General features: G+C 65.3%; 48 protein-coding genes and 2 tRNA genes (2 of these 50 cut by a window edge). 19 read left to right on the top strand and 31 right to left on the bottom strand.

Annotated features, from left to right (window positions below; translation table 11 throughout):
- The 4 genes in view from CAP37_RS07825 to CAP37_RS07810 are tightly spaced (at most 22 nt apart) and all read left to right on the top strand, a layout consistent with a single transcriptional unit that may run on beyond the window.
- Positions 1-1,057 carry the 3' portion of a YdiU family protein gene (locus CAP37_RS07825; RefSeq protein WP_086123658.1) on the top strand. Its footprint begins 434 nt before the window's first position, so the window shows 1,057 of its 1,491 coding nt (coding positions 435-1,491); the start codon falls outside the window, past its left edge; the stop codon is at positions 1,055-1,057.
- Positions 1,058-1,079: 22 nt separating this feature from the next.
- Positions 1,080-1,499 carry a peptide-methionine (R)-S-oxide reductase MsrB gene (gene msrB / locus CAP37_RS07820; protein WP_086123657.1) on the top strand — a complete coding sequence of 140 codons (420 nt, stop codon included), beginning with the start codon at positions 1,080-1,082 and terminating at the stop codon, positions 1,497-1,499.
- On the top strand, positions 1,496-2,416 hold the full coding sequence (cysK, locus tag CAP37_RS07815; protein WP_086123656.1) for a cysteine synthase A: 921 nt from the start codon (positions 1,496-1,498) through the stop codon (positions 2,414-2,416). The genes msrB and cysK overlap by 4 nt, the downstream gene beginning before the upstream one ends.
- A gap of 4 nt (positions 2,417-2,420) precedes the next feature.
- Positions 2,421-3,443, top strand: a complete 1,023-nt coding sequence (locus CAP37_RS07810) for an LLM class flavin-dependent oxidoreductase (RefSeq protein ID WP_086123655.1) — start codon at positions 2,421-2,423, stop codon at positions 3,441-3,443.
- A gap of 4 nt (positions 3,444-3,447) precedes the next feature.
- On the opposite strand, the gene CAP37_RS07805 is transcribed toward CAP37_RS07810, so the two are convergent.
- Positions 3,448-4,650: a DUF533 domain-containing protein gene (locus CAP37_RS07805; RefSeq protein WP_256926994.1), complete on the bottom strand. Its 1,203-nt coding sequence runs from the start codon at positions 4,648-4,650 to the stop codon at positions 3,448-3,450.
- On the opposite strand from CAP37_RS07805, the gene CAP37_RS07800 reads away from it, so the two are divergent.
- The 3 genes from CAP37_RS07800 (at position 4,543) to CAP37_RS07790 (ending at position 6,235) form a co-directional block, all read left to right on the top strand.
- Positions 4,543-5,085, top strand: coding sequence for a septation protein A (locus CAP37_RS07800; protein WP_086123653.1), 543 nt, complete (start codon positions 4,543-4,545; stop codon positions 5,083-5,085). The genes CAP37_RS07805 and CAP37_RS07800 overlap by 108 nt on opposite strands.
- On the top strand, positions 5,082-5,357 hold the full coding sequence (locus CAP37_RS07795; RefSeq protein ID WP_086123652.1) for a BolA family transcriptional regulator: 276 nt from the start codon (positions 5,082-5,084) through the stop codon (positions 5,355-5,357). The genes CAP37_RS07800 and CAP37_RS07795 overlap by 4 nt, the downstream gene beginning before the upstream one ends.
- Before the next feature lie 98 nt (positions 5,358-5,455).
- Positions 5,456-6,235 (top strand): peptidylprolyl isomerase, encoded by a 780-nt coding sequence (locus CAP37_RS07790; RefSeq protein WP_086123651.1) that lies wholly within the window; start codon positions 5,456-5,458, stop codon positions 6,233-6,235.
- Positions 6,236-6,340: 105 nt separating this feature from the next.
- Here the strand turns inward: CAP37_RS07790 and CAP37_RS07785 are convergent, their stop codons facing one another.
- From CAP37_RS07785 to CAP37_RS21685, 4 genes are all read right to left on the bottom strand, one after another.
- Positions 6,341-7,090, bottom strand: a complete 750-nt coding sequence (locus CAP37_RS07785) for a heparan-alpha-glucosaminide N-acetyltransferase (protein ID WP_179190162.1) — start codon at positions 7,088-7,090, stop codon at positions 6,341-6,343.
- Positions 7,091-7,094: 4 nt separating this feature from the next.
- On the bottom strand, positions 7,095-7,844 hold the full coding sequence (locus CAP37_RS07780) for an alpha/beta hydrolase family protein (protein WP_256926910.1): 750 nt from the start codon (positions 7,842-7,844) through the stop codon (positions 7,095-7,097).
- Between the two features lie 60 nt (positions 7,845-7,904).
- Positions 7,905-8,462 (bottom strand): hemerythrin domain-containing protein, encoded by a 558-nt coding sequence (locus CAP37_RS07775; RefSeq protein WP_086123649.1) that lies wholly within the window; start codon positions 8,460-8,462, stop codon positions 7,905-7,907.
- A 99-nt stretch (positions 8,463-8,561) separates the two neighbouring features.
- Positions 8,562-10,094, bottom strand: coding sequence for a toll/interleukin-1 receptor domain-containing protein (locus CAP37_RS21685; protein WP_179190161.1), 1,533 nt, complete (start codon positions 10,092-10,094; stop codon positions 8,562-8,564).
- Between the two features lie 160 nt (positions 10,095-10,254).
- Here CAP37_RS21685 and CAP37_RS07765 point away from each other — a divergent pair, with 160 nt between their 5' ends.
- Complete coding sequence (locus tag CAP37_RS07765; protein WP_143435901.1) at positions 10,255-11,484, top strand: hypothetical protein; 1,230 nt, start codon at positions 10,255-10,257, stop codon at positions 11,482-11,484.
- A gap of 3 nt (positions 11,485-11,487) precedes the next feature.
- Here CAP37_RS07765 and CAP37_RS07760 read toward each other — a convergent pair whose 3' ends face one another.
- From CAP37_RS07760 to purL, 3 genes are read right to left on the bottom strand one after another with little or no spacing between them, the layout of a single operon-like run.
- Positions 11,488-12,465 (bottom strand): DUF808 domain-containing protein, encoded by a 978-nt coding sequence (locus tag CAP37_RS07760; RefSeq protein ID WP_086123647.1) that lies wholly within the window; start codon positions 12,463-12,465, stop codon positions 11,488-11,490.
- Positions 12,466-12,490: 25 nt separating this feature from the next.
- Positions 12,491-13,309 (bottom strand): phytanoyl-CoA dioxygenase family protein, encoded by an 819-nt coding sequence (locus CAP37_RS07755; RefSeq protein WP_086123646.1) that lies wholly within the window; start codon positions 13,307-13,309, stop codon positions 12,491-12,493.
- 1 nt (position 13,310) lies between these two features.
- A complete protein-coding gene (gene purL / locus CAP37_RS07750) occupies positions 13,311-17,333 on the bottom strand; it encodes a phosphoribosylformylglycinamidine synthase (RefSeq protein ID WP_086123645.1) in 4,023 nt (1,340 codons plus the stop codon).
- Positions 17,334-17,460: 127 nt separating this feature from the next.
- Here purL and map point away from each other — a divergent pair, with 127 nt between their 5' ends.
- Entirely contained in the window at positions 17,461-18,291 is an 831-nt protein-coding gene (gene map / locus CAP37_RS07745; protein WP_086123644.1) for a type I methionyl aminopeptidase, read from the top strand.
- 31 nt (positions 18,292-18,322) lie between these two features.
- Entirely contained in the window at positions 18,323-21,028 is a 2,706-nt protein-coding gene (locus tag CAP37_RS07740; RefSeq protein ID WP_086124876.1) for a [protein-PII] uridylyltransferase, read from the top strand.
- Positions 21,029-21,097: 69 nt separating this feature from the next.
- Here CAP37_RS07740 and CAP37_RS07735 read toward each other — a convergent pair whose 3' ends face one another.
- From CAP37_RS07735 to smc, 7 genes are all read right to left on the bottom strand, one after another.
- Positions 21,098-24,253, bottom strand: a complete 3,156-nt coding sequence (locus CAP37_RS07735; RefSeq protein WP_086123643.1) for an efflux RND transporter permease subunit — start codon at positions 24,251-24,253, stop codon at positions 21,098-21,100.
- 10 nt (positions 24,254-24,263) lie between these two features.
- Positions 24,264-25,391, bottom strand: a complete 1,128-nt coding sequence (locus CAP37_RS07730) for an efflux RND transporter periplasmic adaptor subunit (protein WP_086123642.1) — start codon at positions 25,389-25,391, stop codon at positions 24,264-24,266.
- Complete coding sequence (locus CAP37_RS07725; RefSeq protein ID WP_086123641.1) at positions 25,388-26,818, bottom strand: efflux transporter outer membrane subunit; 1,431 nt, start codon at positions 26,816-26,818, stop codon at positions 25,388-25,390. The genes CAP37_RS07730 and CAP37_RS07725 overlap by 4 nt, the downstream gene beginning before the upstream one ends.
- Before the next feature lie 110 nt (positions 26,819-26,928).
- Complete coding sequence (gene def, locus CAP37_RS07720; RefSeq protein WP_086123640.1) at positions 26,929-27,468, bottom strand: peptide deformylase; 540 nt, start codon at positions 27,466-27,468, stop codon at positions 26,929-26,931.
- Positions 27,465-29,546, bottom strand: a complete 2,082-nt coding sequence (gene ligA, locus CAP37_RS07715) for an NAD-dependent DNA ligase LigA (RefSeq protein ID WP_086123639.1) — start codon at positions 29,544-29,546, stop codon at positions 27,465-27,467. Before ligA ends, def begins: the two co-directional genes overlap by 4 nt.
- Positions 29,546-30,679 (bottom strand): cell division protein ZipA C-terminal FtsZ-binding domain-containing protein, encoded by a 1,134-nt coding sequence (locus CAP37_RS07710; RefSeq protein WP_086123638.1) that lies wholly within the window; start codon positions 30,677-30,679, stop codon positions 29,546-29,548. The genes ligA and CAP37_RS07710 overlap by 1 nt, the downstream gene beginning before the upstream one ends.
- 30 nt (positions 30,680-30,709) lie before the next feature.
- On the bottom strand, positions 30,710-34,228 hold the full coding sequence (smc, locus tag CAP37_RS07705) for a chromosome segregation protein SMC (RefSeq protein WP_086123637.1): 3,519 nt from the start codon (positions 34,226-34,228) through the stop codon (positions 30,710-30,712).
- Between the two features lie 117 nt (positions 34,229-34,345).
- On the opposite strand from smc, the gene dapC reads away from it, so the two are divergent.
- The 8 genes from dapC (at position 34,346) to CAP37_RS07660 (ending at position 43,052) form a co-directional block, all read left to right on the top strand.
- The gene (dapC, locus tag CAP37_RS07700) at positions 34,346-35,569 is read left to right on the top strand and encodes a succinyldiaminopimelate transaminase (RefSeq protein ID WP_086123636.1); all 1,224 of its coding nucleotides are present in this window, start codon (positions 34,346-34,348) and stop codon (positions 35,567-35,569) included.
- Positions 35,570-35,607: 38 nt separating this feature from the next.
- Positions 35,608-36,432 (top strand): 2,3,4,5-tetrahydropyridine-2,6-dicarboxylate N-succinyltransferase, encoded by an 825-nt coding sequence (dapD, locus tag CAP37_RS07695; RefSeq protein WP_086123635.1) that lies wholly within the window; start codon positions 35,608-35,610, stop codon positions 36,430-36,432.
- Positions 36,433-36,476: 44 nt separating this feature from the next.
- Positions 36,477-37,637: a PilT/PilU family type 4a pilus ATPase gene (locus CAP37_RS07690; RefSeq protein ID WP_086123634.1), complete on the top strand. Its 1,161-nt coding sequence runs from the start codon at positions 36,477-36,479 to the stop codon at positions 37,635-37,637.
- Positions 37,638-37,647: 10 nt separating this feature from the next.
- Positions 37,648-38,820, top strand: coding sequence for a succinyl-diaminopimelate desuccinylase (dapE, locus tag CAP37_RS07685; protein ID WP_086123633.1), 1,173 nt, complete (start codon positions 37,648-37,650; stop codon positions 38,818-38,820).
- 12 nt (positions 38,821-38,832) lie between these two features.
- Positions 38,833-39,726, top strand: coding sequence for a 50S ribosomal protein L3 N(5)-glutamine methyltransferase (gene prmB, locus CAP37_RS07680; RefSeq protein ID WP_086124875.1), 894 nt, complete (start codon positions 38,833-38,835; stop codon positions 39,724-39,726).
- Positions 39,723-41,669, top strand: coding sequence for an ABC-F family ATP-binding cassette domain-containing protein (locus CAP37_RS07675; protein ID WP_086123632.1), 1,947 nt, complete (start codon positions 39,723-39,725; stop codon positions 41,667-41,669). Before prmB ends, CAP37_RS07675 begins: the two co-directional genes overlap by 4 nt.
- A 43-nt stretch (positions 41,670-41,712) precedes the next feature.
- Positions 41,713-41,961, top strand: coding sequence for a GlsB/YeaQ/YmgE family stress response membrane protein (locus CAP37_RS07670; protein ID WP_086123631.1), 249 nt, complete (start codon positions 41,713-41,715; stop codon positions 41,959-41,961).
- A 332-nt stretch (positions 41,962-42,293) separates the two neighbouring features.
- Complete coding sequence (locus tag CAP37_RS07660) at positions 42,294-43,052, top strand: hypothetical protein (RefSeq protein ID WP_143435900.1); 759 nt, start codon at positions 42,294-42,296, stop codon at positions 43,050-43,052.
- 66 nt (positions 43,053-43,118) lie between these two features.
- Here CAP37_RS07660 and CAP37_RS07655 read toward each other — a convergent pair.
- From CAP37_RS07655 to tolB, 7 genes are all read right to left on the bottom strand, one after another.
- Positions 43,119-43,194, bottom strand: a tRNA-Lys gene (locus tag CAP37_RS07655).
- Positions 43,195-43,237: 43 nt separating this feature from the next.
- A tRNA-Lys gene (locus tag CAP37_RS07650) sits at positions 43,238-43,313 on the bottom strand.
- A 75-nt stretch (positions 43,314-43,388) separates the two neighbouring features.
- On the bottom strand, positions 43,389-44,225 hold the full coding sequence (locus tag CAP37_RS07645; protein WP_256926909.1) for a ThiF family adenylyltransferase: 837 nt from the start codon (positions 44,223-44,225) through the stop codon (positions 43,389-43,391).
- Positions 44,222-45,334: a YeeE/YedE family protein gene (locus CAP37_RS07640; protein WP_086124874.1), complete on the bottom strand. Its 1,113-nt coding sequence runs from the start codon at positions 45,332-45,334 to the stop codon at positions 44,222-44,224. The genes CAP37_RS07645 and CAP37_RS07640 overlap by 4 nt, the downstream gene beginning before the upstream one ends.
- A 64-nt stretch (positions 45,335-45,398) precedes the next feature.
- Entirely contained in the window at positions 45,399-46,178 is a 780-nt protein-coding gene (ybgF, locus tag CAP37_RS07635) for a tol-pal system protein YbgF (RefSeq protein ID WP_256926908.1), read from the bottom strand.
- Positions 46,179-46,186: 8 nt separating this feature from the next.
- Positions 46,187-46,711, bottom strand: a complete 525-nt coding sequence (pal, locus tag CAP37_RS07630) for a peptidoglycan-associated lipoprotein Pal (RefSeq protein ID WP_086124871.1) — start codon at positions 46,709-46,711, stop codon at positions 46,187-46,189.
- 146 nt (positions 46,712-46,857) lie between these two features.
- A complete protein-coding gene (gene tolB / locus CAP37_RS07625) occupies positions 46,858-48,174 on the bottom strand; it encodes a Tol-Pal system beta propeller repeat protein TolB (protein ID WP_086123628.1) in 1,317 nt (438 codons plus the stop codon).
- Between the two features lie 254 nt (positions 48,175-48,428).
- Between tolB and msbA the strand changes: the two genes are divergently transcribed.
- Complete coding sequence (gene msbA / locus CAP37_RS07620; RefSeq protein ID WP_256926993.1) at positions 48,429-50,177, top strand: lipid A export permease/ATP-binding protein MsbA; 1,749 nt, start codon at positions 48,429-48,431, stop codon at positions 50,175-50,177.
- A gap of 15 nt (positions 50,178-50,192) precedes the next feature.
- Here the strand turns inward: msbA and CAP37_RS07615 are convergent, their stop codons facing one another.
- The 9 genes in view from CAP37_RS07615 to CAP37_RS07575 are tightly spaced (at most 33 nt apart) and all read right to left on the bottom strand, a layout consistent with a single transcriptional unit that may run on beyond the window.
- Complete coding sequence (locus tag CAP37_RS07615) at positions 50,193-51,764, bottom strand: Rne/Rng family ribonuclease (protein ID WP_086123626.1); 1,572 nt, start codon at positions 51,762-51,764, stop codon at positions 50,193-50,195.
- Positions 51,765-51,797: 33 nt separating this feature from the next.
- Positions 51,798-52,415 (bottom strand): nucleoside triphosphate pyrophosphatase, encoded by a 618-nt coding sequence (locus tag CAP37_RS07610; protein ID WP_086123625.1) that lies wholly within the window; start codon positions 52,413-52,415, stop codon positions 51,798-51,800.
- On the bottom strand, positions 52,412-52,879 hold the full coding sequence (gene rlmH / locus CAP37_RS07605; RefSeq protein WP_086123624.1) for a 23S rRNA (pseudouridine(1915)-N(3))-methyltransferase RlmH: 468 nt from the start codon (positions 52,877-52,879) through the stop codon (positions 52,412-52,414). The genes CAP37_RS07610 and rlmH overlap by 4 nt, the downstream gene beginning before the upstream one ends.
- Complete coding sequence (gene rsfS, locus CAP37_RS07600) at positions 52,876-53,532, bottom strand: ribosome silencing factor (RefSeq protein WP_086123623.1); 657 nt, start codon at positions 53,530-53,532, stop codon at positions 52,876-52,878. Before rsfS ends, rlmH begins: the two co-directional genes overlap by 4 nt.
- Complete coding sequence (nadD, locus tag CAP37_RS07595; protein ID WP_086123622.1) at positions 53,529-54,161, bottom strand: nicotinate (nicotinamide) nucleotide adenylyltransferase; 633 nt, start codon at positions 54,159-54,161, stop codon at positions 53,529-53,531. Before nadD ends, rsfS begins: the two co-directional genes overlap by 4 nt.
- Positions 54,161-55,078 (bottom strand): oxygen-dependent coproporphyrinogen oxidase, encoded by a 918-nt coding sequence (hemF, locus tag CAP37_RS07590; protein WP_086123621.1) that lies wholly within the window; start codon positions 55,076-55,078, stop codon positions 54,161-54,163. Before hemF ends, nadD begins: the two co-directional genes overlap by 1 nt.
- Before the next feature lie 2 nt (positions 55,079-55,080).
- Positions 55,081-55,713, bottom strand: coding sequence for a 1-acyl-sn-glycerol-3-phosphate acyltransferase (locus CAP37_RS07585; RefSeq protein ID WP_086123620.1), 633 nt, complete (start codon positions 55,711-55,713; stop codon positions 55,081-55,083).
- Positions 55,714-55,718: 5 nt separating this feature from the next.
- On the bottom strand, positions 55,719-56,993 hold the full coding sequence (purD, locus tag CAP37_RS07580; protein ID WP_086123619.1) for a phosphoribosylamine--glycine ligase: 1,275 nt from the start codon (positions 56,991-56,993) through the stop codon (positions 55,719-55,721).
- On the bottom strand, positions 56,990-57,410 hold the 3' portion of the coding sequence (locus CAP37_RS07575) for a YebC/PmpR family DNA-binding transcriptional regulator (protein ID WP_086123618.1). The gene runs 305 nt beyond the window's last position; the window shows 421 of its 726 coding nt (coding positions 306-726); its start codon lies beyond the right edge, outside the window — the gene reads right to left on this strand; it ends in the stop codon at positions 56,990-56,992. Before CAP37_RS07575 ends, purD begins: the two co-directional genes overlap by 4 nt.

Raw genomic sequence — 57,410 nt, 5'->3', positions numbered from 1 at the left:
CCTTTGCAGCGAAGCCATGCACGCGCTGGGCATTCCCACCAGCAGGGCGCTGTGCGTCATCGGGTCGCCTGCGCCGGTGCGTCGCGAAGAAATTGAAACTGCAGCGGTGGTGACGCGCGTGGCGCCCAGCTTCATCCGCTTCGGTCACTTCGAGCATTTCTCGCACACGGGCCAGCACGATCTCCTGCGCACCCTGGCCGACTTCGTGATCGATCAGTTCTACCCAGCGTGCCGTGAGACGCAGGGCAATCCCTACGCCAACCTGCTTGAAGCCGTGAGCGCGCGCACCGCTGACATGGTGGCGCAGTGGCAGGCGGTAGGCTTTTGCCATGGGGTGATGAACACCGACAACATGAGCATCCTCGGGCTCACCATCGACTACGGCCCGTTCCAGTTCCTCGATGCGTTCAATCCTGGCCACATCTGCAACCACTCCGACACGGGCGGTCGCTACGCCTACAACCGCCAGCCCAACATCGCTTACTGGAACCTGTTTGCGCTGGGCCAGGCCCTGCTCCCGCTGATGGACGACCAGCAGCAGGCGCTGGACGCGCTGGAACCCTACAAGGCGCTGATGCCGGCTGCGTTGCAGCGCCGCATGAACGCCAAGCTGGGCCTGACCGATGTGGACGGAAGCGATGCCGCGCTGACCGAAGACCTCATGAAGCTCATGGCGCAGGACGCGGTGGACTTCACCATTTTCTGGCGCCGGCTCAGCCATTCCCTCAGCGGCACCCTGGAGCCGGTGCGCGACCTCTTCCTGCAACGCGAAGCCTTCGACGCCTGGACTTCGCGCTGGCATCAACGTCTGCATGGCCAACCCGGCTTCAATGCCGCCACCACGCAGAACCACATGCTGCGCACCAACCCGCACGTGGTGCTGCGCAACCACCTCGGCGAACTCGCCATCCAGCGCGCCAAGGCAGGCGACTTCACCGAGCTGGCGCGGTTGCAGAATGTGCTTGAGCACCCATATGAGGAACTTGCCGGGAACGACGACCTGGCTGGATTTCCGCCCGAATGGGCCAGCCAGATTGAAATCAGTTGCTCTTCCTGACCCCACTCACCTGGAGATCCGCATGAACTTTCCCGTCCACAAGTCCGATGCCGAATGGCGTGAACTGCTGGTGAAAAAAGGTGCCGAGCCGCGCGCCTTTGAAGTGACGCGGCAGGCCTCCACTGAGCGGCCATACAGCGGAAAATACGAACAGGTGTGGGCGGACGGCAGCTACCACTGCATCTGCTGCGGCAACACCCTGTTCGACGCCAGCACCAAGTTTGACGCGGGCTGCGGCTGGCCCAGTTTTTCCCAGGCCGTGCCCGGCGCCATCACCGAAATCACCGACCGCAGCCACGGCATGGCGCGGGTGGAAACTGTGTGCAGCCAGTGCGGCGCGCACCTGGGCCATGTGTTTCCAGACGGTCCTACGCCCACAGGCCTGCGCTACTGCATGAATTCCGCCTCGCTGGAACACCAGCCCACCAAGGACACGCCATGAAAGCCCAGAACATCCTGCAGACCATTGGCAACACGCCGCACATCCGCATGCAGCGTTTGTTCGGCGCTTCCAGCCAGCAGGTCTGGATCAAGTCCGAGCGCAGCAATCCGGGCGGCTCCATCAAGGACCGCATTGCGCTGGCCATGGTGGAAGACGCCGAGAAGAGCGGTGCGCTGAAGCCCGGAGGCACCATCGTTGAACCCACTTCGGGCAACACCGGCATTGGTCTGGCCATGGTGGCCGCCGTCAAGGGCTACAAGATCATTCTGGTGATGCCCGACAGCATGTCGATCGAGCGCCGCCGCCTCATGCTGGCCTACGGCGCCAGCTTCGATCTGACCCCGCGCGAGAAGGGCATGAAGGGTTCGATCGCGCGCGCCGAAGAAATTGTGGCCAGCACGCCGGGCGCGTGGATGCCGCAACAGTTCAACAACCCGGCCAACGTGGACGTGCACGTGCGCACCACGGCCGAAGAGATCGCCGCCGATTTTCCCGATGGCGTCGACGCCATCATCACCGGCGTGGGCACCGGCGGGCACATCACGGGCGTGGCTCGCGTGCTCAAGGCGCGCTGGCCCAGGCTGCAGGTGTTTGCGGTGGAGCCCGCGGCCTCGCCCGTCATCTCTGGGGGTGCGCCCTCGCCTCACCCCATTCAGGGCATCGGCGCCGGATTCATCCCCAACAACCTCGACACCACCCTGCTCGACGGCGTGATCCAGGTCGAGGCCGAACCCGCGCGCGAGATGGCGCGCCGTTGCGCGCGTGAAGAAGGCATGCTGGTGGGCATCTCGTCGGGAGCCACGCTGGCCGCCATCGCGCAGAAGTTGCCCGAACTGCCGGCCAACGCGGTGGTGCTCGGCTTCAACTACGACACCGGCGAGCGCTATCTGTCCATCGAAGGCTTCCTGCCGGCCTGATCCCATGAAAACCTTGCAAGACATCCGCCTCTCCATGCTCGATCTGGTTGCCGTGCGCGAAGGCGGCACCGTGGCCGAGGCACTCGCCGTGGCGCTGCGCACCGCACAGCATGCCGAATCGCTCGGCTTCACCCGCTACTGGCTGGCAGAGCACCACAACATGAGCGGCATCGCCTGCTCGGCCACCGCGGTGCTGGTGGGCCACATCGCCGGCGGCACGAAGCACATGCGCGTGGGCTCGGGTGGCGTGATGCTCCCCAACCACGCGCCGCTGGTGGTGGCCGAGGCCTTTGGCACGCTGGCCGAGCTGTACCCGGGCCGCATCGACCTCGGCCTGGGCCGCGCACCCGGTACCGACCCGCACACCATGCTCGCGCTGCGCCGCGATCGCGTGGAAACCGAAGCCGACTTCCCGCGCGACGTGGCTGAACTGCAGCAGTTGCTCGGCCCCGCGCAGCCGGGGCAGCGCCTGATTGCCAACCCCGGCGCCGGCACCAACGTGCCCATCTGGCTGCTCGGATCGAGCCTGTTCTCGGCGCGCCTGGCGGCCGAGCGCGGCCTGCCCTACGCCTTCGCCTCGCACTTTGCCCCGCGCTTGCTGATGCATGCGCTGGACGTGTACCGCCGCCAGTTCCAGCCCTCAGCCACGCTGGAAAAGCCTTACGCCATCGTCGGGGTGCCGGTGATTGCCGCACCGACCGATGCGGAAGCCGAATTCCTGGCCAGCAGCACCTACCAGCGCGTGCTGGGCATCCTGACCGGGCGGCGCGGCCTGCTGCCGCCCCCGGTGGAGCATTTCATGGAACGCCTGCATCCCCAGGAACGCGCCGGCATTGCGGACTTTCTGGCCATGGCCGTGATTGGCGGGCCGCAGGGCGTGCGCGAAGGGCTCACCACACTGGCCGAAACCACCGAGGCAGACGAGTTCATGATCGTGAGCGACCTGTACGACCCGGCGCTGCGGCTGCGCTCGCTGACGATCACAGCCGAAGCAATGGCCGCGCAGGCCACGCCGCAACTGGCCTGAGGCCTTACTGCCGGATCATCTGCATGATCTGACCCGCATCCAGCGTGGCCGCCTTCTGCTGGATCTGAGGCAGGTATTGCGTCTGCATCTGTTTCGCTGGGCCGAGCAAGTCCTGGAAAGTCTGCTTGAGCAGATCGGTGCTCATGACCCGGCCACCTGCGTAGTAACGCTTGGCCACCTGGCCCAGCGCGTAGGTGGTGGCAAAGGAGAAAGCCATGCCGGTGGCCGCGCGGCCGATGCCCCCGACCGTGCGCCCGGCAGCCTTGCCCAGCAAGCCCCCGAGCAGCTTGCGGCCAAACTGTTCCAGGTATTGCGAGGTCAGGCCCACGCCCAGCGCCGCGATGAACTCGCGGATGTGCCCTTGGTCCAGCTCAACGCCATGGGCCTTGCCCACGGCATACACCATCTTCACCTGCAGGGGAATGATGGCCATTGACGCCCAGGACTGCGGCAGCAGCTCCAGTGCGCCATTGAGGAGCGCGTAGTTCAGGATGGACTTGTCCAGCTCGGCGTCGCGTGCCGCAGTGGGTGCGGGCACCGCAGCGATCACGGGTGCTGCAGCCACCACGGCGGGCACGGCCACCTCGGCGGCATCGACCACGGCGTCGGCCTCGCGCTCGAAAGCGGTGGCCTCGGTGGCATTCAGTTTCAGGCGAGTCTTCAGATCGTTGAGGAACGCGGTCTCCGGCGGACTCTGGCGTCCATCCGCATCGCACACACACACCGCCATCTCGTAGGCCAGCTGTCGCTGCCCCGGGTCCTGCAGGCCAGCCACCGCATCGTTGAGCGAGACGCGCTTGAGCAGCACGTCCTGGTACAGCCGGGCGAGGCCGTTCCCACCGGGCTCGTGGCCCAGCGTGTCGGCCATCTGCCGGATCGACTCGCGCTCGGCGTCGGCCTTGTTGCCATCAGCGAATGCCGCCAGCAGGGCAATGGAAAGGATGGATTGTTGTTCCTGAGGGGACATGTCGGAAGCGTTCCTTGAAGATGTTGATCGGGGTGATCGGGTCGATTGAAAGAGTCTGGCCCGTGTCGCGGAGTTCCGGCCCAATCCCCGCTTAAGTCTGTGCCCGGGGCCCCAAGCCCGATAATCCCCCGCATGCGTTTCCTCATCGACTTCTTTCCCATCGCGTTGTTCGTGGCCGCCTACAAGTTGGCCGACATCTACACCGCCACCGGCGTCCTGATGGCCGCCACCGTCTTGCAGACCGCCCTGATCTACGCCATTGACCGACGCTTGCAGACCTTGCACAAAGTCACATTGGTGCTGGTGCTGGTGTTCGGCGCCCTCACCCTCTTCCTGCAGGACGAACGCTTCATCAAGTGGAAGCCCACCGTGCTGTACGCCAGCATGGCGATCGTGCTGGCCGCTGCCCTGTGGATCTGGAAGAAAAACTTCCTTCAGATCCTGCTCGGTAGTCAGCTGAAGCTGCCTGAGCCGGTGTGGGCGAAGCTCACCGTGGCCTGGGTGGCTTACTTCCTTTTCATGGCGGCCATCAACGGCTATGTGGCGGCCTATTTCTCCACCGAGTTCTGGGTCGACTTCAAGCTCTGGGGCTACATCTTTCCGGTGGTCTTCATCGTCGGCCAGGGCCTGTACATATCGCGCTACCTCAAGGACGACGCGGTGGAAAAATCATGACCGAGCCCACTGTACCCACGGCCGAGGCCATCGAAGCCCGCCTTCGCGAAGCGCTATCGCCCGTTCAACTCGAAGTGATCGACGAGAGCGCCGACCATGCGGGCCATGCGGGCGCCAACGGCCTGGGTTTCGGCACCCACTTCCGGGTTCGGATTGGCGGGCCCGTGTTCGCCGGGCGGAGCCGCGTGGCGCAGCACCGGCTTGTGTATGATGCGCTGCAAAAATTCACCGACGCAGGCCTGCACGCCCTGGCCATCGAGATCAAGGCCTGAGCCGCGAAATGACGCAGGCTGGCGCTACGTTCTGATACCTGTCCGCTGAACCCCCGTGCGCGGGACAGCTCCAACCTTTTTTTCACCCGAGGAACACCATGAAATTTTCCCTGTCGGCCCTGACCGCGGCCGTGCTGATCACGACCGCCACGCTGGCCTCCGCCCAGAACGTGGCCATCGTCAATGGCAAGCCCGTGCCGGTTGCGCGTCTGAACGTGCTGGCCGAGCAGATCGCTGCATCTGGACGGCCCGTGGACGAGTCGATCCGCGCTCAGCTGAAGGAAGAAGTGGTGCTGCGCGAGATCTTCATGCAGGAAGCGCAGAAGCGCGGCGTGGGTTCGAGTGAGGAATACAAGAACCAGATGGCGCTGGCGCGTGAAACCATTATGATCCGCGCCCTTTTCGCCGACTTCCAGAAGAAGAACCCCGTGACGGACGCCGACCTCAAGGCCGAATACGACCAGCTCGTGGCGGCCAACAGCGGCAAGGAATACCGCGCCCGCCACATCCTGGTGGAAAAGGAAGACGAGGCAAAGGCCATCATCAAGTCGCTCAAGGCCGGCGGCAAATTCGACGAGATCGCCAAGAAGCAATCCAAGGACGCGGGCTCCGGCGCCAACGGTGGTGACCTTGACTGGGCTGCCGCCGCCAGCTACGTGCCCGAGTTCTCCGAAGCCATGGTCAAGCTCGAAAAAGGCCAGATGACGCAGGAGCCCGTCAAAAGCCAGTTTGGCTGGCACATCATTCGTGTGGACGATGTTCGCCAGGCAGAAATGCCCAAGTTCGATGACATCAAGCCCCAGATCGCCCAGCAGATGCAGCAGCAGAAGCTGAAGGATTTCCAGCAAGGCCTGCGCGACAAGGCCAAGATCCAGTAAGCAACCCCCACGCTCCACCGCTGCGCGGGTCGCTGCCCCCCAAGGGGGCTGGGCCTGCCTTGGGGGCGGCCCGGCGGCTGGCCCGGCCTCTCCTTCCTGCCGCGTTCAGGGCGCGCGCAAGAAGGTTGTCGTCAACCAGATCAAGCCCATCAACACCGGCTGGTGCACCAGGTAGTAAGACAGGCTCCAGCGCCCCAGCGTGACCAGCGCGCGTCTTGCACCTGTGGCCGCTCCCTCGGCCACGCCCAGCCACCCCGGTTGCTGCTTCAGGGCCCATTGCCCTGCCGCCATGCCCCACCAGACCACACCCATCCACGGCAACAGCGGCACGTAGTCTTCGGTGATCGGCTTGCGGTTCATGAATCCCAGCCAGTTGAGCCAGGGGGAGTTGAACACCTCCAGCGCCGGCCAGGCCGCCATGGCCGGAGGTGCAGCAAACGGCAGCGCGATCATCAACGCACCGAGCGGCCAGCGCCAGGCGCCCCAGCCGGCCGTGACTCGGGCCACGATCAGCATGACCGCAATGCCGTGCAACACCCCGAAGTAGATGAAGCTCTTGGGGAACACCAGCAGCGAGCCGGCCGATACCAGAAGCGCCGCACCCGCCACCTGAAGCCAGCGCCGCCAGAAGCGCGCCCAGGGCTGCCCCTGGTGCAGCGCCACCGCCTGGGAAAGCCCGGCGGTCAACAGAAACAAACTCACGATGGCCGTGCGCTGCCAGGTCCAGAACGGATCGCGGTAGAAGTCTTCACGCAGCAAGCCAAAAAAGTTCAGGTCGAAGCAGAAGTGATATGCCGTCATCCACAGCATGGCCGCGGCGCGCAGCAGGTCGATGCGATCCAGGCGCTGCGTCATGGGTTCAGGCACTGGTGCGCTGGATGCCCAGCAACAGCTCGGCAAGTGCATGGGGTTCGCTCACCATCGGGTCGTGGCCGGTGGCCATTTCGAGCACCTGCCAACCGGCTTCCTTGCGCACCCGCTGGCGCGCTGGTGCAATGGTGGCCAGGGCGGGCGAGGTGCAGTCGATGAAGGTGCGCGGCGCGGCGGCCACGCGCTCGCCATCAAAGTCCAGTGGCTGCTGGTAGAGCCTGAAGGGCTGGGGTGTCTGGCGGCGGTTCACCCAGTCGCGGTCCGCACCCGAAAGGCCAAAGATGGCGGCGTCAGGCGGTGGAAAACTGAGCCCCCCGCTGGGTTTCGACGCGTCAATGCGGGCCTGCTTCGTTTCAGCCGAATGGTGGCTGCTCCAGCTGTCACCGGGGTATGGCACGGCGGCATCGAGGTAAACCAGATGGGCGAGCGTGCCCGGCCGCTCGCGTTGCAGCCGGTCGGCCACACCGGTGACGACCATGCCCGCGTAGCTGTGGCCCACGAGCACCACGCTTTGCAGTTCTTCCGCATCGATGAGGCCCATCACATCCTGGATGTGGGTGTGCAGATCGATCTCGGCCGACAGGAGGTGGGCGCGCTCGCCCAGGCCGGTGAGCGTGACGGCATGGGCCGGAGGGCCCGCGGCGCGAAGCAACGGCAGCACGCGCTGCCAGCACCACGCGCCATGCCAGGCACCGTGGACGAGGACGAAAGCGGGGGTGGTTGGCAGTGAATCGTTCAAGGCGTTTTCCGGTGGTTCGATCGAACCACCAGATTCTGCCCTGCCCGGAACGATGGTTGCTCAGATGTAGGCCGGTCGAACCTGAACGTGCCTCATGTGCAGCGACAACCCCAGCGCCGCCATGTGGTTGCTGTTGCGGCCAAGAATGAGCTCAGCCAGGGGCAGGAATTTGGACTCCTCGAAGCTGGCATGCGCTGCATAACTTTCGACCAGCCGGTAGAGGTCCTGGCCATTCAGGTCGGCGTCCTGGCCGTGGGACGCCCGTTTAAGCGCTTCTTCCAGCGACTTCCACAGCCCCTCGAGTACGCGGTGCTCCAGCGTGAGGCGATCGGTCACTGTCCGCACGAGGTCACGCTCGGCGTCGGACTGTGCACTGGCCAGCACTGCCGGGAAAAGGTCACGCTCTTCCTCCGCGTGATGTTCAAAGATGGCAGTTTGAAAGAAGGCCAGCGATTCTCTGGCGACCTGCCGGGCACGAACGGCAGAAACGAGCAGCCCCGGCAGTTCGTCCAGCATTCGCAGTTGACTCAGAATGCCCGCGTGGCACTCGGTGAAGTTGGTGATGGGCGCATTGGCTGCGTTGTTGGGGGTATTGGCCGCGGAAGGCGTTGTGATCATGTTGGGTTCCTCGCAGGATGCCGGGCCATTCCACGGCACTCGACCCCAGTCTAGGATGTGCTGCGCACATGGCATTGACCCATGTCAAGCAGACCTGCCTCAGCGGTGCGCCACCAGCTCGAACAGATCCTTTTCGTTTTCGGCGCCCGAGGCCACGATCACGCGGCGCTGCATCTTGACGTACCGTTTGACTTCAGGCGCGTACCAGATCAGGTAGTGAATTCGCACCGGCTCAACCTGCATCGATCCCGCACCGCCACTGGGTTGGCGATTGCTCGACACCTCGACCTTGTAGGCATTGAAACGGCCCGCCGGCACGGTGACCGGCTCCTGCCCGAGCACGCGGGCTTCGGAGTACCACTGACCCCATTGGCCATCCACGCTGGGCGTGGTGAATCCGCGTTGCGTGCCCAGTGCCGAGAGGTCGGTGAAGGCACCGAGGTACGGACTGAATTCGTTGCCCAGGAGGCTCCAGTTGACGAAACCGGGCGCGCCGGCGGGCGGGTTGCGAACCTCGGCAGGCACCCCGGCCGAGGGATCGGCACGCAGGGTGTCGGTGACCTGCCCCGCAGCGACGGACTGAACGCCGATCACCACTGTGCGCTTCGGACTGGTCGGCCATTTGCCGCTGGTGGTGTAGGTCCAGGTCTCGCCCGCTCGCGGCAGGCGGCTGTCTGGCGTGGGTGCACGGGCGGCATCGGGGGCGGCGGCGGCCCGCGGTGGCGTGCTGATCGGGGGCGCGATGGCCGGCGCCGGCGCCGGCGCCGGCGCCGGGGGCTTGGGCGTGGGCGCAGGCGGGGCAACCGCCACACGCGCAGGCGCCGTGGCAGTTGCCGCCGGGGGAGTGATGGTGGTGGGGCGGGCTGGCGCTCTTGTGGCATCCACCGGCGACGTGGGCGCCGCCGCCACTTCCACCGGCGGTGGCCTGGCGGCAACGGCTGCAGCCGCAGGTGTGGAAGTGGATGCGGGGCTCGGGGTGTCCTCCCGCGCAGGAGCACCGGCACTCAGGGTGGGCCTGGACGACGCCTCGGTGTGGGTCTCGCGAGCCGGCCCGGACAGGCCCCACCAACCCGCAACGATGACGGCAAAAACCACGCCAGCGCCAGCCAGCCATCGCCGCCACGATGAATCGTCAGGCGGTGGCAGGGGTGGGTCCACGGGGTCACCTGCGCCTGGAAGCAGGCTGTCCAGTGCCCGGATGAGCTCAGCCGTGGAAGCCTCCCACTGCTTGTGGCTTACCTCGATCGCCTGACGGCGCGCCAGCGGGCGCAGTTCTTCGGGCAGATCCTCGGCGCGTGGCATGAGCGCTCCGCCCACGAGCACAGGCACCACGCGAATGTTGCGCTTGAGCGCAATGGCGGTTTCGAGCCGGATGAAGTCGTTTGGGTCGTCAAGGCGGCGGCGTCCGGCCGCGTCGGTGGTGTTCAGCCACTCATCGCCAATCACGACGATGAGCACGCGGCAGGAACCCACAGCGTTCTCGATCGCCGTGACGAAGTCTGTGCCGGGCTCGATGCCTTCGACGTCCATGAACACACGGCCCGCGCCGAAATGTGCGGCCAGGCGGTCGTAGAGGCGACCGGCATAGCCCGCCGAATCGTCACGCCGATAACTGATGAAGATCCCGTCCATGCAGCGAGGCCCCCCGGGAATGACGCGCCCCGAAAGGCGCTGGGTCATTCTAGGCCTGTGCGCGGTGCGCGGCGTGTGTTTGCGGGACGGACATCCCCCGTCATGAGGATGTCACCGGCGGCCCGTAAGGTCGCAGGTATTCCTCGCTTCCCGTGTCCCGATGCCCCTCGTTCTTCAGCATCCTGCCCATGTGTTTCTGCGGCCGGCTGCCCATCCCGTTGCCTGGTCGCGCTGGCCTGACGCCGCGCCCGCTGCATCACCCGCAGCGCTCCTCTTCGCTCGATCGAACGCCTTGCGGGGTGACGTCGTGGGATGCCTCGGACGGTCTACCGCGAAGGCGTTCGGCGTTGCACCCGCTGCGGCGCCCTTTGTGCTGGGCCGGGTCGCTGCGGACCTTACGGATCAGCTTGCCCGCGACGGCTACCAGCCGGGAGAGCTGCCCCAACTGGTTGCCAAGGCCAGGCGGGTCGATGGTCTGTGCCGTTTTGCCAGGTCTGGCATGGTGAGCTTGTCCACCACGCTGCCCGTGGCTCTAGCCGCAGGCGCAGGTGCGCTGGCGGGCGCTTTTGTGGGTGCGGCAGCTGGCGGTGTGGGGGCGTTGGTCGGCGCACCAGTGGGCGCCGTGGTGGGCGCCGCCGCTGTGGCTCCCGCTGCGGCGGTGCTATCCACCGCGATGTACGCGGTGGAAGCGCGCCACCGCAAAGGGGCCGAGTTCACCGAACGCGTGAGCAGGGCACCCGGTAAATGCCGTGCAATGAACTCATTGGCCTACGCGTCAGGCACGCTGGCGGCGAACCTGCCGGTGACCGCCACACAGGCCATTACTTCAGTGGGCCTGGCATCCGGCCTGGCCACCACGGCAATCTGGGGCGGCGTTGGTTTGCTGGCGGCGCCGGCTGTCGCGCTGGGCGGCGTCGGTGTGCGGGTAGCGATTCAGGAAGCCCTGATCACGCGCGCACCTGCCCGAATGCTGGGTCTCTCGGGCGGCAAGGGCCCGGCGGGCAGCATCGAATGGAATCCAGTGACGATGCTGGAAAACATGCACCGCTTGCGCCATCGCTCCACAGCCGGCCTGGTGGTGGACGACATGCGCCAGTTCGTGAAGCTGCTGGGCAGGGAGCTGCCGGGCGAATTGCGAAAGGCCGTGCATCCGCACCATGGCCTGAAACAAACTGCGCTGAACGCAGCCTTGCTCGTGGGGGGGCAGGCGCTGGGCCAGGCGGCAGGCATGGGCACGAGCGCCGCTGGTGCCCCGGATGCCGGGGCCGCAGCAACGGCACGCCTCGTGCAACACGGCCCTGGCGCCGCGGCCTGGGGCACAGGTCGCCCGGTGGCGAAGCACGCCAAAGCCGGCCCACCGCCGCTGCGCATGAAAGGACTCGCGCTTTGACGCTCAGGCGCTGGGCGATGGCTTGTTGCCGCGCAGGCGCCCCAGCAAGCTGATCACGACCACCACCACCGCACCAGCCACCAAGCCTGCCAGCGCCCCCGCCAGGCTGGAGATCACCGGGCCGACCCAGCCCAGCGTGGCCGCGAATTCCTCGATGCCGTGGCCCACGGCAGGTATGCCGTGCACCAGGATGCCACCGCCCACCAGGAACATGGCAGCCGTGCCGAGCACGGACAGCGTCTTCATGAGCCACGGGGCCGCAACAAGGATGCCGCGCCCAAGGGCGCGCTTCCAGGCGGCGGTCTGCTGGTTGAGGTACAGGCCGAGGTCATCGAGCTTCACGATGCCCGCCACGAGGCCGTAAACACCCACGGTCATGAGCAGCGAGATGCCCACCAGCACGGCGACGCGCTGGCCCATGCTGACGGCCGCCACGGTGCCCAGGGTGATCACGATGATCTCTGCCGAGAGGATGAAATCGGTGCGCACAGCGCCCTTGATCTTTTCCTTCTCGAAAGCCACCAGGTCCACATTTTCATTGGCCACCGCCTCGACCAGTTCCCGCCGGTGGGCGTCGTCCTCGGCCTTGTGCGGCCCGAAAACATGCCAGAGTTTCTCGGCGCCCTCGTAGCAAAGGAACAGGCCGCCGAGCATGAGCAGCGGCGTGATGGCCCAGGGCGCAAAAGCGCTGATGACGAGCGCGGCAGGCACCAGGATGGCCTTGTTGAGCATCGAACCCTTGGCCACCGCCCACACCACGGGCAGCTCGCGGTCGGCCTTCACGCCGGTGACCTGCTGGGCATTGAGCGCCAGATCGTCGCCCAGCACGCCAGCGGTTTTCTTGGCCGCCATCTGGGTCATGGCGGCCACGTCGTCGGCCGCCGAAAGACCCTGACGTGCAGCGACCTTCGTCATCACGGCCACATCGTCAAGCAGCGTGGCGATGTCGTCGATCAGGGCAAGCAGACTGGTTCCGGCCATGGTGGTGGTCCTGGTTGGGTGAAGGTCAGCACAAAGGCCAGACCAGGGGGAAAAGTGGATCGTCAAGCACGGCGCCATCAGCCAGGCGTTCCGAGAGACCGGGAAACGGCGGCGACGTGCGCCAGGGCCGCGGCGCATGGCGCGCATCGTCCCCGAGGTACCGGGCGGAGAATACGCGACGCCGACGACTCGGGCCCACACCACTGGACGCGTGCAGGCTGAGCATGTGGAAAGCCACGCAATCGCCTGGCTCCAGCGCCCAGGCAAGCTGGCGGAATTCCTCGCGGCGGGCGTCGATGGCCGGCAGCTCGGCGAGCGCGCCTTCGGGAAACCACTTTGCCTGCTGGTCCCGGAAAGTGCGCGGCATGTACCAGGTGCCTGCATGCGAACCCGCCACGAAGCGCAGGGTGCTTTCCAGCGGCACGGGGTCCACCGGAATCCAGAAGCTCACGTTCTGGCGGCCACTCACGTTGTAGTACGGCTGGTCCTGATGCCAGGGCGTGGGCTGGCGCGTACCCGGTTCCTTCACCAGAAGATGGTCGTGGTACAGGCGCGCCTCGCGGCTTTGCATCAGTTGCGAGGCCAGGTGCGGCAGCGCCGAGTGCTGAAGAATCTCGCGGTAGGCCGGGTTGCTCTGCCAGGTGCAGAAGTCCTCGACGAACCGGCCAGGATCGTCGGGCTCACTGGCCACAAGCGCCAGTGAACTCAAGTTGGCGAGGTTGTGCTCGATGCCCTCTTCCAGTAAGGCGAGTTCGCGTTCATTGAACACCCCGCGCAGCACGACCGCGCCGTCGCGTGCATAGGCCTGCACCGCGGCCGCGTCGAGTGCCTGCTCGCGAGCCATGTCAGCCGATCCATTTGCGCGCGTTGTGCCACAGCCGCATCCACCCGCTGTGGGCGGCCGCATCCTGATCGGTCCAGCTCATCTGGATGTTCCGGAACACGCGTTCAGGGTGCGGCATCAACGCAGTGAAACGGCCATCCGCCGTGGTGACTGCCGTCAGTCCGCCGGGGCTGCCGTTGGGGTTGAACGGATAGGCCTCGGTCGCAGCACCGTGGTGGTCCACAAAGCGCATGGCGCCGATGGCTCTGGCCGGGTCGCCCCTGTGGTGAAAGTTGGCGTAACCCTCGCCATGCGCCACGGCGATCGGCATGCGGGTGCCCGCCATGCCCTGGAAAAAGAGGCTCGGTGATTCCAGCACTTCCACCAGCGAAAGTCGCGCTTCGAAGCGTTCACTCTGGTTGGTGGTGAAGCGCGGCCAGGCCTCGGCACCAGGAATGATGTCGGCCAGTTCGGCGAACATCTGGCAGCCATTGCACACGCCGAGGCCGAAGGTGTCGGTGCGGGCGAAGAAACGCCGGAACTGATCCGACAGCGCCGGGTTGAAAGTGATGCTTCGCGCCCAGCCGATGCCGGCGCCCAGGGTGTCGCCGTAGCTGAAGCCGCCGCACGCAACCACGCCCTTGAAGTCGGCCAGATTGGCACGGCCGGCCTGCAGATCGGTCATGTGCACATCGAAGGCCTCGAAGCCCGCTTGCGTAAAGGCATAGGCCATTTCCACGTGGGAATTCACACCCTGCTCGCGCAGGATGGCCACTTTGGGGCGGGAGAGCAAAAGCGCCGGCGCAGGGAGGCCCTCGCTCCTTCCCTCTTCCAACGGGCGAGGGAGGAAGAAGTGAAGGCCCGGATCTTCAGGACGACCCGCCGCTGCGTGCTCGGCATCGGCACATGCCGGGTTGTCGCGCTGCTGGTTGATCTTCCAGCTCACGCTGTCCCAGACCTGGTGCAGGTCGAACAGGCTGGCCGAGAACACGGACTTGGCGTCGCGCCAGACCTGCAGCTCGCCCTTGCCCGCGTCGATGGTCGACGAAGCCGGGCGCGTCTTGCCAATGAAATGGCTGTGCTTCGACAGGCCGTGCTCGCGCAGCGTCTGCATCACGGCGTTGCGTTCACTGGTGGCGACCTGCAGCACGACGCCCAGCTCTTCGCTGAACAGCGCCTTGAGCGTGAGTTCCTCGCGCCGCGCGCTCACCTGTCCCGCCCAGTTCTTTGCATCGCCCATCTCGGCGCGGCTGTCGCTGATGCCGTCGCCCTCGGTCACAAGCAGGTCGACGTTGAGCGCCACGCCGACATGGCCGGCAAACGCCATTTCAGCCGCGGCGGCCAGCAGGCCGCCATCGCTTCGATCGTGGTAGGCCAGCAGCTTGCCCTCGGCCCTCAAGGCGTTCACGGCGTTGACGAGGTTGATCAGGTCCTGTGGGTCGTCGAGGTCGGGTACTTCACCGCCCGCCAGACCCAGCACCTGCGCCAGCACACTGCCACCCATGCGGTGGCGGCCTTTGCCGAGGTCGACCAGCACCAGGGTGGTGTCTTCCAGGGTGTTGTTCAGCTGCGGCGTGAGCGTGCCGCGCACGTCGGCCAGCGTAGCAAAAGCGCTCACGATGAGGCTCACCGGCGAGGTCACCTTCTTGGTGTCATTGCCCTCTTTCCATTGCGTGCGCATGGACAGGCTGTCCTTCCCCACGGGGATGGAAATGCCCAGAGCCGGGCAGAGTTCCATGCCCACGGCCTTCACGGTTTCATACAGGGCTGCGTCTTCACCCGGTTCGCCGCAGGCGGCCATCCAGTTGGCGGAGAGCTTCACACGCGGCAGTTCGATGGGTGCTGCGAGCAGGTTGGTGATGGCTTCGGCCACCGCCATGCGGCCCGAGGCAGCAGCGTCGAGTGCTGCCAGCGGCGTGCGCTCGCCCATGCTCATGGCCTCGCCTGCGAAGCCCTTGAAATCGGCAAGGGTCACAGCGCAGTCGGCCACCGGCACTTGCCAGGGTCCGACCATCTGGTCGCGGTGCGAGAGCCCGCCCACCGTGCGGTCGCCGATGGTGATGAGGAAGCGCTTGGAGGCCACCGTGGGGTGGCTCAGCACATCAATCACGGCCTTCTGGAGGTCGACGCCGGTGAGGTCCAGCGGCGCGGGTGTGCGTGCCACGGACTTCACGTCGCGGTGCATTTTGGGCGGTTTGCCCAGCAGCACGTTCATGGGCATGTCGACTGCCGCCCCCACGCTCCCCACTTCTTCCAGCACCAGCTGGCGCTCTTCCGTCGCCACACCAATCACCGCAAACGGGCAACGTTCGCGCTCGCAGAAGGCGGTGAAGACACCCAGCGATTCGGGCGCGATCGCCAGCACATACCGCTCCTGACTTTCGTTGCACCAGATTTCCTTGGGCGCCAGGCCGCTTTCTTCCAGCGGCACCGCGCGCAAGTCAAAACGCGCACCGCGGCCAGCGTCGTTCGTCAGTTCGGGGAAGGCGTTGGAGAGGCCGCCGGCACCCACGTCGTGGATTGCCAGAATGGGGTTGTTGGCACCCTGCTGCCAGCAGTGGTTGATGACCTCCTGCGCGCGGCGCTCGATCTCGGGATTGCCGCGCTGCACGGAATCGAAATCGAGTGAGGCGGCGTTGGTGCCACTGGCCATGGAGCTGGCCGCGCTGCCGCCCATGCCGATCTTCATGCCCGGGCCACCGAGCTGGATCAGCAGCGAGCCGGCGGGAAATTCGATCTTTTGCGTCTGGATGGCGTCGATCACGCCCACACCGCCCGCGATCATGATGGGCTTGTGGTAGCCGCGCTGCACGCCGTCCACCGCCAGCTCGTACTCGCGGAAGTAACCCAACAGGTTGGGTCGACCGAACTCGTTGTTAAAGGCCGCACCGCCCAGCGGCCCCTCGGTCATGATCTGCAGCGGGCTGGCGATGTGCTCGGGCTTGCCGCCCGGTTGATCTGACAGACCGCCCCAGAGCTTGCCCACCGTGAAACCGGTGAGGCCCGCCTTGGGCCTGGAGCCGCGCCCGGTGGCGCCCTCATCGCGGATCTCGCCGCCCGCGCCGGTGGAGGCGCCCGGGAACGGGGAAATCGCGGTCGGGTGGTTGTGGGTTTCCACCTTCATCAGCACGTGGTGCGTGGCGGTCTCGGCCGCATAGGCCGGTGAGGCATCGCCGCCGGCGCGCGCCACGAAGCGCTCCACCACGCTGCCTTCCATGATGGACGCGTTGTCCGAGTACGCCACCACCGTGTGCTGCGGTGCCAGCTGATGGGTGTGGCGGATCATGCCGAACAGGCTCTTGTCCTGCGCCACGCCGTCGATGGTGAACTGTGCGTTGAAAATCTTGTGGCGGCAGTGCTCGCTGTTGGCCTGCGCAAACATCATCAGCTCGACGTCGGTCGGGTTGCGCTTCAGGGTGTTGAACGCGGTCACCAGGTAGTCGATTTCGTCGTCGGCCAGCGCCAGGCCCCAGTCGGTGTTGGCACGCTCCAGGGCCGAGCGACCACCCCCGAGCAAATCCACCTGTTCCATGGGCGAAGGGTGCAGCTCGGTAAACAGCGCTTGCGCCTGGCTGCGGTCGAGCGAGACGTTCTCCGTCATGCGGTCGTGCAGCAGATCGGCCACCGCGCGCAGCTGGTCTGGCGAGAGGCTGGCCTTGCCGAGCAAGCCAGACTTCAGGCCGATGCGGTATTCGACCAGCCGCTCCACCCGATGCAGACCTAGACCACAGTTGTGGGCAATGTCGGTGGCCTTGGAAGCCCACGGAGAAACCGTGCCCAGGCGCGGCATCACCAGCAGGGCCGGTGCACCCGCCTTTTCCAGGGCCACATGGTGTTCGGTGCAAGGCTCGCCGTAAGTGAGCAGTTCACCCAGCCGATGCACCGTTGCGGCATCGGGCTCGCCATCGAAGGCGGCGATGTGCACGAAGCGGGCCGAGAGGCTGGTGATCTTGTCGGAGATGCCCGCGAGTCGGGGCAGGATTTGCTGGACTTTGAAGCCGCTGATGGCAGCGCCGCCGTCGAAAATGCGCAGGTGCAGGGACACGTTGGGAGCCTGAGGTGCGTTGACCCGGTGGGCCCGGGCGGAAAACCGGGGATTTTACCCGGCTGCCCCCGTGGCCTTGGCCGCAGAAGGCCCCGTCCCGGCAGGGCTGATGGGATAATCGCGCCCCATGAGCATCACCTACAAAGACGAGGCCGGCATCGCGGGCATGCGCACGGCCTGCCGCCTGGCTTCCGAAGTGCTGGACTACCTCACCCCGCTGATTCAGCCAGGTGTGACCACGCTCGAGATCGATCGGCTGGCGGCTGAATTCATGAAGCAGCAGGGCACGGTATCGGCCACCATCGGTTACCAGCCGCAGGGCTACCCGCCCTACCCAGGCCACCTGTGCACCTCCATCAACCACGTGGTGTGCCACGGCATTCCCAACGAGAAGCCGCTCAAGAAGGGCGACATCCTCAACGTCGACGTGACCGTTATCAAGGACGGCTGGTTTGGCGACAACAGCCGCATGTTCCTGCTCGGTGGCGAAGCCGCTTGCTCGGTGCAGGCACGCCGTTTGAGCAAGGTCACCTTCGAGGCCATGTGGAAAGGCATCGTCATGGTGCGCCCCGGCATCCGCCTGGGCGACATCGGCCACGCCATCCAGACCTTTGCCGAGGGCAACGGCTTTTCGGTGGTGCGAGAGTTCTGCGGCCATGGCATCGGCCAGAAGTTCCATGAAGACCCGCAGGTGCTGCATTACGGCCGCCCGGGCACGCTCGAAGAACTCAAGCCGGGCATGACCTTCACCATCGAGCCCATGATCAACGCCGGCAAGCGCGACATCAAGGAACAAGGCGACGGCTGGACCATCGTCACCCGCGACCGCTCGCTGTCGGCTCAATGGGAACACACGGTGCTGGTCACCGAAACCGGCTATGAGGTGCTCACCCTGTCCGCGGGCAGCCCGGCCGCGCCGGACTTCGTGGCACCCCAGGCCGCAGCTGCGGTCGCCTGAATCCATGACCGCCGTTGCCGCGCCCTCGGGCATGGGCGATCTGGGCACGCTGCGGCTCGAATACCGCAGCAACAAGGCAGCGCTGCTGGCCCGACTCGGCGTTCAGGGGTCGTCGACCCGAGGCGTGCGCAAGGCCCTGCAGGAACTCTCCCGCCTGACCGACCAGACCCTGCGTGAGCTCTGGGCGCTCGCCGGTTTCGGGCCGGGGTTTTCGCTCGTGGCCGTGGGCGGCTATGGCCGCGGCGAGCTGTTCCCCTTCTCCGACGTCGACGTGCTGGTGTTGCTGCCCGATGGCAGCCAGCCCGACACAGACACCACGCTGAAGGCCCGCCTGGAAGCTTTCATCGGCGCCTGCTGGGATCTCGGCCTGGAGATTGGTTCCAGCGTGCGCACCATCGGCGACTGCGTGTTCGAGGCGTCCAAGGACGTGACGGTGCAAACCTCGCTGCTTGAATGCCGGCTGATCGCGGGCAGCAAGAACGCCTTTGCGAAGCTGGTGAGCGATCTCGGCGAAGCCATGGACCCCAAGGCCTTCTTTGTGGCCAAAACGCTGGAAATGCGCCAGCGCCACACCAAGTTCGAGAACACGCCGTATTCGCTGGAACCCAACTGCAAGGAGTCGCCCGGTGGCCTGCGCGACCTGCAGATCATCCTGTGGGTTTCCAAGGCGGCGGGTCTTGGCCGGAGCTGGGACGAGCTGGCGCGCAAGGGCCTGGCCACGCCGCTGGAAGCCCGGCAGATCAAGGCCAACGAAGCCTTACTGAGCCTGATTCGCGCACGTCTGCACCTGCTGGCCAACCGGCGCGAGGACCGGCTGGTGTTCGACCTGCAGACCGCGGTGGCCGAATCGTTCGGCTTCAAGGCGCAGGTGCCCGCCGTCATCACCCCGGGGCAACCTGGCGTGCCCCACGTGGCGCCCACGGCACGCGGCACGCGCCGGGCCAGCGAAGCGCTAATGAAGCGCTACTACTGGGCCGCCAAGGCCGTGACGCAGCTCAACCAGATCTTGCTGCTCAACATTCAGGAGCGGCTGCGCAGCGATGTGGCCGGCGTGGACCGGCTGCGTCCGCTCAACGAGCGCTTCTTTGACAAAGGCGGCACGCTGGAAGTGGCTAGCGACAACCTGTATGTGCAGCAGCCGCACGCCATCCTGGAGACTTTTCACCTCTACCAGACCACCGTGGGCATCAAGGGTTTGTCGGCCCGCACCCTGCGTGCGCTGTACAACGCCCGCCCGGTGATGAACGCCCGCTTTCGTGCCGACCCGGTCAACCGCACGGTGTTTCTGAAAATCCTGCAGGAGCCCGAGGGCATCACGCACGCCATCCGGCTGATGAACCAGACCTCGGTGCTCGGACGCTACCTCTGGGTGTTCCGCCACATCGTGGGGCAGATGCAGCACGACCTGTTCCACGTCTACACCGTGGACCAGCACATCCTGATGGTGCTGCGCAACGTGCGCCGCTTCTTCATCGCCGAACACTCGCACGAATACCCGTTCTGCTCGCAGCTCGCCGCCGGCTGGGACAAGCCGTGGATTTTCTACATCGCCGCCATTTTTCACGACATCGCCAAGGGCCGCGGCGGCGACCACTCCGAACTCGGCGCACGCGATGTGCGCACGTTCTGCCGCCAGCACAGCATTGCCCGCGAAGACTGCAAGCTCATCGAGTTCCTGGTGGCCGAACACCTGACCATGAGCCGCATGGCGCAGAAGGAAGACCTGAGTGATCCGGACGTGATTGCGGCCTTCGCCAAACGCGTGGGCAACGAGCGCTACCTCACTGCGCTCTACCTCCTCACCGTGGCCGATATCCGTGGCACCAGCCCGAAAGTGTGGAACGCCTGGAAGGGCAAGCTGCTGGAAGACCTGTACCGCTACACGCTGCGCGCGCTGGGCGGCCGCGCTCCCGATCCAGGCGCCGTGATCGAAGGCCGAAAGCGCGAGGCGTTGTCGATGCTCGCGCTGCACGCCCTGCCCCACCAGGCGCACAAGGCGTTGTGGGACACGCTGGACGTGAGCTACTTCATGCGCCACCAGGCCGACGAGATTGCGTGGCACACACGCGTGCTCACGCGCCAGATTGCCCAGAGTGCTGCACACCTGGTGAAGCATCCGGCGCCAGTGCCGGTCGAAGGTGCGGCGGTGACCTTCGACAAATGCATCGTGCGCGCCCGCCTTTCGCCCGAGGGGGAGGGTCTGCAGGTGCTGGTGTACGCCCCCGATCAACACGACCTGTTCGCGCGCATCTGCGGTTACTTCGACAGCTCGCACTTCAGCATCCTGGATGCCCGCGTGCACACCACGCGCGATGGCCATGCGCTGGACACGTTCCAGGTGGTGGCGCCCTCACTTTCAGAGCACTACCGCGAGTTGATCGCCATGGTGGAAAACAACCTGGCCCAGACCATCGATGAGCGCGGCCCGTTGCCCACGCCGACCAAGGGCCGTCTCTCGCGCCGGGTCAAGAGTTTTCCGGTCACGCCGCGCGTGGATTTGCGGCCAGACGAGAAAGCGCAACGCTGGTTGTTGTCGGTGTCTGCCAGCGACCGCGCGGGTCTTCTCTACGGCATCACGCGCGTGCTGGCGCGCAACGACATCAGCGTGCAACTTGCCAAGATCACGACCCTCGGGGAACGCGTGGAAGACACGTTTCTCATCAGCGGTGCGCAGTTGCAGATGAACAAGCGGCAGATCGAGATCGAGACGGAGTTGCTGGAGACGCTGGAAGGCTGAGCGGCTTGGTTGGCGAGATCGGCAGGACAGTTCGCTCAGCTCCGCGCATTCGTCATCGCCCGCCAACCCCTATACGCGCACGGTCTCCGCAGGCTGCGAAGTTTCAGCTTTGCGCCGAAACAACCCCGCAAACCAGTTCCCCACATCGTCCACCAACGTGAACACCGCAGGGATCACCAGCAGGCTCAGGAACGTGGACGTGATCAACCCACCGATCACTGCCACTGCCATCGGCGAACGGAAACTGCTGTCTGCCGCGCCCCAGCCAATCGCGATCGGCAGCATGCCGGCACCCATGGCGATGGTGGTCATCACGATCGGGCGGGCGCGCTTGTGGCAGGCGTCCAGAATCGCGTCCAGTCGGCTCATGCCGTGCTCGCGACGCGCTTCTATGGCGTATTCGACCAGCAGAATCGAGTTCTTCGTTGCCACACCCATCAGCATGATCAGGCCGATGAGCGACGGCATGGAGAAGCTCTTGTTGGTGAGCAACAGCGCCACGAAGGCGCCGCCCAGGGACAGGGGCAACGCCGCAAGAATCGTGAACGGATGCAGGAACGCCTTGAACAGCAGCACCAGCACGATGTAGATGCAGAGCACGCCCGTGAGCATGGCCAGGCCGAAGCTGGCAAACAGTTCGCCCTGTACCTCTGCATCGCCGATCTCGATCACGTTCACGCCTGCCGGCAGGTTGCGCAGGCTCGGCAGTTTTTCCACTGCCATTTTCATGTCGCCCAGCGCAATGCCGGCCAGCTCCACCTCGAAGTTGATGTTGCGCGAGCGGTCGTAGCGGTCGATCACCGCCGGGCCACCGCCGAAGCTCAACGTGGCCACCTGCCCCAGCATCACCGGCCCCTTGCTCCCTGGTACCGGCAGGCGCGAGAGCAAGTCGAGATCCTGGCGGGCGCCGATGTCGAGCTTGACCACGATGGGGATCTGCCGCTCGGGCAGGTTCATCTTGGGCAAGGCGTTGTCGTAGTCGCCCACGGTGGCGATGCGCAGCGTCTCGGCGATGGCGCTGCTGGTCACGCCCATTTCGGCGGCACGCGCCAGGTCGGGCGTGACGCTGATCTCGGTGCGCACCAGCGCCGCGGTCGACTGGATGCTGCCGACGCCCTGGATGGTGCGCAGGTCGCGTTCGATCGCGGTGGCGGCGGTCTGCATGGCCGCCGCGTCATTGCCTGTGAGCGTGAGGATGTATTTCTCGCCTGAGCCGCCCAGACCGACTTTGCTGCGCACGCCAGGCAGGTTGGACATAGCCTCGCGCAGTTGGTTTTCGATCACCTGCTTGCGTGGCCGCGCACCGCGCGCATCGAGCTGGATGGTGAGCGCAGCCTTGCGAGATTCGGCTGTGCCTTGTGGCGCAAACGGATCGCTGCCGGCCGATCCGGAGCCGATGGTGGTGTAGACCGATTTGACGTGCGGCACGGCGGTGACCAGCTCGCGCGCGCGCTCGGCGGTGCGGATGGTTTGCTGCAACGTGGCGCCCGGCGGAAGCTCCAGATAAACCTGCGTCTGCGAGTTGTCGTCCGGCGGAATGAAGCCTTGGGGCAACAGCGGGATCAACATGATTGAACCCACGAAGAACGCACCCGCGCCGACCATGGTGACCCAGCGGTGGCGAATGCACCACGCCGCCCAGCCCTGGTAGGTGTTGAGCCAGGCCGGTTCATCCTGGTTGGTCATCCAGCGCCAGATCGCACCGGTGACGCGGTTGCTGCGCGCCCAGCGCGGCATGTCCTTGGCCATTACCACCGGCTTGAGCAGGTAGGCCGCCATCATGGGCGTGAGCGCGCGCGCTACCACCAGCGAAGCAAACACCGCGAACGACGCCGTCCAACCGAACTGCTTGAAGAACTTGCCCGGAATGCCCGACATGAACGCGGTGGGCAGAAACACGGCGATCAGCGTGAAGGTGGTGGCGATCACGGCCAGCCCGATCTCGTCGGCGGCTTCCATGGACGCCTGATAGGGAGTTTTGCCCATGCGCATGTGGCGCACGATGTTCTCCACCTCCACGATGGCATCGTCCACCAGGATGCCGATCACCAGCGACATGGCCAGCAACGTAACGACGTTGATGGTGAAGCCCATGTAGTACATGCCGATGAAGGCGGGAATGGCTGAGAGTGGCAGCGCCACGGCAGAGACCACGGTGGCGCGGAAATCTCTCAGGAACAGCCACACCACCAGCACCGCCAGAATGGCGCCCTCATACAGCAGTTTCATGGAGCCATCGAACTCTTCGGCCACCGGCGTCACGAAATCGAACGATTCGGTGATGCGCAGATCAGGCCGTTGCTCCTGCAGCGTCTTGAGCTTGGCGCGCACGCCATTGCCCACTTCGATCTCGCTGGCGCCACGGCTGCGCGCCACTTCAAAGCCCACCACTGGCTTGCCATCGAGAAAGGCGGCGGCGGTCGGTTCGGCCACGGTGTCTTTCACCTCGGCAATCTGATCCAGCCGGATGCGACGGCCATCCGTCAGCGAGAGTTCGAGTCGAGACAGCTCTTCGGCCGTGCGCAGCGACGACAGCGTGCGCATGGGCTGCTGGCTGCCACCGAGATCCGCACGCCCGCCTGCACTCTCGATCTGCACCTTGGCCAGCTGACGCGAGATGTCGGTGGCGGAGGCCCCCAGCGCCTGAAGTTTGAGCGGATCCAGCAGCACCTGAACCTCGCGGTCCACCCCGCCCACGCGGTTCACTGCGCCCACGCCGGGCACCGAGAGCAGCAGTTTGGCAACGTCGTTCTCCACGAACCATGAAGCCGCTTCCGCGTCCATCTTGTCCGAAGCCACCGTGTAGGCCAGCACGGCGCCACCGGCCAGTTCGATCTTGTTGACGATGGGTTCGCGCAGGTCCGACGGCAGATCGCCGCGCACCTTCGCCACCGCCGAGCGCACGTCGTCCAACGCTTCCTGCGTGTTCTTCTCGATGCGGAACTCGGCGGTGATGGACACCGAGCCGTCCTGCACCTTGGTGAAAATGTGCTTCAAGCCCTGCAGCGAAGCCAGGCTGTTCTCGATGATGCGGGCCACATCGTTTTCGAGCTGGTTGGGCGAAGCGCCCGGCAGCGTGGCCAGCACGGTGATGTTGGGCACGTCGAGGTCGGGGAAGTTCTGCACCTTCATCTGCTTGAAGGAGAACAGCCCCGCGAGCGTGAGCATGACGAACAGCATCGCCGCCGGAATCGGATTCTTGATGGACCAGGCTGATACGTTCATGTCCGCGCTCTCACTGAACCACTTTGACCAGATCGGCTTCGTTCAGGAAACCTGCACCCTGCACCGCCACCGATTCCTCGGCCTTCAATCCTTCGAGCACCTCGACGCGTTCGCCGACCCGGCGCCCGGTCTGCACCTTGCGCTGGCTGGCCTTGTTCTTGTCGTCGATCACAAACACGTAGTTGTTGCCATCGCGCACCACCACCGATTCGCTGGGCACGGTGAGTGCATCGCTCTGGCCGAGATCAAAACGCCCCTTGGCAAAGGTGCCGGACTTGAGGTCGTTGTGCTTGGGCAGGTCCACGAACACGAGGATGTTGCGTGTCTGAGCGTTGGCGCTCGGTGCGATCGCCCTCACCTGCCCGCTGATTTCCAGACCGGTGGCCGCCGTGACCTGCGCCTTCTGGCCCACACGGATGCGCCCGACTTCGCTCGGCGTGACCTCGGCGCGCCACTCCATGCGCCCTTGCCGCACCAGGCGAAACAGTTCCTGCCCGGGCGCCACCACCGAGCCCACTGTGGCAGCGCGGGACGAGATGATGCCGTCGTCCGGCGCCAGCACTTTGGTGTTGCCCAGGCGCACCTCGTTGGCCTCCAGGCCGGCCTTGGCGGCTTCCCATTGCGCCCGCGCCACTTTCTCCTGCGTGAGGTATTGCGCCACTTGCGAGCGCGACAGCGCGCCGGTGTCCTGGATGGAGCGTGCGCGGTCGGCGTCGGCCTTGGCGTTCTCGTAGCTCGCCTCGGCCTGCATCACGCTGGCCTTGCTCTGCAGGCTGTCGGCCCGGGTGGTTTCGCTGGCAAACACCGCCAGCACCTGGCCCTTGCGCACCACATCACCCACGTTCACATTCACCGATGCCAGCCGCAGCCCGTTTACCTCGGCGCCCACACTGGCTTCCTGCCAGGCGCTGATGTCGCCGTTGGCCTGCAGGCTGATTGGCAAGCTGGCGCGCGTGGGCTTCTGCACTGTGACGGTGAGCGAAGGCTTGGGCTCTGTGGCCTCAGCCGCAGCGGGCGCGTTGGCGTCGGCGGGCTTTTTGAGGAACACCCAGAACACCACGACCAATACCAGGGCAAGCACGAGGCCGAGCCAGATCCAGCGAGTGCGCCGGCGCGTTTGCGGAGGGGTCGCGTTCATGATGGGTTCTTCAGGACGTTGGTGGGGTTCACGGGGTCGAAGCCGCCGCCCAGGGCGACGTAAAGGCGGATCCAGGCGTTGATGCGTTCCTGCTGCAGGGCCACAGCGCTGCTGTCGGCGGCCAGCTTCAGGCGGCGCGCTTCTTCCAGCTCGTTGAGGCTGGCCAGGCCGACGCGGTGGCGCGCCTCCGTGGCCTGGAAAGACTGGCCGTAGCCTGCAACGGCGATGTCGGTGGAAGCCAGTCGCTCGCGCAGGCTTGATATGAGCACCAGCGACTGTTCGACCTCGGCCACCGCCTGGCGCAGCGTGCCGGCGTAGGCCAGAGCGGCGGCTTCGTAGCGGGCTTGCGCGCTGTCGGTGTTGGCGCGCAGCGCCTCGCGGCCCAGCAGCGGCAGGCTCAGCGTTATGGGGCCGATGGACCAGGTGTTGAACGTGGCCTGCGTGCCGGCGCCGGAAATGCGGTTGCGCAACAGGCTGCCCGAGAGCGAAAGGCCGGGGTACAGCGCAGCCTCTGCGACGCCCACGTCTTCGCTGGCAGCCACCAGTTCGCGCTGGGCCCGGTACACATCGGGCCGCTGGCGCAGCACCTCGGCGGGCACGGCGTTCACCGAAAGCATGGCGTCCAGGCGCTCGGAGGCCAGCAAGGCAGGCAGCGAAGGTGCGTTGGCCAGTTGCTGGCGCAATTCGGGTTCCGGCACCGCCGTGAGTGAGACGAGCGACTTGATCTGCCGCTCGCAAATCTCGGCCTGAGCCCGTTCACGCGCCACACCCTCGGCGCCACTCGCCCGGGCCAGCGCAGCCACGGCGGGAGCCGTCAGCCCGGCGCGCTCCGACACCGCGTTGTTCTCTGCCGATACGGCGCGCGAGTCGCGGTCGCGCGTGGCCACCCCGAGTTGTTCGCGGCACAGGCGCTGGGCGAAATACAGCTCGGCCAATTCGGCGGCCACGAGCACGCGCGCCTCGTGCCAGGCCGCGCCCGACGCATCCTGCCGCGCCTGTGCGCCGCTGCGGCGAGCTTCGGTTTCGCCCCACAGGCCGATGGCCCACGAGGCTTGCAAGCCCGCGCTCAATTGCGTGCCCAGGGGAATGGTGGGGTCGGTGATGCCCCGGCTGGCGCTGGCCACCAGTGCAGCCTGCGGCCCCGTCTCTGAGTCCACGCCCAGGCGCGCCGCACGAGCAGCAAAAACCTGCGCACGCGCTTGAGCCACGGTCGGGCTCTGCGCCTGTGCGCGGGCGATCCAGTCAGCCAGCACCGGGTCGTCGAACCGGCTCCACCAGGCGTCCAGTTGCTGGACGCTGCCCTGGTGTGCCAGGGGCGGTGCGTACCAGGACGGGGGCAGCGGAACGGCCGGGTCGGCCGGGGGCTTGGTGAGGCTGCAGGCGCTGAGGATGGCAACACCCGCAAGCACGACAAGCTTGCGCTTCATCAAAGGAAATTCCCTGTTGCGTTTTCGGTCGGGCTCGACTCTATTCGATTTCAGCCCCCGAATATTTCAAACGTCTTTCGTTTTGTAACGAAGGCGCCAGCTGGGGAAGGTCAATCCTCGTCCAGCGCATCCAGCCCGGGGAAGAGCACCTCGGTGAAGCCGAATCGGGAGAAATCGCGCACCCGCATGGGGTAAAGCTTGCCCCAGAGATGGTCGCATTCGTGTTGCACCACTCGAGCATGAAAACCCTCGGCCTCTCGGTCGATGGTCTGACCACTTTCATCGAATCCCTGGTAGCGAATGCGGCGCCAGCGCGGCACCACCCCGCGCATGCCCGGCACCGAAAGGCAGCCCTCCCAGTCTTCTTCTTCCTCGTCACCCAGCGGCGTGATGACCGGATTGATCAGCACGGTGCGCGGCACAACCGGCGCAGTGGGGTAACGCGGATTTGGCAACCCGCTGCCGAAGAGCACCACTTGCAGATCCACCCCGATCTGTGGCGCCGCCAGGCCAGCCCCGTTGGCCGCGGTCATGGTGTCCTGCAGGTCTTTCACGAGCTGATGCAGCTCGGTCGTGTCGAAGCGGGTCACCGGTTGGGCTTGGCGGAGCAGCCGCGGGTCGCCCATCTTCAATATGGTGTGGATCGTCATGGGACGTCGGATGAGGCGTTCAGGAGGGTGCGCATCTCGGCTTCGTCGATCACCGCCACGCCCAGCGTCTTCGCCTTGTCCAGCTTGCTGCCGGCTTCGGTACCCGCGACCACGTAATCGGTTTTCTTGCTCACCGAACCGGCCACCTTGGCGCCGGCGGCTTCCAGCAGGTCCTTGGCCTGATCGCGGCTCAGGGTGGGAAACGTGCCGGTGAGCACGAAGGTCTTGCCCGCCAGAGGCTGCGGTGCGCGTTCTGCCGGCTCGCCCTCTTCCCACGTGAGGCCGCACACGCGCAGCTGTTCCACCACCTCGCGGTTGTGCGGCTGCTCGAAGAAGGTGTGGATGCTCTGCGCCACCACCGGGCCCACATCGCTCACCTCCGAGAGGGCTTCCACGCTCGCGTCCATGATGCGGTCGAGCTGACCGAAGTGGCGAGCCAGCTCTTTGGCCGTGGCCTCGCCCACGTGGCGAATGCCCAGGCCAAACAGGAAACGAGGCAGCGTGGTCTGCTTCGACTTTTCAAGCGCGGTCAGAATGTTCTGCGCCGACTTCTCCGCCATGCGCTCCAGCGCCAGCAGTGAAGTGAGGCCGAGCCGGTACAGGTCGGGCAGGGTCTTGACCACGCCGTTGTCCACCAGCTGCTCCACCAGCTTGTCACCCAGGCCTTCAATTTCCACCGCGCGGCGATGCGCAAAGTGCAGGATGGCCTCCTTGCGCTGCGCGGCGCAGAACAGGCCGCCGGTGCAGCGGTGGTCGGCTTCGCCCTCTTCCCGCACCGCGTCGCTGCCGCACACGGGGCACTTCGAGGGCATGGTGAACGGTGGTGGCTCACCCACTCTCTTGTCGACCAGCACAGAGACCACTTCCGGAATCACGTCGCCTGCGCGGCGCACGATCACCGTGTCGCCCACCCGCACATCCTTGCGGCGCGCTTCCAGCTCGTTGTGCAAGGTGGCGTTGGTCACCGTCACGCCGCCCACGAACACGGGCGCGAGCTTGGCCACCGGTGTGAGCTTGCCGGTGCGTCCCACCTGCACGTCGATGGCCTGCACGGTGGTGAGCTGCTCCTGTGCCGGGTACTTGTGGGCCACTGCCCAGCGTGGTTCGCGCGTCACGAAGCCCATCTGCTTTTGCTGCTCCAGCGAATCGACCTTGTAGACCACGCCGTCGATGTCGAACGGCAGCGTGTCTCGCAATTCACCGATGCGTCGGTGGAACGCCACGAGTTCGTCCGCGCCCCGGCAACGCGTGGTCTGGTCTGCCACCGGGAAACCCCATGCCTTCAGGCGCATCAGCCAGTCGTATTGCGTGGCCGGTGGCTCGGCGTCGCCCTGCACCTCGCCCCAGGAATAGGCGAAGAAACTTAAGGGACGCTCGCGGGTGATTTTCGAGTCGAGCTGGCGCACGGCACCAGCCGCTGCGTTGCGCGGATTCACAAAGGTTTTCTCCCCCTTGGCGCCGCCAGCGATCTTCTGGCGCTGGCGCTCATTCAGCGCATCGAACTGATCGCGCCGCATGTAGACCTCACCGCGCACCTCGAGCACATCGGGCACGCCATCAGGCAGCCGCAGGGGAATCTGCCGGATCGTGCGCACGTTGTGGGTCACGTCCTCGCCGGTTTCACCGTCGCCTCGCGTGGCTGCGCGCACCAGCACGCCCTGCTCGTAGCGCAGGCTCATGGCCAGACCATCGAACTTCAGTTCGGCCAGATAGTCCACGGGCGCATCTGCATCGCTCAGCTTGAGTTCGCGCCGAACGCGCGCATCGAAAGCCACCGCGCCGGTGGCTTCGGTATCGGTTTCCGTGCGGATGCTGAGCATCGGTACGGCGTGGCGCACGGGCAGGAGTTCCTTCAAGATCGCACTGCCCACCCGCTGGGTCGGGGAGTCCGGCGTGAGCAATTCGGGATGTGCCGCCTCGATGGCCTGCAGCTCCTTGAACAGCCGGTCGTACTCGGCGTCGGGAATCTCCGGCTCGTCCAGCGTGTAGTAACGATGGGCGTGGTAGTCCAGCTTTGTGCGCAACTCGGTGGCTCGCGCAGCCGGCGAAGGCGGCTCGGCGAAAAGATCGGCTGTCATCAGGAGAAAAGTCTGCGGGCCTGGGCAGAGCCGGCGGAAAGATCGCGGCTGTCGAGCGCGTCGTACAGGCTTTCCAGATCGGCACCAATGCGGTCCATGGTGTCGGTAGAGAGCGGCTGCCCCGCGTCGTCGGTAACCACCCCGTCCATGGCTTCGGCCAGTGCCATGGCGGCCTGTCGCATGCGCACAAAGGGTTGTTCGCTGCGCGGCACATGCGTCACTTCGAGCGACAGGGCAATCTCGCGCAGCGCGGTCTGCTCGGGGTCTTCGGCCATGGCGGCCTGCGGATCGAACGCCAGACTCAGGATGGCGGCGTGGCCGCTCTGGCTGCCGGGAAGCACCATGCGCCCAGGCAGCGCACCTGCAATGAAGCCCAGTTGTGAGGCGTGCTGAGACACATAACCTGGGCTCCAGGCCGTGCGCCGGGCACGCAAGGTGAAACCGAGCTGAGCGTCGTGTCCGCTGGCAAAGGCGTCGAGCTCGCGCGCTCGCGCCACTTCAGCGCGCATGTCCGGGAAATCGGGCGCAGCGCCCACCGCATCGGCAAAGGCCTGGGCCTTGACGACGAACTCGGAGAACTCGATGTCGTTGAGTGGCCCGGAGCGGTTGGCCAGCTGCACACCGGCCTGCAGGCTTCGGTAGCGCTGCCCAAGGCGAGGGGTTTCCCATTCACCAGTGACTTCGCACAGGCCCTCCACCGCAAACGGCTTGCTGCCCACGCGGCGCGTGCCCGGCAACGCCGCCAGCACCGCGTCGCCCGACACCTCGTGCTCCAGCTGCAGGGGTGCAATGACGTCGATCAGCGCGTCCAGGCCGGGCTTCTTTTCGGGCTGCGCCATCAGTGGATTCACGCTCACCGACGCCATGGCGGCGGCCACCACCGCAGGCTCGGGTGGCGCGGGCGCGCCAGGCATGTCGCCCAGCACCGGGTCGATGCGCTGAATCTCGTTTTCGGAAAGGTCTGCGGGCGAATACGGCAGAGTTTCGTCTCCTGCCGCTTCATCGGCGGCGTGTGTGCCGCGTTCGCGTGCGGTGCGTGGCACGCTTCTGCCTGTTACCCAGGCGTTGTAGGCCACCACGCCCGCCAACACGAGTCCTCCGATGATGGCCAGGCCTATTTGCAGCGTGCTCATGGTGTGGTGTGTTTCCGCTGGGTGGGGGTATCAGGTGGATTCGAGCATGCCGGCCGCAGACTCCATGTCCACCGCCACGATGCGCGAGACGCCCTGCTCCTGCATGGTCACGCCGATCAGTTGCTCGGCCATCTCCATGGCGATCTTGTTGTGGCTGATGAAAAGGAACTGCGTTTCCTTGGCCATGGTCTTCACGAGCTTGGCATAACGCTCGGTGTTGGCATCGTCCAGCGGCGCGTCCACCTCGTCGAGCAGGCAGAAAGGCGCGGGGTTGAGCTGGAAGATGGCGAACACCAGAGCAATGGCGGTCAGCGCCTTTTCACCGCCCGAGAGCAGGTGGATGGTCTGGTTCTTCTTGCCTGGCGGCTGCGCCATCACCTGCACACCGGCGTCCAGAATTTCCTCGCCCGTCATCACCAGGCGCGCGTTGCCACCCCCGAACAGCTCGGGGAACATCTTGCCGAAGTGCGTGTTGACGGTCTCAAACGTACTGCCCAGCAGGTCGCGCGTTTCGTTGTCGATCTTCTTGATCGCGTCTTCCAGCGTGTTCATGGCCTCCACCAGGTCGGCCGTCTGCGCATCGAGGAAGGTCTTGCGCTCGCGCGCGGCGGTGAGCTCGTCCAGCGCGGCAAGGTTCACCGCGCCCAGAGCCTGAATTTCACGGTGCAGGCGATCGATCTCGCCCTGGAGGCCCGCCAGACGCACATTGCCCTCGGTGATGCTTTGCGCCACGGCGGCCAGGTCGGCCTGTGCTTCTTCGAGCTGCTGGCTGTATTGCTCCACACCCAGCCGTGCGGCCTGCTCCTTGAGCTGGAAGTCGGTGATCCGGTTGCGCAGCGGCTCAAGCTCTCGCTCCAGTTGCAGGCGGCGCTCGTCGCTGGCCCGCAGCTTGGCGGTGAGGTCGTCGTACTGGCTGCGCAGGGCGCCGAGCGCCTGCTCGCGTTCGAGCTTCATGGCCAGCGCATCTTGCAGGCCTGCCTGTGCAGCGGCGTCGTTCAGCCGGCCCATTTCGTCGCTGGCGCGTTGCTGCTCTTCGGCCAGCGACTTTTCCTGCGTGGCGGCCGTTTCCATGGCGCGCTGCAACTCACCCTGGCGCGCCTGCAGGCTGCGCAGCGCGAAGGTGGCTTCCTGGGCGCTGCGCTCCAGCCCGCGTTGCTGTTCGCGCGCCTGATTCAGCGCGCGCTCGGCATTGATCACATGGTCGTCAAGTTGCGCGTGGCGCTCCTGGCTGTCGGCGAGCTGCATGTCGAGCTCTTCAAAGCGCGCTTCGGCCGTCACGCGGCGTTCCTGCAGCTCTTCGAGCTGGGCATCCACTTCGGCGAGGTCGCCGGCAATCTGCTCGCTGCGGGCGCGCGTCTGTTCGGCCAGTTGGGTCAGGCGCAAGGTTTCCACCTGCAACTCGTGCGCACGGCCGCGCGATTCGGCGGCTTCTCGTCGCGCACTCACCAGCCGCTGGGAAGCGTCGGTGTAGGCGGCCTCGGCACGGATCAGGGCGGCTCGCGCCTGTTCGGCAATCAGCACCTGGGCCTTGAGCTGCTTGTCGATGTTCTCGATTTCCTGGGCACGCGCCAGCAGCCCGGCCTGCTCGCTGTCGGGTGCGTAGAAGCTCACGCTGTGCGCGGTGACCGCGTGCCCGCTGGCCACGAAGATCACCTCGCCCGGTTGCAGGCGATCGCGCTGGGCCAGCGCTTCTTCCAGGCTGGCGGCCGTCAGGCAGCCGTGCAACCATTCGGCCAGCAGGGATTGTTGGGTCGCGTCGTTCAGGCGCAACCAGCCGGCAAGCGGCTTGAGTCCGGCGGCGCTGGCTGTGGCGGTGGCACCGGCGGGCGGGCTGTAGAAGGCCAGCTTGGCGGGGGGCGCGTCGTTGCCGAAGGCGCGCACCATGTCCAGCCGTGACACCTCGAGCGCACCAAGGCGCTCGCGAAGCGCGGCCTCCAGCGCGTTTTCCCAACCCGTCTCGATGTGGATGCGACTCCACAAACCTTGCAGACCGTCGAGCCCGTGTTTGGCCAGCCAGGGCGCGAGCTTGCCATCGGTCTTGACCTTGTCCTGCAGCGCCTTGAGCGCTTCCATGCGCGCCGACAGATCGGCCTGGCGACCAGACTCCTGGTTCACCGCTTGCTGCGCAGCACGGCGCGCGTCGTCGAGCTGGGGCACGCTGTCCTGCAGCTCGTGCAGCACGGCGTCGGCCACTTCGGCGGTTTCCTGCGCGCTGTTCAGTTGCGCCTGCGCGTTCAGCAGGCGCGCTTCGTCCGGCGCGGCCAGGGCGTTGCGGTCGGCCAGCAGGCGTTCGCGGCGCTGGTTGAGCGCGCGGCTCTGCTCTTCCACATTGCGCTGCTCGGCGGCCAGCACCTGAATCTGCTGCTGCACCTGCGTCACGCTGGTGCGCTGCTCATTGGCGCGAGCCTGCGCCTGGCGCAGGCTGTCTTCAAGCGTGGGCAGCGCGACAGATTGCTCCTCACCCTGCGCGGCCAGCACCACCGACTGGTCTTCGGCCTGCACGAGCGACTCGGCGATCTGCTCCAGTTCCACGGCTGCGTCCTGACTGCGCGTGGCCCAGGAGCCCATCTGTTCCTTCAACTGCAGCAGCCTCTGCTCGACACGCTGACGGCCTTCCACCACAAAGCGGATTTCGGCCTCCAGCTTGCCGACCTCGGCACTCGCCTCGTACAGCTTGCCCTGTGCCTGGTTGACCTGGTCGCCGGCCGCGTAGTGCGCCTGGCGAATGGTTTCCAGATCGGCTTCGATGCGGCGCAGGTCGGCGGTGCGCGATTCCAGGTCGTTCACCGCCTGGGCTGCATCGGTCTTCACCTTGACCTGATCGGCCTCGGCTTCGCTGCGCTTCAAGAACCAGAGCTGGTGCTGCTTGAGCGAGGCGCTGGCCTGCAGGGCGTTGTAGCGCTCGGCCACCTCGGCCTGCTTCTCCAGCTTGTCGAGGTTGGCATTGAGCTCGCGCAGGATGTCTTCCACTCGCGTGAGGTTCTCGCGCGTGTCCGCCAGACGGTGTGCGGTTTCGCGGCGGCGCTCCTTGTACTTGGAAACGCCAGCCGCTTCTTCGAGGAACAGGCGCAGCTCTTCGGGCTTGCTCTCGATGATGCGGCTGATGGTGCCCTGGCCAATGATGGCGTAGGCGCGAGGGCCGAGGCCGGTGCCCAAAAACACGTCCTGCACGTCGCGGCGGCGCACCGGCTGGTTGTTGATGTAGTAGCTGCTGGTGCCGTCGCGCGTGAGCACGCGCTTGACCGCGATTTCACCGAACTGGCCCCACTGTCCTCCGGCGCGGTGGTCGCTGTTGTCGAACACCAGTTCCACGCTGGACCGGCTGGCGGGCTTGCGCGTGTTGGTGCCGTTGAAGATCACGTCCTGCATGGACTCGCCGCGCAGTTCCGAGGCCTTGGACTCGCCCAGCACCCAGCGCACCGCGTCCATGATGTTGGACTTGCCGCAGCCGTTCGGGCCGACCACACCCACCAGTTGCCCCGGCAGCATGAAGTTGGTCGGTTCGGCGAAGGACTTGAAGCCGGAGAGCTTGATCGAGTTGAGACGCACGCTGGAAGGCCCCGTGGCAAAGCCAAGTGATTGAATTCAAAGGCATTTTTTCCGCCACGGCGGTTGCGCGGCGGTGGTCGATGATACCGTGGGCGGCAGCCCCGATAATCCCCAGCCATGAATCCTTTGCTCGCCCGCCTGCAGCCCTACCCCTTCGAGCGGCTGCGACGGCTTTTTGCCGACGTCACCCCCAACCCGGCCTTGCGCCCCATCAGCCTCGGCATCGGTGAACCCCGCCATGCCACGCCTGATTTTCTTAAGCAGGCGCTGGCCGATTCGCTCGGCACCAGCCTGACCGGCTACCCCGCGACCGCGGGTGAGCCGGGCATGCGCCAGGCTTGCGCTGGCTGGGTGCAGCGGCGCTACGGCATCGCACTCGACCCAGCCACCCAGGTGCTGCCGATCAATGGATCGCGCGAGGCCCTGTTTGCCTTCGCCCAGACGGTGCTCGACCCCACGCGCGAGGGCGCCACCGTGGTGATGCCCAATCCGTTCTATCAAATCTACGAAGGCGCGGCTTTCCTGGGTGGCGCCGAGCCGCACTACGTGGCCAGCGACCCGGCTCGAAATTTCGCCACCGATTGGGACAGCGTGCCGGAGGCCGTGTGGGCGCGCACGCAGTTGCTGTATGTGTGCTCGCCGGGCAACCCCACCGGTGCGGTGATGCCGCTGGAGGAATGGCGGCGCATTTTCGAGTTGAGCGATCGCCACGGTTTCGTGATCGCTTCGGACGAGTGCTACAGCGAGATTTACTTCCGCGACGAACCCCCGCTGGGTGGTCTGGAAGCTGCCCAGCGACTCGGCCGCACGGGCTTCCCGCGGCTCATGAGCTTCACGAGCCTTTCGAAACGCAGCAACGTGCCAGGTTTGCGCAGCGGGTTCGTGGCCGGCGACGCGGCGCTCATCAAGGCTTTCCTGCTCTACCGCACCTACCACGGTGGCGCCATGAGCCCGGCAGTGCAGGCAGCCAGCATCGCCGCCTGGAACGACGAAGCCCACGTGGTGGACAACCGGCGCCAGTACCGCGAAAAGTTCGCCCAGGTCACGCCCTTGCTGGCGAATGTGCTCGATGTCGCGCTGCCCGACGCCGCGTTCTATCTGTGGGCCGGCGTGCCCGCCGCCTTCGCCCAGGCCAGCCCGGGCTTGAGCGCCGATGAAGCCTTCGCCCGCGATCTGCTGGCTCAATACAATGTGACGGTCTTGCCCGGCAGCTACCTGGCCCGCGAGACCGGCGGCGTCAACCCGGGTACCGGCCGGATTCGCATGGCGCTGGTGGCCGAGCCCGCAGAGTGTTTCGAAGCCGCCACCCGAATCGTCGAGTTTGTTTCGCGCCGCACCTGAAGCGCGCGCTCCCCTTGTTCACTTCTGTCTTGAGTTCCATGACCCAACAACTGCAAACCCTCATCGACAACGCCTGGGACAACCGCGCCGACCTTTCCCCCGCTTCCGCCCCCAAGGAAGTGCAGGAAGCCGTCGAGCATGTGATTTCGGAACTCAACAAGGGCCGCCTGCGCGTGGCGACCCGCCAGGGCGTTGGCCAGTGGACGGTGCACCAGTGGATCAAGAAGGCAGTGCTGCTGTCGTTCCGCCTGAAGGACAACGAAGTGATGCGCAGCGGCGACCTGGCGTTCTTCGACAAGGTCAAGACCAAGTTCGCCCACCTGAGCGAAGCGGAAATGAAGGCCACCGGTGTGCGCGTGGTGCCGCCGGCCGTCGCGCGCCGTGGCAGCTACATCGCCAAGGGCGCCATCCTCATGCCCAGCTACGTCAACATCGGCGCCTATGTGGATGAAAACTCCATGGTCGACACCTGGGCCACCGTGGGCTCGTGCGCCCAGATCGGCAAGAACGTGCACCTCTCCGGTGGGGTGGGTATTGGCGGTGTGCTGGAACCCCTGCAGGCAGGCCCCACCATCATTGAAGACAACTGTTTCATCGGCGCACGCTCCGAAGTGGTCGAGGGCGTGGTGGTCGAGGAGAACTCCGTGATTTCCATGGGCGTCTACATCGGCCAGAGCACCCCCATTTACGACCGCGCCACGGGTGAAGTGAGCTACGGCCGCGTGCCTTCCGGCTCGGTGGTGATCAGCGGCAGCCTGCCCAAGGACGGCGGCAAGTACAGCCTGTACGCAGCCATCATCGTCAAGCGGGTGGACGCGCAGACTCGTTCCAAAACCAGCTTGAACGACCTGCTCCGCGATTGAGGCCAAGGTCTTCGCGGCAACTTGAATCCACAAAGGAACACGGCATGAGCAGCGGAACCATGGAACGCATCCTGCGCCTGATGGCCGACAAGAAGGCCTCGGACGTGTACCTGACGGCGCATGCGCCGGCGATGATCAAGATCAACGGGCAGACCATTCCCATCAACAGCCAGGTGCTGCCGCCCGAGGCGCCACGCAACCTGCTTGCCGAAATCGTGCCCGCCACGCGCATGGAAGAGTTGCACGAGACCGGCGAGCTCAACATGGCGGTGCCGCTGGACAGCCTGGGCAACTTCCGCGTAAGCGCGTTCCGCCAGCGGGGCCACATCGCCGTGGTGATCCGCTTTGTGCCGGGCGATATCCCCGCGCTCGACTCGCTCAATGTGGCGCCCGTGCTGGCCGAGCTGGTGATGGAAAAGCGCGGCCTGGTGCTGATGGTGGGCGCCACCGGTGCGGGCAAGAGCACCACGCTCGCGGCCATGATCGACTACCGCAACGAGCGCACCACGGGCCACGTGCTCACCATCGAAGACCCTATCGAGTACGTCTACCGCAACAAGAAGTCGGTGGTGAACCAGCGCGAGATCGGGCCCGACACGGCGTCGCTGCAGATCGCCCTGAAAAACGCACTGCGCCAGGCTCCCGACGTGATCCTGATCGGCGAGATCCGCGACCGCGAGACCATGTCGGCCGCCATTGCATACGCTCAATCGGGCCACCTGTGCCTGGCCACGCTGCACGCCAACAACAGCTACCAGGCACTCAACCGAATTCTGAGCTTCTACCCGGTGGAGGTGCGCCCCACCATGCTCGGCGACCTGGCCGCCGCGCTGCGCGCCATTGTTTCGCAGCGCCTGCTGCGCACCCACACCGGTGGGCGCGTGCCCGCCATGGAGGTGATGCTCAACACCTCGCTGATTGCCGACCTGATCCAGAAGGCCGATTTTTCCGGCGTGCGCGAAGCGATGGAGAAATCGCTGGCCGAGGGCTCACAGACCTTTGAACAGGATCTCTCGCGTCTCATCAGCGATGGACTGGTTTCCCGCAACGAAGGCCTGGCCCACGCAGACTCGCCGAACAACCTGCTCTGGCGCCTGCAGAACGACTTCAACTCGTCCAAGGCCGCAGACGCCGCCACCCCGGGCGAAGAAGAAAACACCGACATGGCGACCTTCACCGAGTTCACGCTGGACGTGAAGTTCTGACCCCTCCCCCATGTCCGCCACCCTGAGACTCACCGAGCAACTGATCGCCCGTTCCTCCGTCACCCCCAACGACGAAGGATGCCAGGCGCTGATCGCCGCACGTCTCATGCCACTGGGCTTCACCTGCGAGACGATCGAGAGCGGCCCTGCGGATTTCCGGGTGACCAACCTCTGGGCCCGCCTCGGTACCGGCCAGCGCCCCACCCTGGTGTTTGCCGGCCACACCGACGTGGTGCCCACCGGCCCACTCGAGGCCTGGACCAGCAACCCCTTCGTGCCCAGCCACCGCGACGGCAAGTTGTTTGGTCGCGGCGCCGCCGACATGAAAACATCGCTCGCGGCCATGGTGGTGGCTTGCGAGGAATTCCTGGCTTTCCACCCGCAGCCGGCCATCGACATCGCCTTCCTGCTCACCAGCGACGAAGAAGGCCCGGCCGTGGACGGCACCGTGGTCGTCTGTCAGACCCTCAAGCAGCGCGGCGAACGGCTGGACTGGTGCATCGTCGGTGAGCCCACATCGGTCGAGCGCACCGGCGACATGATCAAAAACGGCCGACGGGGCACCCTCAGCGGCAAGCTCATCGTGAAGGGCGTGCAAGGCCATATTGCGTATCCACACCTGGCGAAGAACCCGATTCACCTGGCGGCACCTGCGCTGGCCGAGCTGGTGGCCACCACCTGGGACGAAGGCAACGCCTTCTTCCCACCCACCAGCTGGCAGATCAGCAACATCCACGGCGGAACCGGCGCGAGCAATGTGATTCCGGGCACCGTGGTGATCGATTTCAACTTCCGCTTCTCCACCGAATCCACACCCGAAGCCCTGCAGCAGCGCGTGCGCGAGCTGCTGCAGCGCCACGGCCTGGCCGAGGGCCCCGACTACGACCTGGCCTGGACGCTCGGCGGGCGGCCTTTCCTCACGGCCCCCGGCACGCTGGTGGACGCTGTGCGTCAGGCCATCGTGGACGAACTGGGCGTTCAGACCACGCTTTCGACCACGGGCGGCACCAGTGACGGGCGCTTCATCGCGCAGGTCTGCGCGCAGGTGATCGAGTTCGGGCCGCCCAATGCCACCATCCACAAGATCGATGAACACGTGGCACTGTCGGACATCGAGCCGGTGAAGAACGTCTACCGGCGCACGCTGGAGCACCTGTCGCGCGCGGCCGGAAGCGGCGCGTGAGAGAGGGTGGCCGTGAACCTCGCTGACATCCTGCAGCAGTCGTGCCATCGCCTGGAAGCGGCGCCGCTTGCCTACGGCCACGGCACCACCAATGCGCGCGATGAAGCCATCTGGCTGGTGCTTTGGCAGCTGGGCCTGCCGTTGGACACCGATGTGGATGCGCTTGCGCACCGCCCGGTTTCTGAAGAGGAGCGCAAGGCCGTGGACGCGCTGATCCAGCGCCGCATCGACACGCGCGAACCCGCCGCCTACCTCACGCAGGAAGCCTGGCTCCAGGGCGTTTCCTTTCACGTCGACCGGCGCACGATCGTGCCTCGCAGCTTCATCGCCGAATTGCTGGTGGAAGGCACCATCGATCCCTGGCTCAACGAGGCCAGCCGCGACGTGCTGGACCTGTGCACGGGCAATGGCAGCCTCGCCGTGCTGGTCGCCATGGCCTACCCCGAGGTGCGCGTCACGGGTGCCGACATCTCCACCGACGCCCTGGCCGTGGCCCGCATCAACGTTGAACGCCATGGGCTGCAAGACCGCATCACGCTGGTAGTGTCTGATGGCCTGGCCGCCTGCCCCGGCCCCTGGGACCTGATCCTGTGCAATCCGCCCTACGTGAACGCGCACAGCATGGCAGCGCTGCCGGCTGAATACCGCGCGGAGCCCGAGATCGCGCTGGCCGGTGGCACAGACGGCATGGATTTCATCCGCGCCCTGCTGCGCGATGCCCCCACACACCTCGATCCCCACGGCGTGCTCGTGCTCGAAATCGGCAACGAGCGCGAGCAATTCGAGAATGCCTTTCCCGATCTGGAAACCGTCTGGCTGACCACCAGCGCCGGCGACGACCAGGTCCTTTTGCTCACCCACGAATCCCTTCTGGCGCTCACCCTTTCGCAGGCGCCTTCCCCATGATCACCCTGAAAAATCTGGTCCTTCGCCGCGGGGCGAAGGTGCTGCTCGATGGCGCTTCCTGCACCATCAATCCCGGCGAAAAAGTCGGCCTGGTCGGTCGCAACGGCGCTGGCAAATCCAGCCTGTTCGGCTTGCTGAACCACACGCTGCACGAAGACAAGGGCGACTTCTACGTTCCCCCGCAATGGCGCATGGCGCAAGTGGCGCAGGACATGCCGGAAACCGACATGCCGGCGACGCAGTTCGTCATCGAAGGCGACGTGACCCTGTCGCTGGCCCGCCAGGAAGTGAGCGCGGCCGAAGACAGCGGTGATGGCGAACGCATGGCCCACGCCTACATGGCGCTGCACGACGCCGGTGAGCACGATGCCGCTGCGCGCGCGCAGGCCCTCATCCTCGGCCTGGGCTTTCGCACCGACGAACTCGAACGCCCGGTGGACAGCTTCTCGGGCGGCTGGCGCATGCGCCTCCAGCTGGCGCGCGCGCTCATGTGCCCCAGCGACTTGCTGCTGCTCGACGAACCGACCAACCACCTGGACCTGGACGCCCTGGTCTGGCTGGAAGCCTGGCTCAAGCGCTACGAAGGCACCATGCTCGTGATCAGCCATGACCGCGAGTTCCTCGATGCCGTCACCGATGTCACCATGCACATTCACGCTGCGCAGCTGACGCGCTATGGCGGCAACTACAGCCGATTCGAGGACATGCGCGCCGAGCAGATGGCGCTTCAGCAATCGGCCTATTCGCGCCAGCAGGACAAGATGGCGCATCTGCAGAAGTTCATCGACCGCTTCAAGGCCAAGGCCAGCAAGGCCAAGCAGGCGCAGAGCCGCGTGAAGGCTCTGGAGCGCATGGAAAAGATCGGGCCGGTGCTGGCCGATGCGGAGTTCACTTTTGAATTCGCCGAGCCGCAGAACCTGCCCAACCCCATGCTGGCCATGGCCGACGCGAGCTTTGGCTACCCACCACCCGACGAAGGCAGCGAACCCACCGTGATCGTGCGCAACATCAGCCGCTCGGTGCTGGCCGGGCAGCGCATCGGCATTCTGGGCGCCAACGGCCAGGGTAAATCCACCGTGGTCAAGACCATCGCGCGCGACCTGCAACCACTGGCCGGGCAGATCACCGAGGGCAAGGGCCTGAACATCGGCTACTTCGCGCAGCAGGAACTGGACGTTTTGCGCCCGGCAGACACGCCACTGGAGCACATGATTCGCCTGGTGCGCGAATGCACTGTCGAAGGCCGCCTGAGCGGTCAGCCCACACGCGAACAGGACCTGCGCAGCTTCCTGGGCAACTTCAACTTCACTGGTGACCAGGTGAAGCAGACCGTGGGCAGCATGAGCGGCGGTGAAAAGGCCCGCCTCGTGCTCTGCATGATCGTCTGGCAGCGCCCCAACCTGCTGCTGCTGGACGAGCCCACCAACCACCTCGACCTCGCCACGCGCGAGGCGCTGTCGGTCGCGCTCAACGAGTTCGAGGGCACCGTGATGCTGGTCAGCCACGACCGCGCCTTGCTGCGTGCCGTGTGCGACGAGTTCTGGCTGGTCTCGCGCGGCGGCATCGAACCTTTCGATGGCGATCTCGACGACTACCAGCGCTACCTGCTGGACATGGCCAAACAATCTCGCGAAGCCCAGCGGCAGGAGCAGCGTGGGCAGCAACGCACCCCTGTGGTAATGCCTGAGGCCGAACAGAAACAGCGCCGCCAGCAACTCGCCGAAAAAGCCAGACCGCTGAAGAAGGAACTGGAGCAGACCGAGAAACGCATGGCTGCTCTGGCGCTTGAAAAGCAACGGCTCGAGGCAGCCATGGGCCAGCCGCTCAACCCGGCGGAAATCGCCGATACCGGCAAACGACTCAAGGCAGTGAACGACGAGAACGAGACCCTGGAGGCGCGATGGCTGGAACTGCAAGAGGCCATCGAGGCGGCGGGGGCCTGAGGTATCCTGCGCGATCCCTCAGTTCAAAGGAAGGCCCCCTGCCATGATGTCCATTCTCGGAACCCTGTTCATCGGTCTCATCGCGGGCTTCATTGCCCGAGCCATCAAACCCGGCAACGACGGCATGGGCTGGATCATGACCGCCCTCCTCGGCGTGGCAGGCGCCTTTCTGGCGGGCTACCTGGGTGCGGCGCTGGGCTTTTACCAGCAAGGTGAACCCGTGGGCTTCATCGCTTCGGTGATCGGCGCCATCATCCTGCTGGTGATTTACGGCTTCGTGAAGAAGAAGTGAGTTTTGCGGGCGCGGGCACGTAGCGCGCGAAACTGTCGATCAGCGCATCGACACCGTTCTCGAAGATCTCGCCCTCTGGCTGCGCAAGCCGACAGCGATCGACGCGGCGTCCAATAGCCGGTCATAGGCCGTTTTCAGGATCAGGTCGCGGTCATCACCGGCGCGTCCAACGGCATTGGCCGCGCCACGGCCCTCACTCCCCACATCGACATCGAGTGAGACCAGACAAACCCCGTTTGCGTGATCCAGTTCCTCTTGCACAGCCTTATCGCCGGGGCTGGCAGGTGGATCGACCTATAGTCTTTCCACCATCCTTTCCGAAAGGTCATGTTGTGGACAACTTCCTCCTGAAACTGTTCGCGCCTGCATCTCTTCTTATGCTGGCATCGTGTGGTGGCGATGGTGGCCCCGCCCCCGCTCCCACCACGCCCCTGGCCAGCCCGGCGGGTTTTTATGTGGGCACCTCCGGTGCTGGACCGACGCTCCGTGAAGTCTCCACCTTGATTCTGGACAACGGACGCGTCTATTCGTTGTATTCCGGGCCTGCGGGTGGTCCCCCCACCGGCATTTCCGGTGCGGTCGTAGGGAATGGGATCACCACCGGCAACACCTTTACTGCGTCGCCCACACGCGACTTCAACTTTGACGTTCCCTCCGTGACCATCGGATCACTCTCCGCTTCATTCACGCCACGATCGTCCATCAGCGGCACGGTGAGCGGCGGTGTGCCCGCGGTGACCTTCACGGGCACGTACGCGCCTGCCTATGAAAATGCGCCGTCCCTGACGACCGCGGCGGGCACCTACAACGGCTTCGTCGGGTTCAGTGCCGGCAGTGAAGCATCCACCGTTGTTGTTGCAGCCAACGGTGTGATTTCCGCTACTTCTGTGGGTGGTTGCGCTCTGTCTGGCACGGCAGGCCTGCACGCATCTGGCAATGTCTACGACGTCACCATCACGGTCGGTGCGGGATGCGTGTTTCCGCCGGCAACCGTGCTTACGGGCCACGCTTACCTCAACGGCACCACGCTGCATTCAATCGTGATGAACCCCGGCCTCACCGATGGCCTGATTTTCACCGGCACCAGATAAGGCGCTCTCGGCTGCCCTGTTAAACGAAGAAAGGGTCCGACCTCTCGGTCGGACCCCTCTTGCGAATGGTAGGACGTGGCAGGCTCGAACTGCCGACCAACGGATTAAAAGTCCGCTGCTCTACCAACTGAGCTAACGTCCCATCAAAACGGAAAGGATGCCTGAAGGCAACCACAGAAAAACAGTGGTGGGGCGTGAGTGACTCGAACACTCGACCTACGGATTAAGAGTCCGCTGCTCTACCAACTGAGCTAACGCCCCCCGGGGGGATTGCGTGAAAACCTACTCGTTCGAGTCCGTCTTCGAGTCTTTTGAACTGCTGCGCGAAGCCTCAAATTATAGCGTCATTGTGGCAGGGCCTTGAAGCGTTGCCGTCTTTTTTCCAGCACCGGCGGCCAGGGCGTTCATCACCCAGCCGGCGGCGCAAAGGCCAAAGGTGGCCGTCACGCTCACAGCCGAGCCATAGCCGTGGCAGTTCAGCGAGCCATCACCGGCGTCGATGCCGCAGCTTGCATCGGGCGGCGCCACGGCTTCACGGCTGAACACGCAGGTCACGCCCATGCGGCCTTCACGCGCTCCACTGTGCTGCTTGCGCAAGCGGTAGCGGAGCTGGGCCAGCAGCGGGTCGTGCGTGGTCTCGGCGAGATCGGCCACTTCCACCTGTTGGGCCAGACGCTTGCCGCCCGCTGCACCCACGGAGACGAAGGGAACGCCTTGCTCGATGGCCCAAGCGGCCAGCGCGGTCTTGGCGCGCACTTGATCGCAGGCATCAATGAGCGCTGAAGGCATCTGATCTGCCAAGCCGGGCAAGGAAAGCAGCAAACCAGGCCAGTTGTCAGGGGTCACGAAGTCGTCGATGACGTCCACCCGACACGCCGGGTGGAACTGAGAAATGCGCTCGCGCATGGCGTCGGCCTTGGCCTGCCCCAGGGTGGGCTCCAGCGCGTGGATCTGGCGGTTGATGTTGGACTCCGAGACGTGGTCCATATCAACGAGCGTGAGGCGGCGCACGCCGCTGCGGGCCAAGGCCTCCACGGTCCAGGAACCCACACCGCCAATACCGACGACCACCACGTGCGCATCAAAAATGCGCTGCGAGCCTTCAAGGCCATAGAGCCGACGCAGCCCACCGAAGCGGCGCTCGAACAGTTCGCTGGCAGAAGCGTCGTTCACTCGCGGTCCAGCAGCCACATCTGGAACCGGAAACCGCCCACAGCTCCCAGCAAAATGCCGGTGACCGCGATCACGCTGGTCAGACTCAAGGTAGACAAGCCCGAAAGGCCTTGTCCCACCGTGCACCCCAGTGCGGTCACGCCTCCTACGCCCATGCAGGCAGCGCCGGCCAGGTGCAAGGCGGTGTCCTGGGTGGTGCGAAAGCCCTCCCAGCGGAAACTGCCTTCGATCAGCGAACAGACCAGCGAGCCCACCACGACGCCCACAACGGTGACGACGCCAAAGGTGAGCACCTTGGAGGTGTCGCTGAAGAACATGACCCAGTCCAGCGTGTAGGCCATGGGCGCGGTGAAGGTGAGCGACTCCATGCGGCCCGTGTTGGTGGCGAGGTAGACAGCCTCCAGCGTCTCCGGGTGCTCCGGTACGAAGCCGAAACTGCCACTGACCCACCACATGGCCGCAATCACGAGCCCGATGCCCAGGCCCGCAAGCAGGTTGTTGAAGGTACGGAAGCCGGCTCCGGCGAGCGCCCAGATCACCAGGGCTCCACCCACCAGCAGGGCCACCAGCAGGCCGGTGATCGCCGGGTCCAGCCCCAGGCTTGCAGAAAACCACGACGGGATCGCGCCGCCCGCTGGAATCTCGAAGGCGACCTGGTCCACGGTGTTGACGCGCAACACCGCCATGACACCGCGCAGCGTGGCGAAGGCCGCGAAACCCATGACGAAAAACACCACCAGCGATTTGAGGCTGCCGGCACCGATACGCACCAACGTCTTGCTGCCGCAACCCGACGCCAGCACCATGCCGAACCCGAACAGGGCACCGCCCACGAGTGCGGACAGCCAGATGATGCGACCGGAGGTGTAGATCGATTTGCCAGCATCGATCCAGCCGAGCCAGGCCATGCCGTAAAAACCGATCATGGCCACACCCACTGCCATCCCCCACATGCGCATGCGGGTCCAGTCGCCCATGTTGACGATGTCGCTCACGGCGCCCATGGTGCAGAAATGGGTGCGCTGGGCGATGAAGCCAAAGGCCACGGCCACAGCGAAGGCAGCCCAGAGCACCTGGGTCTGCAGCTTGAGAAGGTCGGCGATTTCCATGGCCGCCATTGTAGGTGGGGGCCAACCGCCGCACGCCCGTCAGGGCATGCGGATCCAGCGCTGATCAGCGCAGGCGAGCGATGCGGTCGCGCGCGGCGGCCGCAGCTTCTGAATTCGGGTAAGCCTTGGCCAGATCTTCGAGTGTCTTGCGCGCCCCTTTCGCGTCCTTCAGCTCGTATTGGCTGTTGGCCATGGCGAGCATGGCCTCTGGCGTGCGCATGTGGTCAGGAAAATCGCGCAGCAGACGCCGATGGCTTTCCACCGACTCCTTGTAGGCTCGGCTCGCGTACTGCGCATTGCCCTGCCAATACAGCACGGAAGGCGTGTAGCCACTCGACGGATAGCGCTGCAGGAAGCCCGCGTAGGCGGCAGACGCCGGTCCGAAATCAGACTTGCGCAGCAGGTCCATGGCGGCGTCGAAGTCGCGCTTCTCGTTGGGCGCAGCGTTGAAGGTCTGGCCGTCGTGCTCGATGCGCAGCGGCTCCACGCGGCGAAGGCGCTCGTCCACGCCGGCCTGCACGTCCTTTTGCTGCCGCTGCAGCTCCGAGACTTCACGCGCGAGTTGTTCGTTTTGTCCCCGCAGGCGCGCGAGTTCGGCTCGCAACTGCTCTATCTGGTTGGACAGCTCCAGCAGGCTGCGCCGTGTGGCGGCAGCGCTCTCTCTGGCCTCCGCATTGGCGGCAGCGGTGTCTGCCTGGTTCTTGTCGACCTTCTGACGCAGTTCGATGATGGCCCTGCGCGCCTCGTCGTCTCCGAAGATTGCGTGGGCATGCAGGGGCCAGGCAGCTGCCACCACGATGGAGCACAAGCCCAGCAGGCCGGATGCGGAGCGCAGTTGATTCACGATCTTGCTCAGCGGTAGGTGAGTTCAACGCGGCGGTTCTTGGCGAAAGCACCCTCGTCCAGACCGGTCTGTGCAGGCTTTTCCTCGCCGAAACTCACCGCCTCCATTTGCGCCTCGGTCACGCCCAGCAGGCTCAGCGCACGGCGCACGGCTTCTGCACGCTTCTGGCCGAGGGCGAGGTTGTATTCACGGCCACCGCGCTCGTCGGTGTGGCCTTCCAGGCCCACGCGACGTGTGCGGTTGGCATTCAGGTAGCGCGCGTTGGCTTCCAGCGCGGCAGCGAACTCGGCCTTCACCTCGAAACTGTCGTAGTCGAAGTACACCACCCGGGTCAGGGCGTTGGGCTGAGCGGCATCGGAACCGGCCACCGAAACGCCCGACACCCCCCGCGGATCGACCGCGCCACCCTGACCACCGGCACCGGCGCCGCCTGCGCCCGTGGCGGTGCCAGCGCGGTCTTCCACCGGCACGTTGTCCAGCTTGACACCGGAACTGCAGGCCGCCAGCACAGCGGCCAGACCCACGCCTGCCATCAAGCGCAACCAGCGCTGGGTCAGTCGTTCACGGGGAGCAAGTCGGGTGGATGTGGGGGTGTTGGACATGGAATTTCCTCTGGATCGAATGGGATTGAAAAAAGGGAGTGACTGTGCAGGAAGCAGGTCGACCGGCGAGCGCGTGTTCAGCGCAGGAACGGACCCCACTCCGGCTCTCGGATGTCGCCTTGAGAACCCGCCAGGCGGGTCTTGATGCGGCCGTCGACGGTGGTGGTCATGAGCGCTTCCTGACCGCGATCGCGCGTGGCGTAAATGATCATGCGGCTGTTGGCGGCAAAGCTCGGGCTTTCGTCGGCATTGGATTCACTCAGCGCCGTGACCGTGCCACTGGCGATCTCCATCACGTGGAGGCGGAAACCTCCTCCGATGCGCGAGATGAATGCGAGCCAGCGGCCATCCGGGCTGGGTGCTGGTGAAATGTTGTAGTTGCCGTTGAACGTGAGGCGCTGCGCATTGCCACCCTGCGCGCTCATGCGGTAGATCTGCGGCGAACCTCCGCGATCGCTCACGAAGTAGATGCTGCTGCCATCAGGGCTGAACACGGGCTCCGTGTCGATGCTGGCGGTCTGGCTCAGGCGGCGAGGTTCACCGCCAGCGGCGTCCATGGCGTAAATCTGCGTGTTGCCCGAGAGCGATAGCGTGGCCACGACGGAGCGGCCGTCGGGCGACCAGGAGGGCGCGCTGTTCGATCCCTTGAAGTTCGCCAGCAGGCGGCGCTTGCCCGATGCCACGTCGTGTGCGTAGATCACCGGCTTGCGCGCTTCGAACGACACATAGGCCAGCTGCGCGCCACCGGGTGCCCAGCTCGGCGAGATGATGGGTTCAGGGCTGGTGAGCGCGGCGCGGGCATTCTCGCCATCGGCATCGGCCACCCACAGGTTGTAGCGCGGCCCCGCCTTGGTGACGTAGGCGATGCGGGTTGAAAACACACCTTTGACGCCCGTGATCTTTTCAAAGATGTGGTCGGCCACGCGGTGGGCGGCCAGACGCAGGTCCTGGGCACCGACGGGGTAGCTCAGACCGCCCAGGTCCTGCCCGCGCACCACGTCCCAGAGGCGGAAACGGACGTCGAAGCGGCCGTCGGCAAGCTTGGTCACACTGCCGGTCAGCAGGGAGTCGGCGCCCTTTTCACGCCAAGGGCCGAGATCAGGGCGCGAGGTTTCATCCAGACCGGTGCTAACGGGTTCAACAAAGCGGAACTGGCCGCTGCGCTCCAGGTCGGCGCGCACGATGGCAGCGATGTTCTCGCTGGCCACGTCGTTGCCGCGGAAAGCCACGGCAGATATTGGGTACTGGGTCAGGCCAACGCCAGAGACTTCCACGCGAAACTGCGCACGAGCCTCCGTCAATGGCCAGGTGAGCAGAGGCAGGGAGGAAACCAGGCCGAGCACGCGTCGTCTTGGAAGGGGGGCCAGCATTTCGGGTCGGGTCAAATCCAGCATCCTGTGTGTGTGTCGCTTTTCCTGAGGGTGGCAGCCCGGCTGGAGTGCCGAAACCAACCGGCTGATAATAACGGAGGGCTCACGCCCTTCCGTGACAAGATGTGAGCGCAGCCGCAGCTTTGCTGAGTGTGGCTGCTTGATCCCGTCAGACTCGCATGGTTCCGCCGCACCGCGCAAATTCCCGAATCGACCCGCTCTTGACCGACTCCGACACCCTGCACAAGCCCCTGGAAGGCTCTTTGTCGCAGCGCCTCATGCGCCTGTGGCCCTATTTCCGCTCGGCCAAGACGGGCATCGTGCTGGCCGCCGTGAGCACCGTGATCGGCGCCCTCACTGAGCCCATGATCCCGGCTTTGCTCAAGACACTGCTTGATCGTGGCTTCACCGAAGGCAGCATTCCCCTGTGGGCGGTGCCGGTGGCGCTCATGGGCCTGTTCGGCATACGGGGTCTGGCTGGATTCGTGGCGCAGTACACCTTGTCTTACACCGCCAGTCTCGGCTTGCTCAACCTGCGCCGAGCCATGTTTGTGAAGCTCAACGACGCGCAGATGACGCTGTTCTCGCGCCAGAGCGCGAGCAAGCTGTCCAACACGCTGGTCTACGAGGTGCAGAACGGTTCGCAGATGCTGGTCTCGGCCATCCTGACCCTCACCAAGGACAGCCTGACGGTGCTGGCCCTGCTGGGCTACCTTTTCTACCTGAACTGGGGCCTGACGCTGATTGTGCTCATGGTGTTTCCGGGGCTCATTTTCATCATGCGCGTGCTTTCACGACGGCTGTACCAGCTCACGCGCGACAACCAGCAGGCCACCGATGAGCTGGCCTATGTGGTGGAGGAAAACGCCCTCGCCCACCGCATGGTGCGTCTGCATGGTGCGCAGCAGCGCCAGTCCGAGCGCTTTGATGTGCTCAGCGTGGCGCTGCGCCGTCTGGCGCTCAAGTCGACCGTGGCCATGGCCGCCATGACGCCGCTCACGCAATTGCTCGCGTCGGCTGCGCTTTCGGCGGTGATTGCGGTGGCGCTCTGGCAAAGCAGTTCCAGCGGTGTGACGGTGGGCAACTTCGTGGCGTTTGTCACCGCCATGCTGATGCTGATCACGCCGATCCGCCACCTTGCCGAAATCACCGCGCCGGTCACGCGCGGTCTGGCCGCACTGGAGCGCGGGCTTGAACTGATTGAACACACACCCGAGCAAACAGGGGGCAGCCACCGTGTCGATCGGGTGCTCGGACAGATCCAGTTGCGCTCGGTCTGGGTGCGCTACCCCTCGAAGGATGGCGCAGAGCAAAGCGAAGCCGAAGAACACGGACGCACGGCGCTCCGCGGCATTTCGCTCGACATCACCCCAGGCGAAGTGCTGGCGCTGGTGGGGCCTTCGGGCTCGGGCAAGACCACCCTGGTCAACCTGCTGCCGCGGTTCGTGGAAGTGGATGAAGGCGAAGTATTGCTCGACGGGGTTGCCCTTCCCCAATGGGACCTGGCCAACCTGCGCCGACAGTTCGCCATGGTCAGCCAGGACGTGGTGATGCTCAACGACACACTGGCGGCCAACGTGGCGCTGGGCGCGTCCGAAGCGGAGATCGACATCGACCGCGTGCACGCCGCGCTGGCCTCGGCCAACCTCGGCGAACTGGTGGAGCGCCTGCCCCAGGGCATCCGCAGCACCGTGGGTCACAACGCCACCGAACTCTCGGGCGGGCAGCGCCAGCGGCTCGCCATCGCCCGTGCCATCTACAAGGACGCACCCATCCTGATCCTGGACGAAGCCACCTCCGCACTGGACAACGAATCTGAACGGTTGGTGCAGGAAGCATTGGCCCGCCTGATGAAGGGCCGCACCACGCTGGTGATTGCGCACCGGCTTTCCACCATCGAACACGCCGACCGCGTGGTGGTGCTGGCAGAGGGACGCATCACCGAACAGGGCACGCATGCGGAGTTGCTCGCGGCCGATGGCCTGTATGCGCGGCTGCATTCGCAAGGACTCGGCTCCGGCGGCTGAGCGCCAGCGGCCGCTTCAAAGCAGCACGATGTCGTACTGCTCCTGAGTCATCGAATTTTCACTCTGCAGCGAGATCGGCTTGCCGATGAAGTCCGACAGACCAGCCAGATGGGCGCGCTCTTCATCCAGGAAAAGCTCGATGACCTTGGGGGAGGCTACCACCCTGAATTCACGCGGATTGAAGGCACGAGCCTCGCGCAGGATCTCGCGCAGGATGTCGTAGCACAGGCTCCGCGCTGTCTTTACCACGCCCCGGCCCGAACAGGCCGCGCAGGATTCGCTGAGCATGTGGGCCAGCGACTCCCGCGTCCGCTTGCGCGTCATCTCCACCAGACCGAGCTGCGAGAAGCCGCCCGTCATGGTCTTGACGCGATCGCGCGCGAGTTGCTTTCGGAATTCGGAGAGCACCGATTCCCGATGGTCTTCACGCACCATGTCGATGAAGTCCACGATGACGATGCCACCGAGGTTGCGCAGTCGCAATTGCCGAGCGATGGCCTGGGCTGCCTCCAGGTTGGTGCGGTAGACCGTGTCGTCGAAATTGCGAGCACCCACGAAACCGCCGGTGTTCACATCCACCGTGGTCAGCGCCTCGGTCTGGTCGATCACGAGGTACCCGCCGGACTTGAGGTCCACGCGGCGGCTGAGCGCGCGCACGATGTCCTCGTCAATGTTGAACAGGTCGAAGATCGGGCGCTCGCCACTGTAGTGCTGCAGCTTCGCCACGGTGTCGGGCATGAACTCGGCGGCGAAGGCGGTGAGCAGGCCATGCTGCTCGCGCGAATCGATCCGGATCGACTGCGTCTGCGCACCCACCAGGTCGCGCAGCACGCGCTGCATCAGGTTCAGGTCCTCGTGCAGCAACGTGGCCGACGGCTGCCGGGTGGACGCTTCCTTGATGCGCAGCCAGGTCTTGCGCAGGTAGGCTGTGTCATCGACCAGCTCTTCGTCGGTGGCGTCTTCCGCGTTGGTGCGCAGAATGAAGCCGCCTGCGGGGGTGCCGTCGGTGGTGGCTGTCAGCCGAACGAGGCGCTGGCGCAGGGCCTCTCGCTGGGCGGGTGGAATTTTCTGCGACACACCGATGTGGTTGTCTTGCGGCAGGAACACCAGCAGGCGCCCCGCAATGCTGATTTGCGCCGTGAGGCGGGCACCCTTGGTGCCGATGGGATCCTTGAGAACCTGGACCATCAGCGCTTGGCCTTCAAAGATCTGCCGTTCGATCGGCAGAACAGGATTGGGCGTGAGCACTTTCGGTGCGCTGTTGACGACCGCGGCCGGCACGGCGGGCGCGGCTGCCTCGGCATCGAGCGCCGCAGAAAGCGGCGCGCGTTCACGAGGCGCAGCGTGTTTGGCGGCAATATTGGGCATGAGGTCGGCCACATGCAGGAAAGCAGCGCGGTCCAGGCCGATGTCGATAAAGGCTGACTGCATGCCGGGCAGCACGCGCGAGACCTTTCCCAGGTAGATGTTGCCCACCAGACCTCGCTCCAGTGTGCGTTCAAGGTGCACTTCCTGCGCGGCGCCCTGCTCCACCACGGCGACGCGCGTCTCCTGCGGTGACCAGTTGATCAGAATGTCCTGGCTCATGGTGGCCGTCTCCGTGGCATCGTTGTAATGGATTCAGTCCAGCCGAACGCCGGCGGCTTCGAGCACCCTCGCGGTCTCGTGCGCAGGCAGGCCCATGATGCCCGAATAACTACCGCTGATGTGGCTGACCCAGAGTCCCGCCTTGCCCTGAATGGCATAGGCACCGGCCTTGTCCATGGGCTCGCCACTGTCGACATATCGACGGATGCGCGCAGGGCTCAAGGGCTCGAAGGTCACCCACGACGTGGAAATAGCAGCCCAGGTGCGGTTGGCGCGTGCGCCCGGTCGGCCGATGGCGACGGCGGTGAGCACGCGATGGCGATGGCCCGAGAGTTCAGCGAGCATGCGTCGCGCCTCGGAGCCATCGGCAGGCTTGCCCAGGATGCGCCGGCCCAGCGCCACGGTGGTGTCGGCACACAACACCGGCGCGGATGGCAGACCGCGGCGCTTCAAGCGGGCCAGTGACGCCTGCAACTTGAGATGCGTGACGCGCTGGACATATGCTGCCGGCGCCTCGCGCGGCAACACGACCTCCAGTGCTTCCGCATCCTCGCTGGCATCGGGCAGCAACAGTTCGCAACGAACGCCCCACTGCTCGAGCAACTGCAGGCGACGCGGGCTTTGCGAAGCAAGGTAGATGAAGTCGCTCATTCGCGGTGGTAGGGGTGATTGGCGTTGACCGACCAGGCGCGGTAGAGCTGCTCAATCAGCAGGACGCGCACCATGGCATGCGGCAGCGTCAAGTCCGACAGGCGAATGCGCTGGTGCGCGGCGGCGCGGAAGGCGGGATCGAGTCCATCGGGGCCACCAATTACCAGCGCCACGTCATCGCTCTCGAGTTGCCACTGCTGCAGCTGCTGGGCCAGGGCCTTGGTGGTGAGCGAAGTGCCACGCTCGTCGAGCGCCACCACCCGGCTGCCCCGAGGAATGGCCGCCTCGATGCGTTCGCGCTCGGCCGCAAGCAAGGTTTCCAGGGTTCTGGAGGCCCGAGGTTCGGTCTTGACGGTCTTGATTTCCACCCGCAGCTCGGGCGGAAAGCGCTTTGCGTAATCGTCGTAGGCGATCTGGGCCCAGTCAGGCACCCGCTGCCCGACCGCGACGATCAACAGCTTCATGCCTTCTTCTTGGCGGCCGGTTTGCTGCTGGTGCGGGCTGCTGGCTTGGCGGCCGTTTTCTTCGCCACAGGTTTGCCCACCACCACCACCTTCTTGGGCGAAGACGTCTTGGTCGGCACACGCTGGGGTGCGGCCTTGCGGGCCGGTGCCTTCTTGGCTGCGGGTGCAGGAGCGGCCTTGGAAGCGGCTTTTCGTGCCACGGCCCGGGCGGACACCGGGGCAGCTTCAGGTGCCTTGGATGCTTTCTTCTTTGCCGGCGCTTTCACGGGGACGGCTGGTTTCGCCGCACCGTGTTTCACGCGCACCGGCTTGGCGCCCCAGATTTCTTCCAGTCGGTAGTACTGGCGGATCACCGGCTGCATCACGTGCGCTACTGCGGCACCGCAGTCCACGATGATCCATTCGCCGTTTTCCTCACCCTCGATGCGCGGCTTGTCGAACCCGGCTTCGCGCACCGCGTCGCGAACGCTGGCGGCCAGGGCCTTGGTCTGACGGTTGGAAGTGCCGCTGGCGACAATGACTCGCTCGAACAGGGGAGAGAGGTGCTCGGTATTGAAAACCACGATGTCCTGACCCTTCACGTCCTCCAGCCCGTCGACGATGGCGCGCTGGAGTTTCTGGATGTCTTTTTTGGCTGTGGTTTCGCTGGTCATGTAGGAGGCTGGTAAAGGTGGTGTTGTGAAATATAGCTTGCGACGGCCTCTGGCACCAGAACGTCAAGCGCCCCCGTGGGCAGGGTCGACTGGCCCACTCGGGCCCGAACATCGGTCGCGCTGATGTTTTTCAGCGGCATCCGGAGTGAATGAAAAGGCAGGTCGACCGCCGACAGGTCGGCTTCGGCGGTCTGGTCCAGCGGTGCATGAGCGCCGATTTCTGCGGCGCGGTTGGCCACCGCCAGCGAGGCGAGTTGCAGCACTTCCTGCCAGCGCACCCAGGTTTTGAAGGCCAGCAACTGATCGGCACCCAGCACCAGAAAAAGCTCGGCGCCCGGGTACTCGCGCTGAAGCTCGCTCAGGGTGTCAGCGGTGTAGCTCGGCCCCTCGCGACGAATTTCCCGCTCGTCGAGCACCACGCGCGACAAATCGCCAAAGGCCAGTTCGCACATGGCCAGGCGGTCTTTTGCAGGGGAAAGCGTGCGCGATTTGTGCCAGGCCTGCCCCGTGGGCAGGACGTGCAACACGTCCAGCCCGAGCTGCTCAAGGGCCGTTTCAGCCAGCGCACGGTGAGCGCGGTGGGGTGGATCGAACGCGCCACCGAACATACCCACGCGCCTGGCGGCCATCAGATCCAGTCCTTGCGCACCAGAAAATCCTTGTAAAGGCGCTCTTCCGGCGTGCCTTTTTTTGTCTTGCGGTTGTAGGCCCAACTGACGAGCGGTGGCATCGACAGCAGGATGGACTCGCTGCGCCCGCCCGATTGAAGACCAAAGTGCGTGCCCCGATCCCACACCAGGTTGAATTCGACATAGCGGCCACGCCTGTAAAGCTGGAAGCTGCGCTCGCGTTCGCCATAGGGCGTGTTCTTGCGCCGGTCCACGATGGGCAGGTAGGCGTCCAGAAAGGCGTCGCCGACCGAACTCATCATGGCGAAGCTGCCATCAAACCCGAGCTCCGAGAAATCATCAAAGAACACACCTCCAATGCCGCGTTGCTCATCTCGGTGCTTCAGATAGAAATACTCGTCGCACCATTTCTTGAATCGCGGGTATTTGTCGACACCAAAGGGATCAAGCGCCTGCTTCACCGAGCGGTGGAAATGCACCGCGTCTTCCTCGAAGCCATAGTAGGGCGTGAGGTCCATGCCGCCGCCGAACCAGCACACCGGCTCGCCGCCAACGGGCGTGGCCGCGAGCATGCGCACGTTCATGTGGACCGTGGGTACGTAGGGATTGCGTGGGTGGAACACCAGCGAAACGCCCATGGCCTCGAACGGCGCACCGCTCAGTTCAGGCCGGTGCTGGGTGGCCGAGGGCGGCAGGCGCGGTCCGGTCACGTGGGAAAAACCGCAGCCTGCGCGCTCGAAAACGGCGCCGTCTTCAAGAATCTGCGTCACACCGTTGCCTTGCAGCGTTTCACCACGCGGTTTGGTCCAGGCATCCACCAAGAAACGGCCCCCATCGACCAGCGCCACCGTCGAGATGATGCGCTCCTGCAAGTCGACGAGGTATTCACGAACCAGGGACTGGGGGGTCTGTTGCATGCTCACACCGTATCGGCAGAAAGAGGCTTGGGCAAGGGTTGCACCGGGCTGGCACCGTCTCGTCGCAATCCGCCCACGCCTTCGTAGGCTGCGGCGATGCGCGCGTAGTCAGCGTTGACGTCACCGCTCATGCGCAAGAAATCCATGACTTTCACCAGTTTGTGACTGTAATCGAGGTGAACCAGCGCCAGCGGCACGTCTGCACCCAGCGCCACGCGGTAGAAGCCGCTTCGCCAGCCGGGCATGCGACGGCGCGTGCCTTCCGGGGAAAGCGCCAGCCAGAGCACCTTGCCTTCGCGCCTGTGCTGTGCCATGAGCTCCACCATGTTGCCAACCATGCCCTGAGGCGATCCGCGCTGCAGTGCGACACCGCCAAGCCAGCTCAGCCACCGCCCGAGCAGCGGAATCCGAAACAGGGAATCCTTGCTCCAGAAGCGGGCGGGTATGCCGATCGCCCACTTCGCCAGGATCATCACCACGAAGTCCCAGTTGCTGGTATGAGGGTAGACGATGGCCACGCCCTGCAGCGATGGAAAACCTTCGTATTGCAGTTTCCAGCCAGCGCAACCCAGAAGCCATCGCGCCAGCGCCGAGCCCTTGAATCGAACTTCGTGTGGCCCAGGATAGTCGGACATCGCGTTCAAAGTGCGCGGTACCCGATGTCGCGCCGGTACTGCATGCCGTCAAATGCGATGGCCCCCACCGCCTCGTAAGCGCGTTCGCGCGCCAGGGCCACCGTGTCCGCCAGGGCGGTGACGCACAGCACGCGCCCACCTGAGACCTGAATCTGTTCGCCGGCCGTCGCGGTGCCGGCGTGGAACACCATGCAGTCTGGCGCATCGGCGGGCAATCCCGTGATTCCGTCGCCCTTGCGTGGATTCAGTGGATAGCCTGCGGCGGCCATTACCACGCCGAGCGCGACGCGTGGATTCCAATCCAGCGTGATGCGATCGAGCTCGCCCCGTGTGGCGGACAGAAGCACCTGCGCCAGATTGCTGCGCAGGCGCATCATGATGGGTTGGGTTTCCGGGTCGCCCATGCGGCAGTTGAACTCCAGCGTCTTCACTCGTCCATCCGGCGTGATCATGAGGCCCGCATAAAGAAAGCCCGTGTACGGAATGCCATCGGCCTTCATGCCGCGCAGCGTGGGCAGGATCACCTCGTTCATGGCCCGCTCGTGCACGGCCGGTGTCACCACTGGCGCGGGCGAATAGGCGCCCATGCCGCCCGTGTTGGGCCCCTGGTCGGCGTCCAGCAGGCGCTTGTGGTCCTGGCTGGTGGCCAGTGGCAAGGCGTGCTCGCCGTCGCACAACACAATGAAACTGGCTTCTTCGCCTTCAAGGAATTCCTCGATCACCACTCGTGCGCCGCCTTCGTTGTGCGCCACACCGAGCGTGTTGTCCACCAGCATGAAATCGATGGCGTCGTGCGCCTCGGCGTCCGTCAGGGCCACCACCACGCCCTTGCCTGCGGCCAGGCCGTCGGCCTTGATGACGATGGGTGCGCCTTGGGCGCTCACATAGGCATGAGCGCCGGCTGGGTCGGTGAAGGTCTGGTACTTTGCCGTGGGGATGCCATGACGCTCCATGAAAGCTTTTGAAAAAGCTTTGGAGCTTTCGAGTTGCGCCGCCGACCTGGTGGGCCCAAAAATGGGCAGGCCATGGGCGCGGAACTCGTCCACCACCCCAGCAGCCAACGGGGCTTCCGGGCCCACCACCGTGAGTTGAATGGCATTGGCCTGAACCCATTCGCGCAGCGCCACCTTGTCGGTCAGCGCAAGATTGGTCAGGTCTGGGTCGCGTGCGGTGCCGGCGTTGCCCGGCGCCACAAAGACTTCTTTCACGCCCTCGGATTGCTTGAGCTTCCAGGCCAGGGCATGTTCGCGGCCTCCTCCACCGATGACAAGGACTTTCATGCGGTGATCTCGGCGTTGTGGAACACGTCCTGCACGTCGTCAAGGTCCTCAAGCACATCCAGCAGTTTCTGCATGCGCACTGCATCGTCGCCGGCAAGCTCGATGCTGTTCTCGGCACGCATGGTGACCTCGGCCACCTCGGGTTTGAGACCCGCCGCTTCCAGGGCGTTCTTCACCGCCTCAAAGTCCATTGGCGATGTCAGCACTTCAATGGCGCCCTCGTCGTCGCTGATGACGTCCTCCGCGCCTGCTTCCAGCGCAATCTCCATGACCTTGTCTTCCGAAGTTCCGGGGGCGAAGATCAACTGGCCGCAGTGTTTGAACTGGAATGAAACCGAGCCATCGGTGCCCAGATTGCCACCGTACTTGCTGAAGGCGTGGCGCACTTCGGCCACGGTGCGAACGCGGTTGTCGGTC

The sequence above is a fragment of the Hydrogenophaga sp. IBVHS1 genome, assembly GCF_002127265.1.
Classification (GTDB): Bacteria; Pseudomonadota; Gammaproteobacteria; order Burkholderiales; family Burkholderiaceae_C; genus Hydrogenophaga.
Note: the sequence above shows the minus strand (reverse complement) of the source record. Positions and strands in the feature narration are given on the sequence as shown.

Excerpts from the sequence above, each read along its gene's own strand:
- CAP37_RS07790 (WP_086123651.1), top strand. The coding sequence starts at position 5,456 with ATGAAATTTTCCCTGTCGGCCCTGACCGCGGCCGTGCTGATCACGACC.
- CAP37_RS07810 (WP_086123655.1), top strand. The coding sequence starts at position 2,421 with ATGAAAACCTTGCAAGACATCCGCCTCTCCATGCTCGATCTGGTTGCC.
- pal (WP_086124871.1), bottom strand. The coding sequence starts at position 46,711 with ATGGCAGGCGTGGGTCTGGCCGCTGTGCTGGCGGCCTGCAGTTCCGGT.
- CAP37_RS07585 (WP_086123620.1), bottom strand. The coding sequence starts at position 55,713 with ATGTCCGACTATCCTGGGCCACACGAAGTTCGATTCAAGGGCTCGGCG.
- CAP37_RS07710 (WP_086123638.1), bottom strand. The coding sequence starts at position 30,679 with ATGAGCACGCTGCAAATAGGCCTGGCCATCATCGGAGGACTCGTGTTG.
- CAP37_RS21685 (WP_179190161.1), bottom strand. The coding sequence starts at position 10,094 with ATGGACGGGATCTTCATCAGTTATCGGCGTGACGATTCGGCGGGCTAT.
- CAP37_RS07755 (WP_086123646.1), bottom strand. The coding sequence starts at position 13,309 with ATGGCTCGCGAGCAGGCACTCGACGCGGCCGCGGTGCAGGCCTATGCA.
- cysK (WP_086123656.1), top strand. The coding sequence starts at position 1,496 with ATGAAAGCCCAGAACATCCTGCAGACCATTGGCAACACGCCGCACATC.
- rsfS (WP_086123623.1), bottom strand. The coding sequence starts at position 53,532 with ATGACCAGCGAAACCACAGCCAAAAAAGACATCCAGAAACTCCAGCGC.
- CAP37_RS07730 (WP_086123642.1), bottom strand. The coding sequence starts at position 25,391 with ATGAACGCGACCCCTCCGCAAACGCGCCGGCGCACTCGCTGGATCTGG.
- CAP37_RS07725 (WP_086123641.1), bottom strand. The coding sequence starts at position 26,818 with ATGAAGCGCAAGCTTGTCGTGCTTGCGGGTGTTGCCATCCTCAGCGCC.
- def (WP_086123640.1), bottom strand. The coding sequence starts at position 27,468 with ATGACGATCCACACCATATTGAAGATGGGCGACCCGCGGCTGCTCCGC.
- msbA (WP_256926993.1), top strand. The coding sequence starts at position 48,429 with ATGCGCCTGTGGCCCTATTTCCGCTCGGCCAAGACGGGCATCGTGCTG.
- purD (WP_086123619.1), bottom strand. The coding sequence starts at position 56,993 with ATGAAAGTCCTTGTCATCGGTGGAGGAGGCCGCGAACATGCCCTGGCC.
- CAP37_RS07675 (WP_086123632.1), top strand. The coding sequence starts at position 39,723 with ATGATCACCCTGAAAAATCTGGTCCTTCGCCGCGGGGCGAAGGTGCTG.
- nadD (WP_086123622.1), bottom strand. The coding sequence starts at position 54,161 with ATGGCCGCCAGGCGCGTGGGTATGTTCGGTGGCGCGTTCGATCCACCC.
- CAP37_RS07640 (WP_086124874.1), bottom strand. The coding sequence starts at position 45,334 with ATGGAAATCGCCGACCTTCTCAAGCTGCAGACCCAGGTGCTCTGGGCT.
- CAP37_RS07760 (WP_086123647.1), bottom strand. The coding sequence starts at position 12,465 with ATGGCCGGAACCAGTCTGCTTGCCCTGATCGACGACATCGCCACGCTG.
- CAP37_RS07775 (WP_086123649.1), bottom strand. The coding sequence starts at position 8,462 with ATGATCACAACGCCTTCCGCGGCCAATACCCCCAACAACGCAGCCAAT.
- CAP37_RS07740 (WP_086124876.1), top strand. The coding sequence starts at position 18,323 with ATGGGCGATCTGGGCACGCTGCGGCTCGAATACCGCAGCAACAAGGCA.
- CAP37_RS07610 (WP_086123625.1), bottom strand. The coding sequence starts at position 52,415 with ATGAGCGACTTCATCTACCTTGCTTCGCAAAGCCCGCGTCGCCTGCAG.
- CAP37_RS07670 (WP_086123631.1), top strand. The coding sequence starts at position 41,713 with ATGATGTCCATTCTCGGAACCCTGTTCATCGGTCTCATCGCGGGCTTC.
- CAP37_RS07800 (WP_086123653.1), top strand. The coding sequence starts at position 4,543 with ATGCGTTTCCTCATCGACTTCTTTCCCATCGCGTTGTTCGTGGCCGCC.
- CAP37_RS07735 (WP_086123643.1), bottom strand. The coding sequence starts at position 24,253 with ATGAACGTATCAGCCTGGTCCATCAAGAATCCGATTCCGGCGGCGATG.
- CAP37_RS07765 (WP_143435901.1), top strand. The coding sequence starts at position 10,255 with ATGCCCCTCGTTCTTCAGCATCCTGCCCATGTGTTTCTGCGGCCGGCT.
- msrB (WP_086123657.1), top strand. The coding sequence starts at position 1,080 with ATGAACTTTCCCGTCCACAAGTCCGATGCCGAATGGCGTGAACTGCTG.
- rlmH (WP_086123624.1), bottom strand. The coding sequence starts at position 52,879 with ATGAAGCTGTTGATCGTCGCGGTCGGGCAGCGGGTGCCTGACTGGGCC.
- dapE (WP_086123633.1), top strand. The coding sequence starts at position 37,648 with ATGTCCGCCACCCTGAGACTCACCGAGCAACTGATCGCCCGTTCCTCC.
- tolB (WP_086123628.1), bottom strand. The coding sequence starts at position 48,174 with ATGCTGGATTTGACCCGACCCGAAATGCTGGCCCCCCTTCCAAGACGA.
- CAP37_RS07795 (WP_086123652.1), top strand. The coding sequence starts at position 5,082 with ATGACCGAGCCCACTGTACCCACGGCCGAGGCCATCGAAGCCCGCCTT.
- dapC (WP_086123636.1), top strand. The coding sequence starts at position 34,346 with ATGAATCCTTTGCTCGCCCGCCTGCAGCCCTACCCCTTCGAGCGGCTG.
- CAP37_RS07785 (WP_179190162.1), bottom strand. The coding sequence starts at position 7,090 with ATGACGCAGCGCCTGGATCGCATCGACCTGCTGCGCGCCGCGGCCATG.
- CAP37_RS07690 (WP_086123634.1), top strand. The coding sequence starts at position 36,477 with ATGAGCAGCGGAACCATGGAACGCATCCTGCGCCTGATGGCCGACAAG.
- hemF (WP_086123621.1), bottom strand. The coding sequence starts at position 55,078 with ATGCAACAGACCCCCCAGTCCCTGGTTCGTGAATACCTCGTCGACTTG.
- map (WP_086123644.1), top strand. The coding sequence starts at position 17,461 with ATGAGCATCACCTACAAAGACGAGGCCGGCATCGCGGGCATGCGCACG.
- ligA (WP_086123639.1), bottom strand. The coding sequence starts at position 29,546 with ATGACAGCCGATCTTTTCGCCGAGCCGCCTTCGCCGGCTGCGCGAGCC.
- CAP37_RS07615 (WP_086123626.1), bottom strand. The coding sequence starts at position 51,764 with ATGAGCCAGGACATTCTGATCAACTGGTCACCGCAGGAGACGCGCGTC.
- dapD (WP_086123635.1), top strand. The coding sequence starts at position 35,608 with ATGACCCAACAACTGCAAACCCTCATCGACAACGCCTGGGACAACCGC.